Genomic DNA, 53,128 nt, shown 5'->3' with positions numbered 1-53,128 from the left:
GACGGTGCGGACCTTGCGCCCGCGCTCGACCAAGGAGATTCCGGCGTACTCGGCGCCACCGACATGGTCGACGGCGCCTTTCACGATCGCCGCGAGGGTGGACTCGACATCGGGCTCCGACTGCAGCGTGCGAGCGATCCCGCCAAGCACGGCGCCCACGGTTCTCCCGACTGCCTGCTCCTGCTCGTTCACCGGCTGCCTCCTCCATCCACCGCGATCGGATCACCGTAGCGAGCCTGGACGTCGCCTCTGGCCCGCGGTCCCACTCGCCCCGAGGTCACGGCCGCACCATGAAAGTGCCCACGTTGATCCGCCCGAAAACACGGATAGCTCCCAGGACCAGGCGATCGTGCGCCGTAACCGCCGCAGTGAGCGCGCTGTCAAACGGGCACGACGCTCGCTCACCGAATGCCCGAGTGTCTCCGTTCGGTGACCAGCCCTCTTCGTCGTCGAATGCGGCAACCGCGTGGCAGCCGACCAGCGCGGCCCTGAGCAGAATCGGCACACCGAGTAGCGTCGGCGCTCGCAATCCCCACACGGTCCCCACGAGTCCGTCGGCAAGGCCCAACCACAGAGTCATCGACAGGAAAGAGCAGGGCCATGTAGCCGGCGAATCCGGCGCCCCGAGCATTCCTGCCCTATGGCCGCCTTGCCCGCCTCACGTTCCGCGCGATCGCGAGCAGCGATCTCCTACCGCAGAAGGCAGCCCACCAGTTCCTGCTCACTGGCAGTGAACACCGAGACAGGAACAACTGGCAAGTTGTGCTGAACCACGTCTGACCAGGCCGAAGCCTCCACCACCGCATGAAACGCGGCGAGGGGTGCCTTCAGATCACCTCCGGCGCGCCTACGAACATTAACTCTGACTTCCTCTTCAACAAGCCGCGGACGGTGGCTTGTTCGCCTCGGGCTACGCCAACCGTGTAGAGCCCATTTTCGCAAGTTTGCCCTCTTTTGCCCCGGGTAGCCCGCACTACACGACAAAATCGGGGGACGCAGAATGTGGATCGACAAAAGGATTCCGAATGACCGGCAATGTGGATCTACGACAACTGAAACTGTTGCGTGGAACGGCAAGGTCGGGATCCACTCAGAAGTGGGACAATTACGACGAGTGGTTCTGCATCGCCCAGGGAGAGAGCTCGATCGGATAGTTCCCGAAAATCGTGATTCCCAGCTGTTCGACGATGTACCGTGGCTGACGGCAGCACAGGCGGAGCATGACCATTTTCGCTCGATTATCGAAGCCGGAGGTGTCGAGATTGTCGAGCTCCGCGATCTCTTGGAGAACAGCCTGACCTATGATGACACGATCCAGGCGTGGACTGATCTCTGTATCAGCAGCGAAACCCACGGGACACGGGTCGTCGGCCAGGTCCGCGAGTACTTGACACAGCTTTCGCCCTTCGACATGTGCGAGATTCTGTTGTCAGGCCTCACTCAGGAGGAGTTCGACAACGCCAGAGGTGCGGTGCCCGGACCAGCCGACCTCGCCCAGCACTACGTCGTGGACCCGTTGCCGAACGCGGTGTTCGTACGCGACAGTGGCACGTGGGTAGGCACCACGTTGGTCGGCACTCGTTTCGCGACTGGCGTCCGGCGACGTGAAGCACAGTATGTCGCCCATGCATGGCAGCGAGCCGGTGCCCGAACGCTGAGATCCGGGCCGGAGCCAGGCCCGGCAGTCGAAGGCGGGGATGTACTGGTCGCCGGGAACGGCTGCGTTCTGATCGGTGTGAGCTGCCGCACGTCGGCCGCCGGTGCCACCGAACTCGCCCGGGAACTCCTGACTCAAGGCCAAGCCGAATCCGCGCTGCTCGTCAGGCTGCCGGAGGCCCGCAGCACCATGCATCTCGACACCGTAATGACGATGGTGGACTGGGACACGTTCCTGGTCAGCGGTGAGCACATCGCGTCTTTGGCGGTCTTTCGTGTCCGGCTGGACCGGGACGGTGACGTGGCGCTTACCGCCGTGGACGACTTGTTCGCCGAATTGGCGGGCCTGCTCGGTGTGCCGGCTGTGCGGCAGGTCTCGGCCGCGGGCGACCTGTTCACGCGACGCCGGGAACAGTGGGCCGACGGCGCCAACGTCCTGGCGATCCGCCCGGGCGTCGTCGTGGCCTACGACCGTAACCGCTACTCCAACGACGCGCTCGAGAAGGCCGGCTTCGAGGTGTTGACCCTGCCCAGTGGCGAACTGGCTCGCGGCCGTGGCGGGCCGCACTGCATGTCGTGCCCGGTTCTCCGGGACTGAAACCAACCGTAGGCGGCGGCATCTGGCCGTCGCCGATGTAACACAGAGGAGATCGATGATGACCACTTTGTACGAACGCAGCGATGCCGCCGATGCCGCCATCGGCAAGCAGACCGTGCAGGACGTATACGAGCAGCTCGCGGCGGAATACGACGAGCGCATCCCGGGCGTGGGGCACGCCGACGACATGTTCACCGATTCGGAGATGCGTTTCCTCATGGCGAAGGTTCATTCCGGCACAAAAGTGCTGGACATGGGCTGTGGCACCGGTAGGTTCACCATTCCGCTCGCCCTGGCGGGGGCGCGTATGACCGGGCTCGATCTCACCGCGGCGATGCTCGACCAAGCACGCACCAAGGCCAAAGCCGCAGGAGTCGACATCGACTTCCGCCAGGGCGATATGGCCTCGTTGCCGTTCCCTGACAATTCGTTCGACGTCGTCACCAGCATGCTTGCGCTGATGCATATCCCGTTGTCCGATCGGCAGAGTGTCTTCAGTGAGATCGCTCGTGTCCTCAAGCCGGGGGGCCGAATGCTGCTGTGCGTGAAAAACGGCGTCTTCGAGCGAATGTTCAGCGGTGACCGGTTCGCCGAAGTCGACGTCACCGACGTCGAGAACAAGGAACTGATCTTCACGCAGACCCAGGCGGGCGAAGAGCTGCGCGCCCCGTGGTTCAGCTTCACGCCGGACGAGCTCTCCCTGCTGTTCGCCCGCGCGGGCATGAGTGTGACGCATCTGAAGGGGAACTCCCCGATCAGCGTGTGGCTCGCCGAGCAGGTGCTCGCGGACAAGGGCATTCGTTCGGTCGTGCAGACACTGGAAGCCACGCTGTCCGACGTCCCGCCGTTCAACCATCTCGGCTACCACCTGCTCGTCGAAGCCGCGAAGCCGCTGTGAGCAGATGACATGCTGTTGACCGGTGAAGACATCGCGCACCACGATGCCCCGCGCTGGGTCGAGGACGCACACGCCGAGTTCGTGGGCGTGCTGCTCGATCCCGAATATCCGTGCTACTTCGCCGGGCAGGCCGAGCGCCAGGGGCATCTGCGGTACAGCTTCGTCGTCGGAGACGATCTGACATCCCTGCCGTCGACGCTGGCTCGCTTCGCCGAGGTGTCCCGGACAGCACCGCGTAACCGGCACGTCCTGACCGTCTTCTTCGACGAGACGACGGACCTGGACACCGACGAGCAGCGGTTCTGGAACACGCTGCAGTGGCTGCACGAGCACGATCCGGCACCCTGGCCCGCGGACGTCCCGCGCGATCCCGACGACGCGGCGTGGGAGTTCTGTTTCGCCGGGGAACCGATGTTCGTCTTTCCCAGCATCCCCGGCTATCGGCACCGACGCAGCCGCGGGGTGGGCAGCCACTTCGCACTGTGCTTCCAGCCACGGCGCATCTTCGCCGGGGTCGAACGGCAGGACCCCGGCGGTGAAGCCATCCGCACGCGGATCTACGACCGCGTGCGCCGCTGGGACGACATACCGCCCCACCCGGATCTGGAGTTCCTCGCCTATGGCGATCCCCAGATGCGGGAATGGAAGCAGTACGCCCTGCCTGACGGCAACGATCCCCTTCCCCGCACATGCCCCCTGCACACCGCCTGATCAGAACAGAAAGGGCACGTCGATGACGAAGACCGCTCCGCAGCCCGAAGCCGCCACCACCCGGTCCTGCGGAGCGGTCTTCGCCGATCCGTCTTGGCACGACGCGTGGCAGAACGCGACGGTCGAGCCCGCTCTCGCGGACCGCGTCCTGACGGGACTGGACGACCACGACGAGGTGACCGGCGTCCCGCTGTACCGGCTCGGCGGGTCCGCGCTGTGGCGAGGCTACGAAGACGACGCCGGCATGGCGGACGTGCTGCCCGGGAACGTCGCGTTCCTTTCCAGCGTGTACGCGATTTCCAGTCCCCTCAACCGCCTCACCGAACCGGACGCGGTCAAAGTGGTGGACGAGGCATTCGACCAGGCGACGGAGTGGGGATGCCCCCTCCTGCTGGTCACCAACCTCGAACCCGGTCCGGTCCTCGACCACCTGCGGTCGGCGCGCCGGTCACCGGCGGAAATACGGCTCGACGCCACTTGCCGCGCGGTACTGCCCGATTCGGAGGACGAGTTCATGGCCACGCTGGGCCGCTCCGCGCGGTCCGACATCCGCCGCCGTCACCGGCGCGCCATCGAACAGAAAGTCACGTTCCACCGGCGGTGGGGCCGTGACGCTCGCGGCAAGCTCGCGGAATTCCTGGCGCTGAGCGAACAGTCGGCGACGGAGCACGGGAACCCGCCGCTCTACGACCTCGAAACCCTCCTGGCGATCGTTGAGGTGCCCGGCGCCGTCCTCCTCACCGCCGAGCACGACGACAGGATCCTCGCCGGCTCGATCGCCTTCCTCCACGACGACTGCCTGCTGGTCTGGGCCGCGGGTGTCGACTACTCGGCGCTGCGGGTGTACCACCCCTATGTCTTCCTGCTCCGCGAGACGATCGCCCTGGCCATGCACCTCGGCTGCCGCGAACTCGACCTCGGCAGGGGCACCTTCGAGTTCAAAACACGCCACGGCTTCACCCCGACGGTCCTGACGACACTGGCCTACCCACTCGGAGACACCGCGGACGACATCCTGACTCCGCTGCGCGAGATGGACCGGCGTATCACCGCGTTCCTGGCCCAGTGATGCGGCGGTTCCCGAGTGCGGCGATGACCGCGCTGCTAGCCACCGCCTCGCTGCAGAACGTCGCCTACACCATCCTGATCCCTTTCGTCCCCACGCTGCGCGACGACTACGGGATGAGTGCCTTGATGATCGGGCTGGCCTTCAGCGGCTTCACCGCGGTCAAAGCCCTGGTCCAGCCCCTCGGCGGCTGGGCCGCCGACCGGTACTCACCGCGGGCGGTGGCCATCATGGGCCTGCTGACCGCGGCGGTGGCGACCGGGGCCCTGGCCGCGACGACGTCCGCGACCGGCGTGGTCGTCTGCCGGCTGGTGTGGGGCCTCGGCGAAGGGTTCAGCATGCCTGCGCTGTACCGGCTGGTGACCGACCTGGCCCGCACCACCGGCACCAGTCCGGGCCAGGCGATGGGGTGGTTCGGATCAGCGGCCGTCATCGGCATGACCGCGGGACCGGGCCTGGTCGCGCTGCTGTCCCCGGCCTTGACCTTCTCCGGGGCCTTCATCCTCGGCACCGTCCTGACCGTGGCCAGCGCCGGACTGCTGCTCTGCGTCCGGCACAAATCTCCAGCGCACAGCGGGGACACCGCGGCGCCCGTCTCAGGTGGCAGCCTCCGGCTACCCCGCCGGACACTGTGGATCATGGTCGCGGGCCTGGGGCTGATCGACCTGCTCAACAACTTCCTCTACTCCGCGCTCGAGCCGGTCCTGCCCCTGTTCGTCCACGACGAACTGGGCATCGGCGACCGTTCGATCTCGCTCCTGTTCTTCTGCGGCCTCGGCGTGTTCGCCGTGGTCTCCCCACTGGCCGGGCACCTGACAGGGAAACGGACCCCGGTGCTGCTCGCCGCCACGGCGCTCGGCCTGCAAGCCCTCGCACTCGGCCTTCCACCACTGTTCGGCACCTTCCCCGCCTACGTCACGGGTTTCCTGATTCTGATGAGCCTGCAACCCATCGTTTTCGTTGGCGTGCGCACCGGCCTCGCGATGGTCAACGAAGGCGCCCAAGGCAAAGCCTTCGGCTGGTTCGGCCTGATCTCGGACCTCGGCTGGGTCGCGGGACCGCTTGTCGCAACCGGACTTCTGGCAGCCTGGCAGTCGACCGTCTTCTTCGGCTTCGCCGGGATCGCCGTCATGGGAGCGGCAGCCGCCTTGCTCACCCACGGCGCCGGCAAGCGCGGACTGCCCGTTTTATCGAGCCACCAACCGTTCCCCGCCGAGGGCAAGCGTCACGTCAACAGGTAGCGGACGGCTTCTTGTCTCAAGACCGGCAACAACGGAAGAAGTCTGGCGGGAGCCGAAGCCGACTACCGATGTTCGCGACCCGGCGCCTGTGATCGCGTCGAAGCCATCCCGCCTCGCACGCGAATCCGGTCGGCGTTGAATCAGTAGTCAATCCCATATGGGGGTCAACCTCATCGTGTTGTAGCTGTGTCCGCACGAGCGCGACGATGTGCCGGGCCATGGCGCGCTTCGAGTGGGCGGAGTGGTCCTCGGCGGTCTCGGGTTCGAGGACTGGGCCGTAGCCGGGGAGCTCGCCGGCGTCCCGCTGGCGTTGGCATGCTCTAAGAGAGCACCGTTCGGGTCTCGTCAAGTTCGGCGAGCAGGTCGCAGCCCGGAGTGAGGGCGGGGACGCCGGGCGCCAGATCGGCGGCTGAGGGCAGGTCTACCGGCAGGCGGCGGTCGAAGGCGTGCCGGGTCAGGTCGAACAGGCCGGTGTGCAGGTGCCGTTCGGCGTAGCCTTCACGGCGGCCGGGACCAGCGGCTTTTCGGTCGTGAGTGGCGTTGCGGGTTAGAACCCGAATTGGCACTCACGACCCCTCGTCACAATAGTGCTTCGCGAAAAGGGGATGCGCCGGTCTGCGCCGCGTCGATGCGTACCGAAGTGGTCGTCCTCGGAGCGGTGTGCGGGGGCCGGCCCAGCCCCGTCCAGCTGAAGCCCGCCTGGATGAGGGAATCGGCGTCGAGCAAATTGCGGGTGTCGACAACGGTGGGGATGCGGACCGCCGCCGCCAGGCGTGGCCAATCCAGTTCCCGGAACTCGGGCCACTCCGTGAGGACGACGATCGCGTCGACTCCGCGTGCGGCCTGATAGGCGTTGTCCGTCAAGGCAAACGGGAGACCGGCTGCCTGGCCGTCGCCCGGGTGCACGGCAGGATCGAAAGCCACCAGCTCGGCACCGGCCTCGCGCAACAGTGCGGCCACGGCCAGCGCGGGCGAATCCCGCAGGTCGTTGGTTCCAGCTTTGAAGGTCAACCCCAGCAACGCCAACCGCACCTGACTCAACGAACCGAGACGGGTTCCCGTCACGACGTCGCGGATCTTGTCCACCACCCGCTTGTGCTGGCGGATGTTGGTGTCGATGGCGGCCCGGACCAGACGGAACTCGAAATCCAAGGAGTCCGCGAGCTGCAGCAGGGCCGAGGTGTCTTTCGGTAGGCAAGAGCCTCCCCAGCCCGGGCCCGGCGCCAGGAACTCCTGACCGATCCGGCGGTCGTATCCCATGCCTTCGGCGACGTCGACGACATCGGCGCCGGCTCGGTCGCAGAGCTCGGCGATGGCATTGGCGTAGGACAGCTTCACGGCCAGGAAACAGTTGGCGGCGTACTTGATCAGCTCGGCGGAAGCGGCGTCGGTCAGCACGGTCGGAGCGCTCAGCGACGCGTAGAGTGCCGCGACCCGTCCGGCCGCTTCCCGGCACGCCGAACCGACCACGATCCGATCCGGATGGAGGAAGTCCCGCACGGCGGTGCCCTCACGGAGGAATTCCGGATTGGACACCACGGCCACGTCGTCGCGGCGCAGGATCCACGTCAGCCGTGTCGCGGTGCCGACCGGCACGGTGGACTTGGTCACCAAGGTGCAGCCGGGCGGAAGCACGTCGCTGATCTGTTTCACGACCGACTCGAGGATGCTGAGATCGGCGAGGCCTCCGGCGCCCATGGGCGTCGGTACACAAAGAAACACCATCTCCGCCTGCCCCAGGAACTGCGCGAACCAGGGCTCGGTGGTGCTCACGCAGCTCAACCGGCCGTTCGCGATACCCGCGGTGACCAGATCGGCCAACCCTGGTTCGAGGATGTCGACCGTGCCGCCGGTCAGCCGGTCGACCTTGCCCTGGTCGGTGTCGGCGCACACCACGGTGTGTCCCAGTGAGGCCAGGCAGGCGCCCGTGGTGAGCCCGACGTATCCGGTTCCGATGACGACGACGCGCGGTGAGGACATTGTTATCCTTATTTCGGATTGTGGTTTCGGAACCCGGGAAGCAACCGGAGGGTGCCGCTTTCGGGGTCGAAGTGGACGGCCCCGGCCAGGTCCAGGTCGGTCAACCAGTCGGTCATCGGCCAGAATCCGTGGCGCCGATGGAACAAAAGGGCGTTAGCCACCAGTTCGCGGATATGACGCGGCTCGTGCCTGCTGGGCGGGTGGTACTGGTGGAAGGCCGTGGCCCCACCGACCCACGCCAGCAGCGCGCCGCGATCGGCGGCGCGCAGGGCGAAATCGGTGTCTTCGGCGCCGTATCCGGCGAACTCCTCGCAGAAGCCACCGAAGCGAAGCCAATCTTCCCGGGACGTCGCGAAGGACAACGACCAGAAGAGCTCGAACCGCTCGCGCTCTAGCATGATCTCGCCTGGACGAGGTGCGGGTCTGCCCGGATGCGGCTCGGCCAGCCGGGCGAGTTCTCCTGCCGCGGGATACCCCCGCGGCGGCGGAGGCGGCAGATAAGCCACCGGACCGCAGAGCACCGTGGCGGGGGGTACCCGCCGGGCCGCGGCTTGGTAGCGGGCCAGTGCCCCAGGGCCCGGAATGCAGTCGACGTCGAGGAACACCAGCAGTTCGATGCCGTGTTCGAGGGCCACGCGTGCCCCGGCGTTGCGGGCTGCGGCCAGCGGAAGACCTGCGTCTCCCGCTGTCACGAGGGTCGACACGACCGGTGGCGAGCCAGGGACGTCACCCAGGTCCGGAGGTCCCGCCATGCCGACCACGACCTGCAGGTCGGCCGCTTCCCCGGCCAGCGCTTCCCGTTGCCGTGACAAGTGGGCTTCGCGACCGGCCGCGATGGTGACGACGGCGGTACTCGGGCGGGCGGTCATCTCCCGCCCGCCAATTCCCGCAGCACGGCCGCTGCCCGCGTCGCGCCATCCCCGCTCGACCAGGTCTTCCAGTCGCCACCTCGGGCCCGCGCGCGAGCGAAAAGCGCGGGCCAGCGGCGCGGTTCGGGCCAGGACGGCACGACCACACCCAGCCTGGCGCGGATGAGCGCGGCAGCCGTGGCGTGCTGTTCACTGAAAGGACGACGTTGCGGAATGACGACCGCGGCACGCCTGGCCGCCGCCACCTCGGCCAGCGCGTTCTGCCCGGCGTGGGTGATCACGACGCCGGCGTCACCCAGCAGCGGCCACGGGTCGGCCACCCAGCCGTGGTGCCGCAGATTCGGCGTCCGGCACCCTGTGTCGTCGCCGAGACCGGCGACGTCCCAGCTCCAGTCCGGAGTGGCCGCCGCGGCCGCCCGCAACTGGGCCGAGGACACCGTGAGCCCGCCCGTGCCCCACAGCAGCAGGACTTTCCGTACCGCGGATTCCGGTGCCACGGGGCGCCGGTCGAACCGCGACAGCGCACCGACGTGAACGGTCTTGTCGAGCCATGACGGGGGCCAGTCCGGGGCGGGTCGCCGCGGCCACGGCACGATGATCACTTCGGCGAGGTCGTAGGCAGTGCGATGGGCCCGGTCGACGCGGTGGCCCGGCTGCGCCACGATCGCCACCGGCACGCCGTGCAGGCGGGCCAGCAGCGCCACTTCCACCGACACGTCGCAGACCAGGAGCCGGACGTCTTCGTCACGCAACAGCGAACTGATCCGCGCCATACGATCGCGCAGGCCCCGATGGTTCCGCGGTACCCAGTGCAAAGTGGACCCCGCGGTCACGTCGTCGTGCAGCTCGTCGGCTCCGTCGGCGTCACCGGGCAGCACGGTCCATCGACCGGGCCACTCGGCAGGCGCGGGAAGACTGGACAACCCGATGGCCTTCGCGCCCAGGGCCCGAGCGATGGTGACGGACCGATGAAGATGTCCGGAACCGTGGTGATGGACGTAGAAGGCGATCATGACAGCAGTTCCCGGTACAAGCACACGTACTCGTCCACCATCCGGTCCACCGAGCACACCGATTCGGCGCGGCCGCGCGCCGCTGCCCGGTCCAGGGTGGCCGCTCGTGCGATGGCGGCGGCCAGTCCGGGAACGTCGTCGGGAGCGGCCAGGACGCCGCTGGAGTCGTCGAGGATTTCAGGGAGGGCTCCCCGCGCGAATCCGGCCACCGGGGTACCGCAAGCCAGGGCTTCGGCGACCACCAACCCGTACGGTTCCTCCCACCGTGGTGACACGACAGCGACACTGGCGGAACCGACGAGGTGAACGAGGTCGTGGTGGGCCAGGTGCCCCAGGTACTCGATGTCCGTCCCCAGCAGCGGTTCGATCTGGTCGTGGAAGTAGTCCGCGTCCGGCAGCGGTCCCGCCAGCCGGAGCCCGGTACCGGCCTCCATCGCGGCCTGGATGGCCAGTTCCGGGCCCTTCTCCGGCACGAACCGGCCGAACCACACGGGTACGCCCGATCCGGCACCGGGCGTCCATTGATCGAGGTCTACTCCGTTACGCACCACGGTGATCCCGGGAACGAGCGAAGACCACTGCCGGGCGGTGTGGGCGCTGACCGCGGCGAAACTGGTGTGGCGCGGCGAACGTAACCGGACCGCGGATTCCAGCCACGGCGTCGGCGGGGTGTGCAAGGTGGTGAGCGTCGGTGTCCGCAGCGTCGAGGCCATGGCGATGGGCAGGTAGTGCAACGAGTTGTTGTGCACGAGGTCGCATCGTCCGGCGGCGCCGAGGTCGAGCATCAAACCGAGATAGGCGTGGTGCTCTGCGATGAAATAGTCGGCGGGCATGCTGACGTCCAGCCGGGCTTGCGCGGACAACGCCGGCAGGACGGGCATCGCCTGCACTCGCAAAGACGGGTCGGAATCGGTTCCACCGAAGACGGTCACCTCGTGCCCACGCGCACGCAGGCCTGTCGCCAACTGCCACGTATGGGCTTCCAGGCCACCGGCGAAAGGCTCGCGAATGGGATAGCGGGCCGACGCCACCAGACCAAGGGACAGTTTCGCGCCATCGCGGCCCGCCGTCTGCCCTCGTCGCGCACTAAAGCGGCTTTCGACGGTCACAGGCCGAGCAAGGCCATCTGGTCGCGGTGTCGTGAAATGCCCGCTTCTACCCACTGTGGGTGTCGCTCGTACCACCGCGTGTGCTCCTTCCACAGGAAATGCTCCTCGACCGGTTCTCCCGCCATCGACCAGGTCGAGCGAATCGCGGCTTTCAAGCCCAGCGCTGTGATCACTCGTTCGCTGAGCGGAGCGTGAATGTCGTTCAGTAGCGGACGTCCCGGATCGGTGGCGTCGCCGGGCAGGTCCAGGGCCCTTTGCAATCGGCGCGCCAAACCGAGCAGGACGCTGTTCCCGGGATGGTTCGGTGTGCGCATCGCGTCGGCCCCCGCGCGCACGAGCAGGTCCGAAACGGCCACATCGGCCGTGGCACGCTCCCGGCGACACATCTCGGCCTTCGACATCTCGGCCACGGCGACCACCTTGTCGGCGGACGGTCCGGTGTGGACATCCGACGGACGGCCCGCGAGCCGGGAGATCAGCCGCAGATCGTGGTACGGCACGACAGGAGGTACCACCGACCGATTGTCGGGATGCCGAACGATCGCCGTGAAGGGATGCAGCCCTCCATAACGGACGACCGGCCATCGCACCGTCCTCGCCGACGACGGAAGCCGTTCCGCCAGCTGGGCCGTGCCCACCGGAAGACCGCGATAGTCCGACCGTACCGACTGAGTAAGCAAGATTTCCGTTCTTTTCAGCATCGCGTCTAGATGGTCCATGTCGTTCGAAACGAGTTCGTGTACCGGTGGTACCCGCACCAAGGTGCACGGAAACGATTTCGACGTCGCCAACATGACGCGTACCGACTCGGCTTGGCAGTTCCCCATCACGAGAGCGATCGGCGCCTTCGACGCGGGGCCGTCGTAGAAGGCCCGATAGTGCGCGAACCGGCCGTGATCCATGACCTCATCATCGCCGAAGGGCCTATCTCCGCCTAGCGAAACACTCTGCCACGGAAATCACCGGTCCCTGATGTTTGAAAAGGCCCGGAGTGGCTACCGGAGAACATTCCCGCCTCGATGTTTGAGCACGATGAATCCGGCTATCTTCCGCAGGTGCGAACTCCCCTCGCCGTGGCCTCTGTCCCGGCCGGGCATTCTTATGTCCGGCACACCTCCGACAGGACCACGGCGCAAGACTTCCGTGTCCTGCCCGATCCGCCCGTGCCCGGCGCACCGTCCGGTCAATGGTGGCCACATCGGATGCTGGAGCCGTCTTGGTTGCGAGCACGGCATCGGCGATTCGACCTGCTTCATCTGCATTTCGGTTACGAGCACCGCACTCCGGACGAGTTGCGAGAACTGGTGGGCACCCTGCGTGCTCGAGGGAAACCCCTCGTCCTGACCGTGCACGACCTGCGCAATCCCCATCAGGCCGATCCCGCACCGCATCGTGCGGCTCTGGACGTCCTGGTTCCGTCGGCGGACGCCGTGATCACCTTGTCCCGGGGCGCGGCCGACCGGATCACCGCGATATGGGGACGCCCTGTCGAAGTCATCCCGCATCCGCACGTCGTCGATCCGGAACGGATGCGTCGCGTGGCCGGGCGCGGCGGCGAAAACCCCTTCGTCATCGGTGTACACGCGAAAAGCATGCGGGCCAACTGCGACGCGATCGCCATCGCCGAGCAACTCGCCGAGACCGTCTCGTCGTTACCCGGTGCCGAACTGTCCGTGCTCGCTCACGACGACGCCCACGGTTTGCGAGCCGCCGACGAGCTTCGACGGCGCGGTGTGGCGGTCCAGGTACGGCCGCCGTTCTCCGACGCCGAACTGTTCGACTATCTCGAGAGCCTCGACGTCTCAGTGCTGCCTCATCGCTTCGGCACGCACTCGGGGTGGCTCGAGGCCTGTTACGACTTGGGGACCACCGTGCTGGCTCCGGATTTCGGTTTCTACCGGGAACAGGCTCCCTGTCTGCTTTACTCGCGCACCGAGACCTCTCTGGACCCGCTCAGCCTCGACGCCGCGGTCCGGCAGGCTTACACCGAGCGGCCGCGGTGGCGTGCCGACCCGGGACTGCGCGAGACCGGCCGAATCGCCATCGCCCGCGCGCATTTCGACGTCTACCGCGCGGTGGTGAACGGAAGATGAGGTTCCAGACCTACGCGCCGGGTCCACCGGGACACGGTGTGGTCCGCCACGCGCGGTCGGTCGCCGGGCTTTGCACGATCCACGGAGCGGTCAGCACGGAGGACGAGCCGGATCTGACGCACGCCCACTTCACCGACGCGCTCTTCGGAGACACGATCGAGAAGGCCGCGGTCAATTTCCGAAAGTGGATGGCAGGCGTACACCGCCCGTTGGTGGTCACCGTGCACGACGTACCGGACCCGTTCGGCCGGAGCCGTCGCGACCAGGCCCGCTGCCGGGGTTACGCGGACGTGCTGGAGGCGTGTGACGCGGTGGTCGTCTCCGCCTCGCACGAGGCCCGCAAGGCCGCCGCGTTGACCGGGAAACCCATCTACCGGATCGACCTTCCCCTGCCTCCTGAACCGTTCTCCGTCCACGATCACCCGCTCATCGAGCCGGTACCGTCGCTCGTACTGCTTGGCTACCTTTACCCGGGCAAGGGGCACCTCGAGGCCATCGATCTCGCCGCCGCCGTAGGCCGTAACCGGGCGAGCGGGCCGCCTCTCGTCGTGGCCGCAGGATCCGTGAGCGCCGGTCACGCCGACTTGCTCGACCGGGTTCGACGGCACGCCGCTCGGCGCCGCGTCCCGTTCCTGCTCACCGGCCACCTGAGCGACGCGGAATTCACCGATCTGGCCTGTTCGGCACGGGTACCGGTGGTGCTCAACCGCACTGTCAGCGCTAGCGGATCCCTGCTTTCCTGGTTGTCGTGCCGTCGACGACCGGTGACCTGGTCAGGCCACTACACCAGGGAAATAGCTCGACGGCACCCAGGGACCGTGCTCTTGGGCGGATCGAAACGCGAGCTGGCCGAGCATGTCGTCCGAGCGCTGGACGAGCCCGAGACGACGCGGTCGAGTTCCCGTCCGCAGTGGACCGATACCGGTGCTGAGCATGTGTCGCTGTATCGAAAAGTGCTCGCCGAGGCCGGTCGTCACTCGGCGGTGGCGCCATGCTGACCGACATCCTGGTCCCCCGCAATCGCTGGGACTTGCTGGCGCCCTATCCACGCTCCACGCCGACCGTCACCGTCATCGTGACGCACTTCGAGCAGCACCATCTCCTTCCTAGAATGGCTTTGGCGCTTCGGCGCCAGACACTGCGCCCCACCCAGGTGATCCTTGCCGACGACGGCTCAGCGACCGAACCGGACTTCAAGGTCCAAGACGTCGAAACCCTCGTGGTGAGTCAACCCGACGAAGGTTTCCGCGCCGCGGCGATCCGGAATCTCGCCGCGCGGAACAGCACCGGTGAGGTGCTGGTCTTCCTGGACGCCGACACCGTCCCCGAACACGGCTACCTCGAAAAGATGGTCCGCCACATTTCCCGCTGTCCCGACGTGCTCGCCACAGGACACCGACGGCACACCTCGTTCGCGGGACTTCGAGACGACGAACAACCCGGGGCCGCGGACGCACTCGATGAACCCCGCTGGCTGAAGGACGCTTATGCCGACACCGCGAATCTTCTACACTCTGACGGCCGTAGCTTCCGGTTCATGATCGGAGCGGTTCTGGCCTGCCGCCGGGAACTGTTCCTCGATATCGGCGGCTTCGACGAGCGGTTCGTGGGTTACGGCGGCGAAGACTGGGATCTCGCGTACCGCGCTTGGAACGCGGGCGCGGTCTTCGTGCACGAACACGAGGCCGTCGCGTGGCACGACGGGCCGGATTGGGCAGGCCGGGACGAGGACAGCGAAATCCTCGACCGCCAAAGCGCACGGCTGGCCAGTGTGATCCCTGAGCCTTCCACTCGCGGAGCCCCGCTGAACGGACTCATCTCCGATGCCCTGATCACGGTGCGCTCCGCGGGGAAATTCAGTGACGTGGTGCGCACCGTGCACTCACTGCTGCGACAGACCCATCGCGACCTGCGAGTTCGGCTGTGGCCGCAGGACGACCGCCTGACGGAGATCTACGAAGGCGTCGTCCAATCCGCGCCGTGGACGGAAGATCAGCTCAGACGGGCACGGGTGCTCGTGGACGTCTACGAACCACTGCCCCGATCTGCCGTCCGGCGGGTGGTCGAAGCGCTGACCGTGTCCGACAACGGACAGGTCGAACTGATCCGGGAAGAACAACTCGCCGGTGTCGCATGGTCCACTCGAGCCATCGGACGCGCGCGGCGGTGGTCGCCCCGATTCACCCGGGGCGAGATACTGGAGCGCGCGTTCGGAACCGATCGCCTTCTCGTCGAGGCGGAAAACGACCGGACACGCACTTTGGACGGGTTCTTCAGTCGTTGGCACTGAACCGAAGCGCTCTCGGCGTCGGGGTTGTTCGCCTGCAGATTCCCAGCGTCGTGAACTCGGTGCCGTCCAGGATCTTGGCGAGATCCTGGAACCGCTGTCTGTCTCCTTTGAGCCGGCGGTCGAGAATTCCGGGCTCGTCGCCGGCATTCTCCGAAAGCTCTTCCTGGTCTATGCGCATCCGAACCGTCACTCACTTGGCATACCCCGGCCGTTCGGGTCGAAACGAGGACCTCGATTTCCGCCTTCCCGGACGCTCCACGTGGGGCGCGGCGAACCTCGGCTCAAGTCGTTGTCGTGATCAGCAGCACGACGTCGAGGATCGCGATCACGATCGTCAGCCGGAACGCCACGGGACTTCGTGGTGCGCGGACGGCCGACAGCGCGGTCGCGGCGGCCAGCGCGATCCCGGCGGCCGACACGGTCAGCGCGAACGTCGATGACGTGGTCGCCGGGGCGACGCCCAGGATGACCGACGCGGCGGCCAACGCGGCGGCCATCACGATGACCCCGGCGGTGGCCCCGAGCCGGTGCGGAAGTCCACGAACTCCGGTTTCCGCGTCCGTTCGCAGGTCGGGAAGTACATTCGCGAAATGCGCGCCGAGCCCGAGCAGTGCTCCGGCGACCGGTATCCACCACGGAGGCCACGGTTGTCCGGGTAGCGCGGCGTACGGTGCGATGGGCAGGGCTCCGAAGGCGAGCAGATACGTCGCGCCGGACCAGATCGTGGATTTGAGGCCGAGGTTGTACGCCCATCCGGCCGCGACACCGATCAGCAGGGCCGCCGCCGCGAACAATCCGAGCAGCGCGGACAAGACGATCGTCGCCGCCAGGGCGGTCGACGCGGCGACCGCGATCACCACCACCGGGACCGTCCCCGCGGCGACCGGTTTGTCGGTGCGGCCGACGGCGCGATCGCGGGCCGCGTCGATCCAGTCGTTGGACCAGCCGATCGACAACTGCCCGGTCAGCACCGCGGCACCGAGCAGGACCACCTCGCCCACGCCGAGTCCGGTTCCGGCGGCCAGCAGGACGGCCACCGCTGTCACCGCCAGTCCCGGAACGGGGTGGCACGCACCGGCGAGACCCAGCAGCATTCCTCGCCGTCGCGGCGATGTCGCCGTCCGGCCGGGCGCGCCATCGGGTGTGGTCGGGAAGCCGGTCATCTGCCAAGTGTAGGCGGAGGTCGTACCGTGAAAGAGGTGACGACAATTTCAGCGGTCCACGGTGTACTTCCGCGACACCGTTATCCGCAGGCACAACTGACCGAATTGTTCGGGCGGCTGTGCCTGCCGGACAAGGCCGCGCGAGCGGTGGCGAACCGGTTCCACGCCAGTGCGCGGGTCGCCACCCGTCACCTGGCGTTACCCATCGAACGCTACGAAGCGATCGACGATTTCACGGCGGCGAACGACGCGTTCCTGTCGGCCGCGGTCGATCTCGGCTGTGAAGCCGCGCTCGCCGCCCTCGCCGACGCGGGACTCACACCGTCCGATGTGGACCTTGTGATGTCCACGACGGTGACCGGATTCGCGGTCCCTTCCTTGGAGGCGCGTATCGCCTCACGGATCGGGATGCGCCCGGACGTCAAACGTCTGCCTCTCGTCGGTCTCGGCTGCCTCGCCGGCGCCGCGGGCATCGCGCGGCTGCACGACTTTCTGCATGGCTGGCCGAATTCGGTGGCGATGCTGGTGTCGATCGAGCTGTGCTCACTCACCGTCCAGCGCAAGGACGCCAGCGCCGCCAACATGATCGCGTCCGGACTTTTCGGTGACGGAGCCGCCGCGGTGATCGCGGTGGGCGAGGGTCACTCGACCGCCGCGGCGGGGCCCCGGGTAGTGGATTCGGTCAGTCACCTGTACCAGGACACCGAACGCGCGATGGGCTGGGACATCGGCAGCACGGGTTTGAAGATCGTGCTGGGCGCGGAGGTCCCGGATCTGGTGCACGAGTACCTGGCGGGTGATGTCGAGCGGTTGCTGGCCCCGCACGGACTCAAGACCGGTGACATCGCCCGCTGGATCTGTCACCCCGGCGGCCCGAAGGTGATCGAAGCGATCCAGACCGAACTGGGGCTGGACGAGGACGACCTGGCGATGACCTGGCGCTCCCTGGACCGGATCGGGAACCTGTCGTCGGCCTCGGTGCTGCACGTGTTCGCCGACACGCTCGCCGACCGGCCCGCATCCGAAGGCGACTGGGGTGTGGTGATGGCGATGGGCCCGGGTTTCTGCGCGGAGTTGGTGTTGCTGCGATGGTGAGTCAGATCTGGTACACGGTCCTGGTCGGCTTGGTCTCGGCGGAACGGCTGGCCGAACTGGTGGTCGCGAAACGCAATCTGGCGTGGAGCCTGGCCCGAGGCGGCCGCGAAACCGGGTTCGGGCACTACCCCTTCATGGTGGTGCTGCACACCGGGCTCCTGGCCGGTTGCCTGCTCGAAGTGTGGCTCGCCGACCGTCCGTTCACCGCCGTGGTGGGCTGGCCGATGCTGGCCCTGGTGATCGCGTCGCAAGCGCTGCGATGGTGGTGCATCCGTGTCCTCGGCCGTCAATGGAACACCCGCATCGTGGTGGTCCCCGGCCTTTCCCGCGTCACCGGTGGTCCGTACCGCCTGTTCCCGCATCCCAACTACGTCGCCGTCGTCGTGGAGGGCTTCGCCCTGCCGCTCGTGCACGACGCGTGGATCACGGCCGCGGTGTTCACCGTGCTCAACGCCGGACTGCTGACGGTCCGGATCCGCGCCGAGAACCAAGCGCTGAAGTCAGCACATGCCTGAGCGTCTGCACGACGTGGTCATCGCCGGCGGCGGTCCCGCCGGACTGGCTGTCGCACTCGGGTGCGCGCGGGTCGGCCTGGACGTGGTGGTGTGCGAGAAACGCGCCGGGGTGATCGACAAGGCGTGCGGGGAAGGACTGATGCCGGGCGCCGTGCGAGCTTTGACCGCGCTCGGAATAGATCCGCCGGGGCACCCGATCGACGGCATCACCTACCGCCAGGGCCCGGGCACTTTCGTGCACGCCTCGTTCCGTGCGGGGCCCGGAAGAGGCGTGCGGCGCACCGCGCTGCACCAAGCCTTGCGCACCGCAGTGGACCGGCACGGCGTACCGATCCTGCCGACGGCGGTCACCGACGTGACGCAGTACGACGACCACGTGCGGGCGGGCGGACTGCGGTCGCGCTATCTGGTCGCGGCCGACGGTCTGCACTCCCCGCTCCGGGCTCTCGCCGGTCTCGGCACCACGAATTCGGTGGACACCCCTCGCTGGGGGCTGCGCCGCCACTACGCCCTCGCCCCCTACACCGACGCGGTCGAGGTGACCTGGGCGGCGCGGTCCGAGGCCTACGTGACACCGGTCGGAACGGACACCATCGGCGTCGCGATCCTGTCCTCGGTCCGCGGCGGGTTCACCGACCACCTCACCGCGTTCCCCCACCTCGCGGCACGACTGGCCGGGGCGGAACCGGTGTCGTCGGTCCGGGGCGCGGGTCCGCTCCGGCAACGGGCGTCGGGCCGGGTCGCGGGGCGCGTCCTGCTCGTCGGGGACGCGGCCGGGTACGTCGACGCCCTCACCGGCGAAGGTCTCGCGGTGGCACTGGCCACCGCGGCCGAACTCGTCCGCTGCCTGCGCGCGGATCGTCCCGCCGACTACGACCGTGCCTGGAAACGGACCTCGCGGCGGTCACGGTGGTTGACCGAAACCCTGCTCTGGGCACGCGGACGACCGGCGCTCTCGCCGCGGATCGTTCCGATCGCCGCCCGGGCACCGCGGCTGTTCGCCGCCGCCGTCGACCAGCTCGCGCACTGATGAACGCCGCGGAGGACTGGGACCTCGTGATCGTCGGCGCCGGTCCGGCAGGGTCGTCGGCGGCGATCGCGGCCTTGCGGGCCGCCCCCGCCGCACGCGTACTGATGCTGGACACCGCCGGCTTCCCCCGCGACAAGGTCTGCGGCGACGGTGTCGCACCACACGCGATGGACGTTCTCGCCGGACTCGGTATCGCCGTCGCCGGGCTTTCGGCGGACACCGAACCGGTCACCGCGCTACACCTCACGTCACCGGAAGGTGTCCAGGCGAAACGGGACTTCCGGCGACCGGCGGCTGTCATTCCCCGCGCGCTCTTCGACGCGAGGCTCGTGCACGCCGCCCTGGACGCGGGCGTGGTCCTGCGGCGCCACCGTGTCCGCGCACTCGTCCAGAACGACGACCAGGTCCTCATCGACGGCACGATCCGCGCCCGGACGGTCATCGGCGCGGACGGCGCGGAATCCGTCGTGCGACGCCAGTGCGGTGCCGGCCACGCACAGGCAGGCACCGTCGCGATCGCTTTGCGCGGTTACACCGGTTCGGAGCCGTGGCCCGCCGGCGAGCAGCGACTCGTCATGGCCGCCGCGCACTGGCCCGCCTATGCCTGGGTGTTCCCGATCGGTGACGGCACCGCGAATGTCGGCTACGGGGAACTCATCCGTGCCACACCACCGTCCCGGGCCGAGCTGACCGCGCGGCTGCACACGCTGCTGCCGGACCTCCCTCCACTGGCGTTGCGCGGGCACCGCCTTCCCCTGTCCCCCGGCCGGCCCCGCGTCGCGCACGGCCGGGTTCTGCTGGCGGGTGATGCCGCGTCACTGATCAACCCGCTGACCGGGGAGGGCATCTACTACGCGGTCCTCTCAGGCGCTTTGGCAGGCACCGCCGCCACGAGACCCGAGCCTGCGCACGCGTATCGCCGAGCCTTGCGACACCGCCTCGGCAGGCACTTCCGGCACACCGATCTGCTCGCCCGGTGCACCCGCCGGTCATGGCTGGTCGACATTGCCACCGCGGCAGCTCGCGACAACCGGCACGCCTTCGACAGCCTCGTCGAAATCGGCCTCGGAGCGGGCACACTCGACAGCCCCTTGGCCAAAGCGATGATCACCGCGGCAGCGCTCCGACGGCAAAAAATGCGCTGACAGGCGTCAAGATGTGTTTACCGGCCGACCGCCGGGGTAACTCCTGATCACAAGGACTGCCCCAGTCCCGGCGGTGTGAGTCTGTCCCTCCACTTGGGAGCCGTCATGGTGACCGACACCGGCAATCCGGCACTCGTGCAGCGAGCGGGGCAAGGTGACACCGCCACGTTCGCCGAACTGTACGACCGCACCTCGCAGGACGTGTTCAGGCTGGTCCACAGCATCCTGGGCGACGCGGGATCGGCCGAAGACGTCGCCCGCGAGGTGTATCCAGAGCTGTGGCGCACAGCGCCCGGCTACGACCCCGGCGACCCGATCACGTTGATGATGACCATGGCCTGCCGATACGCGCTCGAGCAGGTCCGAAATCGTCGACCTCGTGACAATGCACCAACACCAACATCGCGAGCCGAGTCTCGACCGCGGGAGGACGTACGATGACCGACTTAGCGCCGGTAACGCCGGAGACCTGTTCCTTCCGCTCGACCGACGCGGTGCTGCTGTTCAGCCGTCGTGCGCTGACCGCCATCCACCATGCCACCAGCCACGGACTGTTCACCCAGAGCGAAGCCTCCGCAATGGCGAACCGCGTACGCACTCTCACCGCCGAGGTACTGCTCTCGCTGACGACGGAATCCACTTCGGGCATCCATGCTCGTCTCACGCGGGAAGCCTCATGAGCTGGCAGATCCACGTCGCTCCCGGGCAGCGGTCCCCGCTGACGCCACTCACCCTGGTCTCCAACGAAGCGGGGAAGGTCCTGGACTTGTACTCGGACAGGGGTTACGACGTCGAAAGTGCCGCCGACGGCCGGGTACTGTTGCGCGGCCCTCGCGGCCGTCTCACGCTCACGGTGCCGCCGCGGTAGCGATGATCAGAGCAGATCGAGTGCACGCACGAGGAAGAAGCCGGCCACGCCCAGAACGACGACTCCGATGACGACGATCGTGATGATCGCGGGGATCCGCGACGGAATCGGTTGCGAATGCTACAAGCCGGACGTCTGCCCGGCATCCGGCGGAGTTTCCCCGGGTTGGACGGAGCCGCCCGGCTCCAGGTCGGGAACGTCTTGTGGTTCTGGTCCGGGAGTTGTCATGAGTCTCCTTCGATGGCGGTTTCGTCGCTACCAAGTGACGTTCTGAACGGATTCGTCGACACAGAGCCAGTCAAGGATTGTTTCGTATACGAGGTCGTGGTGGAGCAGGGCGAAGTGATTGAGCCCGCCGAGCCAGACGATCTCGGCTTCCTCGGTCAGTTCCCCGGCCACGACGGGCCTGACGAGCAGATCGCCGAGCAAACGACCCCAGGTACTTCCTTCCTGGCGTGACAGCGTCGCGGATACATACAATCGGCGGATTCCGGTGACAGGAAGGGGTTCAGCCTCCACCGAAGGCTGGGTGGAGGTGGCCCATTGCCGGTGATGCAGATAGCCGTGCGCGAGGTCTTGAATACCGTCGCTGCGCAGAGCGAACAGTTTGGTCAGCGGGGACGTCATCGAAGTCTTGCCAGACAGTGCCGCGAGCTGAGCGACGCGCCGTTCCAACGGCGCGCCGCTGTGCGGTGTGCCCAGACAAACCAGCCGCGTCACGGTGGAAAGCCACGAGACGTTCTTCTCTTGCGCCTGATACAGGGCACTCCGTGCCACGAGACCGCCCATCGAGTGTCCGACCAGAGCGATGTCGGTGACGGGTACCGGCCATGCGGCAATCAGCCCAGAGAGCAGTGCCACGAGGTCGTCGCCGTTCTCCGAGACGTGACGCCCGGAGTTGTACCGCACATACACCGGAGTGCTACCGAGATCACCTGACAGCCTGGCCCCGAAATCACCCTGCGGCGGAGATCCGCGGAACCAGCACAGTTCGGTCTCCACCAATCCGTGCAGGAGCACCACCATGCGACCGCTTGCCTCCGGGAAGGCCGCTCTGACAGAACGCCGGTCGAGGCCGATCGGTCGCCGCTCGACGCGGACGGTCATCCCGCGGCGACCCGCCGGCACCCGCGTGCCGAACATGCCGTCGGCGACGCCGGCAAGGTGGTGCCCGGTGGCCGATTCCAGAATCGAACCGGTCCAGTAATCCCGCGTGAACACGATGGGCAACCGGGAGGTATCCGGCGCCAGCGTGGCAACGACGTTCACGATCTCTCTCGCTATCGAGAGCACCTTCTTCATCACCGTGCTTCTTCCTCGGCCGCTGTCAGATGCCGGGCTCCGCGCCGGAGTTCGTCTTCGTAGAGCGAAGCGGCGCGCTGACGTCGCGCAGATGCCGCAGGACATGGCGATAGGTACCGAACAGTCCACATTGGGCGTAGTCGATCCCGTGCCTAGCGCAGAAATCGCGGACCAAGGGCTGCGCGCGACGCAGGTTGCCGCGCGGCATGCTCGGGAACAGGTGGTGCTCGATCTGGTAGTTCAGGCCGCCGAGGGCGAAATCGACCCACGGTCCGCCGCGGACGTTGCGGCTGGTGAGGACTTGCTTGCGGAGGAAGTCGAGTTTGGTCTTATCAGTGTAGGTGGGCATGCCCTTGTGCCCCGGAGCGAACGAACATCCCATGTAGACACCCCAGAGACCCTGGTGCACGGCGATGAACGCGAGTGCCACAGGCGGCGACATCACCAGGAAGACCGCACCCAGATAAACGGTGACGTGCGCGGCCATGAGCGCCGCCTCCACCCTGCGGTGTTTGACCTCGCCACGCCACACCGCTTGGATTCCCGCCCAATGCAGGCTGATTCCCTCCAGCGTCAGGAGCGGAAAGAACAGCCCCGCCTGATGCCGGGTGGTCCAGCGGACGAAACCGCTTTTGTCGCCCAGTTGCGCACGGGTGAAGGCGAGCAGCGGGATGTCGAGGTCAGGATCGTCGTCTTCGTGGTTGGGGTTCGCGTGATGCCGGGTGTGCTTGCCCATCCACCAGCCGTAACTCATGCCGACGATCGCGCCGAAGGCAGTGCCGATCCGGTCGTTGGCCCGTCCGGTGCGGAAGATTTGATTGTGTCCCGCGTCGTGGCCGAGGAACGCGATCTGAGCGAACAGCGCCGCGAAGAACACCGCGGTGGCGAGCTGCCACCACGAATCTCCCAGCGCTACGAACGTGACACACCCGCCGGCCAGAGTGAGCAGGGTGAGACTGATCTTGGCCGCGTAGTAGCCATATCTGCGGTCCAATAAGCCTTCGTGCCGGATCAGGCCGGCGAGATCGCGGAAAGTATCGCGTGCGTGGCTGTCGCGAATCGACGGTATCGCTGATGAGGTGACCATGGGCGCCCTTCCCGGACTTTGCGGTGCCGGGGCTGGGGCGACCGTGCAGATGAACGGTGGCGGCCGGCTGGTTGCTCAACCGACCACCACCGTGTTCGTTTACCCCCTCGAATACTCTTTCAACCGGCATCGACCTCGGAAAAGTCGTGATCGGAGACGGACTTCCCCGACGCCGGGCTCAGAGTTCGCTGTGATGCTCGATGAGCCAGGAGGCGACCCGGTGAAGTTTCACGTTGCTGGCCTGCGAGGACTCGACGAGCATGCGGAAAGCGTGAATCGCGTCGACACCGTGGCGCTGCATGAGGATGCCTTTCGCCATGCCGATGACGTCCCGGTGTTCCAGTGCGGCGTGCAGCCGCGCTTCGGTCTGCGCTCCGGCGAGCGCGATCGCCGCGTGCGTGGCGAACAGCTGACCGTCACGTTCGGTCTGGTCGCTGAACGCGTCGAGATCGTGGGAATAGAGGTTCAGCGAGCCCAGCGTCGTGCTGGTGTCGAACAGCCGGTAAGCCAGCATCGAACGCATACCGGTGGCCGCCGCGGCAGGCGCGAACTCGGGCCAGCGGCGCTCGACGGCAAGATCACCTGTGCGGTAGATCCGGTGCTCGCTGATGGCATCGACGCAGGGGCCCTGACCAGTGCGGTACTGCATGTGGTCGATCGTGACGACCACCTCCGCAGTGGGTGCCACCGTGCGGATCCGCTGACGCGGTTCGACCAGTGAGATCCCTGCGTGTTCGGCACCATCGACATGCTCCACAGCCGACTTGACGATCGCCTCCAGAGTCGAGTCGACATCCGGTGCGGCCTGCAACGCTCGCGCGATCACCATGAGGATCCGCCCCAGGTCATCATCGGCCCGGTGCTCGGATTCGGCCATGGTCAGCTCCCTGTGCGATGTGCCCGTTCCCGGCTCATCGGATAATTTCTCCGGGCGGACATCTCGAAACTAGAGTGCCCGCATCGTTTTGTCATCGTTTGACCTCGGTACCACGGATGGGACAAGGGACACTGATGTGATGGACGGCCTTGGCGCGACTCGGGACACCACCACCGCACACGACGCGGTATGGACGCCGGGAGCGGTGGCCAGACAACTCGGTATCGCACCCTCGACCCTCCGCAGCTGGCATCGCCGCTATGGCGTCCCCGCCGCCACCGGCGGCTCCGGGCCGCACCGCCGTTACAGCGAGCACGACCTCGCCGCGCTGACGCACATGCAGGAGTTGATCGCCGACGGTGTCGGCGTCCCCGCCGCGGCCCGCCTGGCCTTCCCCATGACGGGCACCTCCCCCGCGGTCGACGCTTTGGTCACCGCGGCACTGGACCTGGACGCCGACCTCCTGCTGACCATTCTCGACGCCCGGATAGCCAAGGATGGCGTGAGCGGCACATGGGAGCGCTGGTGCCGTCCCGCGCTGGCCGTGTTCGGCGGTCGCTTGGACAGTGGCAGAGAGCACGTCGGCGAGTGCATCGATGTGCTTCACCTTCTGGCGTGGGCGATCTCTGCCGCGTTGCAGAGCGTGCGTGGTTCCGCCTCCGAACTCGGGAACCCCACCGTGTTGTTGGCCTGCGTGCCCGGGGAGCATCACACCTTGCCGCTCGAGGCGCTGCGCGCCGTCCTCGCCGAGAACGCGATCCCGGCCCGCCTGCTCGGCACCGGTCTTCCCGCCACCGCAATCTCGCGGGCCCTCAAACGCACCGCCGAGCCCGCTGACGCACTGGTGCTGTGGTCCCAGCGTCCCGGCGCGACGCCCTTCTCGATCGCGCGGGCCTGCCAGGCACGCGGAACAAGCCTGTTCCTCGCCGGACCCGGCTGGACCTCGCCCGCCCCGAGCGGCCTTCCCCTGGTGAACAGCCTCGACGAAGCCGCCTCGGCCTTGAGGGCCTGCGCCTTGAGGCACGGAACAGATCAGCTGGAAACGACGCACAACCGATGCGGGGGCATCGGACGAAGGGCGATTTCCCTATCGCTCGCCACCGATCCGGCGTAGCCTGAAGTTTGCGTGAGATTGAGACCGCCAGCTCGCGTGAACGACGCGAAACCCGCAGCCCACTACTTTTTGGGCGATGCGGCGGCGAGTTCACCAGTGCGCGAACCGTGCGGTTCACCCGTTGCCCGTTTCGTCCCCCGCCCCCGGGAGACATAGCCATGCACGACCTGTCCGCGGCCGCATGCCGCCCCCAAGACACCTCCAGCGTCGCGAACTCTTCCGCGATCACACCGCCGAGCGGGCAACAGCTCCAAGTGTCGAGAACCCACCGAAATCCAGGCGTCGTGATCGTCACCGCGGCGGGGGAAATCGATCTCGCCACCGCAGGGCAGCTCGGAAAAGAGCTGTGGCAGGACCTTCCGGCGACCACGGTGCTCGACCTCACCGGCGTGAATTTCCTCGGCGCCGCCGGCCTGTGGGTGATCGAGTCGACCGCCGGTCGGGCGCGTGCCGAGCGCCGCCGGTTCGGCGTCGTCGCCGGCACGCACGTGGTCCAGCGCGTCCTGCACCTCTTCTCCGTGGAAACACGCGTCCCGCTCTACCTCCGCCTGGCGAACGCGATCAGGGAGCTGCCGGGCACACCGCTCCCGCCAGCCCATGGTGGACACTCCTAAACGTCACCGGCCAGCGTCAGTACTGCCCCGAACTACGTCTACCTGTACCAAACCGACCACCTTCGCGATGGCAAGTGGCGCTCGCTGGCCAACGCCAGGAACACTTGCGGCTACACCATCCGCACCCGCATGATCTGGGCCAGCTCCGCGATTTCGTCGAGGGCGTCGACGACCGTGACGTCAGCCTGTCCTCCGGCTGCTCGGATCTCTTCGGCGAGCTTCGACAGCGCAGGCTCGTGGCGTCCGGTGAGGAAGACGCGGGCGCCGCGCGCGGCGAACTCCGTGGCGACACCGCCGCCGATCGATCCACCGGCGCCGTAGATGAGCGCGTTCTTGTTCTCGAGGCTCATGGGGCGCCCCATCCGCGTAGGTCGTTCGTGGTGCTCGACCGTTGAGACGCAGAAGGTGACCGAAACCTATCGGGCCTCAGGAGATCATCAGCGGCAGACCGAATGCGGTGAACAGATGCGGTTCGAGAGTGATGATCTCGGCGACCTTCATCCTCGACCCGCAGCACGTCGAGAGCCTGTGGCGGGTAGATCCGGGTGCCGGGCCGACGAACGTACCCTACCGCCGCGGGGTCCCCGTTGACGCTGGTCGGGAAGTATTTCCACGCACCGAGGTAAGTTAATGAGGCAGGCCAGTACGGCTCCTTGAGCAGCTCGTCCATGACTCGGATGTCGCCGCTGCCGGTGGCCGCGGCCATGTAGTTCGGAGGCAATTTGCAACACCGTGGTCGGGTCGAGCGACACTGATGTTCATGACCGACGACACCACACCGCCCTCGTCTTCCCTCGGGGTTCCTGCCCCTCCGCCCGGCGTGTCAGTGCGGGTGGTGCCGTTGCGGAAATTGTCGCCGAAGACGATGTGATGGACCGCGGTCGTGATCGTGGTGCTGACCGCGGGCGCGGTGGTGGTGTTGTGGTGGCCGGCGACCACCGGGCTGAACGGGGCCGACCTCGTAAAAGCGCGACAGGAGGCGTTGAAGATCGGGCTGAGCATCGGAGTGGGCAGTGGCGGCGTGGTCGCGCTATATCTGGCGTGACGGGGGGCGGGCGGGGCCTAGGCTTGCGTCTGTGAGTTCCTCGCACACCAGCCAGTTGCATGTGGTCCGGCTACCCGGCCAGAGAGGACTGCGGGTGATCGGAGAGGTGGCCCCGTACACTTGGGACATTTGGCGCACCGCGCTGAAGCCGGTGGCCGTCGACGCCGTACCCGGCAAGCTGGACCTGGCCCGCCTGGCGTTCATCGACACCCACGGCACGACCCTCTTGCTCGACACGGCCCGACGCCGTTCCCACCCGGCATCTCTCACTCTCACCCGGCTACCGAAAATCCTGGTCAGGATGCTGCCCCTGCTGTGCACGCCCGAGACGGCGAAGATCCTCATCGACGAGCAGGCAACGTCATGAGCGTCCTCGCCGAGGCACCTGGTGCCGAACCGTTCGTGCATCCCGCCCTGTTCTATCGGGGATCCGGGGAATACCTGGCGGGCACGGTCCCCTTCGTCATGTCCGGGCTCGCCGCAGACGAACCCGTCGCCGTGGCCGTACCCGGGGAGAACCTCGCCCTGCTGAGTGCCGAACTGGGCCCCCATGCCGAACGAGTGCACCTGCTGGACATGGGCGTCGCCGGGCGGAACCCCGGCCGGATCATCCCTGGTGTGCTGCGCGCGTTCGCCGACGCCCATACCGGGCGGCGCGTCCGCATCATCGGCGAGCCCATCTGGCCGGGACGCACCGATCAGGAGTACCCCGCCTGCGTCCAGCACGAAGCGCTGATCAACCTCGCCTTCGCCGGATGCGATGTCACGATCCTCTGCCCCTACGACACGCAGAACCTCCCGGCGGCGGCGCTGGCCGACGCCGAAGCGACCCATCCGCTCCTCATCGACGACACCGGCCAGCGAGCAAGCACGGCCTACGACCCCGAGCGTGTCATCGCCGACTACAACCGGCGACTGACCGAACCCGCGGACGCCACCGCACTCTCCGTCGACGCCACCAACCTCGCCCAGGCCCGCGCACTCGCGCGTGCCCAGGCCGACCGGGCGGAGCTCTCGGACGGCCAGACGGACGACCTAGAACTTGTCGTCACCGAACTGATCACCAACAGCGTCGACCACGGCGGCGGGTCGGGCACGCTACGGATCTGGACGACCGACCAGCATCTCGTCTGCGAAGTCCACGACCGCGGCACCCTGACCGACCCCCTGGCCGGCCGGCGCCCCGCCACACCCGGCCAACTGCGCAACCGAGGCCTGCTGCTGGTCAATCACATGGCCGACCTCGTCCTCGTCCATACCGGTGTCCACGGCACAACCATGCGCGTTCATTTCCAGCTGTGAGCGGAGCGGTTTCGACTACAGAGCGTGTCATAAAACACGCTCTCAGTCTGACGGCGAGGGCGGTGGTTGCAGGTCGTGGCGATGCTCGACGAGCCACGTGGCGACCTGGTGCAGCTTCAGCCGGGTGACTTGAGTGGCCTCGACGAGCAGCCGGAACGCTTGCACGGGGTCGAGGTCATGCCGGGTCATCAAAATACCTTTGGCCATTCCGATGACGTCGTGCCGTTCGAGCGCCAAGTGCAGCCGGGCTTCGGTTTGGGCTCCGGCCAGCGCGACAGCGGCGTGGGAGGCGAACACCCTGCCATCCTGCTCGGTCTGATCGCTGAACGCGTCCACCCGGGTCGCGTAGAGATTGAGCGCACCAAGGGTCGTCTCACTGATGAACAACCGGTACGACAGCATCGACCGTATCCCGGTCTCGACGGCCGCAGGAGTGAAAGCGGGCCACCGGCCCTCATTGGTGAGGTCGCCGGTGCGGTAGACCTGGTGTTCGGCGATCGCGTCCAGGCACGGGCCCTGCCCGGCCCGATACTGCACCTCGTCGATGGTGACCACCACCGGATCCGTGGGCGCCACCGTCCGGATTCGGCGACGCCGCTCGACCAGGGAGATACCGGCGTGCTCGGCACCGGTGACATGGTCGACGGCGGTCTTGACGATCGCCGCGAGAGTCGTGTCGACGTCGGGTTCGGCCTGCAGCGTGCGCGCGATGTCGCCGAGCACCGCACCCAGCCCCTCACCCGCGAGGTTGTCAAGGTGTGACACAGCCACCTCACTCTGGTCGCTTGAGACCAGCGTAGCCACCGCGGAGAAGAACAAGCACCTCAAAGTCGACTTGTTACTCGGGCCCAGGGTTGTCACAGGACACCGTCAGGCCGGTTCGAGCGGGGGACGCCTCCTCTCGTCCGCCGATCACGGATATTCGCGCACTTCACCTGAATTCGGACCGAGTCCGAAATTGGTAAAGATGGAGAGCGCGTGAGTGATGCTGGTCAGACTGATCACACCCGGATAGGGCGTGATCCAGCCGGGTCCCGGCACGAAGAGTTCGATCCCGCGGACTGCGCAGGCTTTGCGGATGGCCGCGGGAAGGGCGATCGGCCGGTGGCTCCACAAAATGAGCGCGGCGGCGGGCTGGATGGTCCGGTGCAGCGCGTGGAGCAATGCGCTGATCGGCAGGTTGGCGCCAAAGCAGTGAACGGGTATGTGCCGATCACCCAGCGCCGCGCGCAGGGCTTCCAGGGGAAGGGTGTGGCGTTCGCCGGGCATGCAGGCCAACAGAACCGGTGGTCTACAGGGTGTTGCGGGACTGGGCGAACGAATCCGGTGCAGTGCGATGGTGATCGCCGAGGACAGCAGATGAACCACATCGACGCAGCGTTTGACGTGCTCGCTCGCGGAGTTCGCCGGGCGCGACCAGGGGCGGCCGGCACCACTGGTCCAGGTGGCGGCGACCCCAACGCGGGCGATATACGCCTCGAGGACGGCGACGAGGGTGTCGGCGTCCAGGCGTAACGCGGCGGCCACCAGTTCTGCCGAGTCGGCGTCGGGCGTGCCGGAGGTGCCTACCTGCTGGGCGGCGGAGGCGACGCTCATGCCTCTTTGGTGACGAGTTGCCGCATCCGCGCGAGGACGGTGAGTTCGGCCTTGCTGTAACGGCGATGCCGGCCGTGACCTCCCCCGGTGACCGGGAGCCGTAGCGGCGATGCCAGCTGCGCAGGGTCGAGGGCGGCATCCCGAGTAGCCGCGCGGCCGCGCCAGGTGTCCATGTCGTCTCGGCTGAAGGTGGGGAGCCGTTCGGGCTGGTGCCGACCCTCGGAGTCGTTGTCTCCGGCTTCCTGTGCGTGGTGATTGAGGTCTATGTCTTCGTGGTCCCCGGTGAAGCGATGACAAACGACGCAGAGGTTGCCAGCCTCGACTACGAGAAAGAGCGGGCGCTACCCTCCGTTAACGGCAGGCGGCTGCGATGTCGAACACGACAGCCGAGCATGCGAATGCCGGGCCTCTCGTCGTCAACAGGAAGGAATCGCTGGTGAGCGATGATGTCAGAGTTCCCGAGGACAGCCTGAGTGCTGTCCTCGGCGCGATCGCCCGAACACTGCAGGCCGAAACCGACGTCGAGGCGACACTCGCCGAGCCAGACGTCGCCGGTGCCGGTCGCGACCGTGGCCGAACCGCTCACCGACGACGCTTCGACGGAGCCGCTGCCGGTGCGCAGTTGCAGACCGGACAGGGTCGGCCCGAGCTTGATGGCGCCGGTGCCGGTGCGGACGATCGCCGAACATCGGGTGTTCCGCACCGGTGACCTCACCGCCGAAAACCGCTGGCCCGCGTTCACTCTCGACGCCGCGGCCACCGGGATCCGGTCGATGCTGGCCTACCGGCTGTTCATCATCAACACCACACTCGGGTCGCTGAACCTCTACTCCCCCAAGGTCGACGCCTTCAGCGACCAGACCGTCGAGGACGGCAGCGTGTTCGCCGCTCACGCCGCCATCGCCCTGATCGGCGCCCAGAACGAAGCCCGCCTCCACGCCGCCATGGAGAGCCGCGACATCATCGGCATGGCCAAAGGCATCCTCATGCTCCGTCACGGTCTCAACCCCCTCCAAGCCTTCCAGCTCCTGGTCGAAACCTCTCAGACCACCAACATGAAATTGCACCAGGTCGCCTTCTGGCTCGTCGAGCACTATCAGGAGCTGTAGAACTCGTTGCGGCGGCGGCCACCGCGGACGTGACGCGTAGCCACCACCACAGCTGGGTATGAGCACAACAGGTGACCGGCCGGTTAAGCAGCAGCCGGCTGGTTGCCGCCGCCGGAGATCAGGCACGTCCGCGTGCTCGCCAGTGACACGCGAAATCGAGGCTCGCGACATTCGCCGCGACCGAACAACGGCCCTGAACGGCAGGGGTTATTGTCTGCTCGCAGAGCTGGTGCCTCGCTCCCGATCCGGCGTTGACACTAGCGAGGACAAAATCATCGCTTGACACGCCCGTAGTCGACGGAAAGCGTGGAAAAGTAGCCTTTCTGCGCGGAACTTCTCACTATGCCGGAAAGTGGGGTGACAAGGTTGAAAATACCGTCTCTGTCGACTATTTCACGCCCATCCTTCTGTGCCTATTCTGTGTGAGGCTGAACGGATTGCCGTTGCCGACGGAAGGGACTGGCTGTGTCTCACCCTGAACATGGAGGCTGGGATGAGGCTGACCGATGATCACATCGCGCTGCTGGGCGTGGACGGGATGACGGTATCGGCGACGGCGAACAGGACAGCGGAGCTGGCATGGTCGTCCGACGAGGCCAGTGCCCGGCTCGACGACGAGCAGTTCACCTTCGGCGAAGGCCCCGTGATCGACGCCATCGACACCGGCGCACCGGTACTGTGCTCTTCCTTGGACGTGACCGGGCGCTGGCCCGGTTTCACCGCCGCCGCCCTGAAAAGGGACGTGCACGCTGTCTTCGCGTTCCCGGTGATGCTCGGCGCGATCAGCATCGGCGCACTGATGTGTCATCGGCGTGCGGCCGGGTCGATGGACAAAGCCGCGGTGACCACGGCACTGGCGCTGGCCGATTCCCTCACTCCGGCGTTGTTGACCAATCCGGACGACTCGGAGGCGGAAGTGTGGTCGCAGCAGCTCCATCGTGCCGAGATCCACCAGGCCGCCGGGTTCATCAGCGTGTACTTGGACGTTTCGCTGGTCGAGGCACTGTCCAGGCTGCGGGCCCACGCGCTCAGTCAGGAACGACCGATCGTCGAAGTGGCACGAGACGTTGTCGCCAGGCGCCTCAAGCTGCCACGGGACCTCCACCATTCTTGACCGGCACGAAGCCAGGACAAAGAAACGGCCACGGGCCGAGCGAGGATCTTGAGATGGTGAACCGGGAAGAACGTTTGGCCGCCACGTTCGTCGAACTCGCCGACACCCTGGTGAGCGACTTCGATCTCGTCGAACTGCTCGACCTTCTCGCGATCCGGTGCACGGAACTGCTGAGTGTTTCGGCCGCGGCGTTACTGCTCGCGCCCCCCGGGACCGAGCTCCGTCCGATAGCCTCGTCGGATTCGGGCCACCCGCTGTCCGATCTGCTGGCCGTAGCCCAGCACGACGGCCCGGCCTGGCAAAGCCATCGCGACGTGATCAGCGTCGGCCCGATCGACCTGGACAGGGCGCGCTCGCGGTGGTCCGATTTCGCCGAGGCCGCCGAGCGGGCAGGCTACCGGGAGATGTGCGCCGTCCCGCTGCGTCTGCGTGACGAGGTCCTGGGTGCACTGCTCCTGCTGAACGTCGAGTCCGGGACGGTGTCGGCGAGCGACGTCCGGCTGGCGCAGGCGCTCGCCGACGCCGCGACGATCGGGATCCTGCACGAACGAGTCATGCGGCAGCAAGTCGATCTCGTCACTCAACTGCACACCGCCCTGCAAAGCCGGATCCTGATCGAACAGGCAAAGGGGATCCTCGCCGCCCGAAGCGACACGAGTGTGGACCAGGCTTTCGAGACGATGCGCGGTCACGCCCGGCGCCACCGCCGCCGCATCAGCGAAGTCGCCCGCCACGTCGTCGACACCAGCGGCGCACTGCCGGCTCCTGCGAATTTCCCGGTCTCAACTTCGTCCAAGCCGATCACCGGGAAACCGCTTCGTCGCAAGAGGCCGTGACAGGGTTTTGTGAGTGCCGCTGCTCGATGCGCCGACGGGGTTTGTGCACTTGCCGAGGTACACTCTTGTCCGGAACACGATTAAGCTGATTGTGCTTCCGGACCCTGCCGGTTCAAGCAGCGTGCTGGCAGGGCCCTCCAGAGTCACCTTGCGAGACCCGATCAGGCGTCGTCGAACGACGCGAAGCTGATGCAGCGGCCCGACACTTACTACGCCTGCCCGGGCGCCGAGTATCCGGCCCCAATACCTCTCGAAGGGCTCCTCCCCGCGTTTCCGCGAGAAAGAGCCCTTCGTTCCGGTTTCTAGCTCTTGGGACTTTTCGTCTTCGCCGCGGCTTTGTTCTTGACCGATTTGGCCTTGCCCTTGACCGTCCCGACAGCGTCCTGGACAGGCGAGTACGTCCCGTACAGCGCGGGATCGGGCTTGGGAGCGGTGCCCGGGCCACCGAGCGGCGCGGGGTCGGTCAAGTACTCGATCTCCTCGCCGCGGAAGCTCCAATCACCGTTGGCACCGTCCATACCGTCAGAAAGACGCCAGACGGTGTTGTTGTGCTCTTGGTTCTCTTCGTCGAACAACGCGTCCGGGACGATCGCACCCTCGAGGCCGTCGGCTTCGAGTTCTTCGATGGCGGCGAGCCATTGCTTCTGGTGGACGGTGTCGCGGGCGAGGTTGAACTGCAGCATCGCCTTCACACCGGGATCGTCGGTCATGTTGTACAACCGCGCCGTCTGCAACCTGCCCTGCGCCTCGGCCGCGGCGTTCGCCCGGAAGTCGGCGAGCAGGTTCCCGCTCGCCACGATGTAAGCACCGTTCCACGGCACACCCTGGCTGTTGCCCAGCATCGCGCCGCCACCGGCGACGATCGCCTGTTGCGGGTCCATTCCGCCGAGGATCGCCGCCGTCACCGGGTCCTTGGCCGCTTCGGCGGTCGCGGTGGCGGGGGCGCCTTCCAGCAGTCGGGCGACCATGGTGGCGAGCATTTCGACGTGCCCGATCTCCTCGGTCGCGGTGTCCATGATCAGGTCCTTGTACTTACCCTCGATCCGGCAGTTCCAGCCCTGGAACAGATACTGCATGGTCACGGTCATCTCACCGTAGGCGCCACCGATGAGTTCCTGCAGCTTCCGGGCGTACACCGCGTCCGGTTTCTCGGGTTTGGCTTCGAACTGAAGTAATTTGTTATGGCGAAACACGTGCATCCTCCAAAAGGGATAGTCAGCGGGAATCCGCGATGGGAGCCTTGCCGCCGGACACCGGTATGAGACCCAAGGCGATCATCCCGAGACCGAGGCCGAGGTGCAGCCAGTTGTCGGCACTGTTGACCGGGACGAAATTCGCCGTTGACCCATGGTCGATGAGCAGGCCGTACACCCACAGCACGAGATAGATCACTCCCCCGGCGACGAGGAACGTCTTCGCTCCACCCGGCTTGCGCGCCATGAGCAGGCCGGCCACGCCGAACGCCAGGTGGACGATGTTGTGCAGGATCGACACCTGGAAGACGCCGAGAAGCAAAGCGCCGGACTCGTGCCCGGCACCCATGATCTGGTCGTAGTTCGAGGTGATTCCAGGAATGAAGCCGAGTACGCCGACAAGCAGGAAGACCGCACCTACGGTCAACGCAAAGAGCTGACGAGGACTCCGCCGGACCGCAGTCGGTGTCGCTGTCATGGTGTTTCCTCCGGTATTCGTGGAAACGGACGGAATGCGCACCCGTCAGAGGTTCCGGGACGGTGTTCTCCAGCCTGGAACCGGGCGCACGTGACGTCGAGTACCCCCACTTCGACCGCTTACACCGGGCTATCAAAAGAAGTGTGAATAGCTAAAGCCGACAGCCCATCGGACCTGCAGATCACGGCGACGTCGCGGCATCAGGTCGTCCGGCGGTGGCTGACGCGCTCGGCTGTTCAAGACCTGAAGAGTCAGCGATGAGCTGTCGCTCCACGGTTGCACAAGCCAGTAGCGGGAACCTGGGAGACAGTGCGAACCATTGGTGTTTCGAGGAGGCGTGGAGATGGTGAAAACCTGGGAAATCGACCAGCGTTGCACAAAACTAACGGTCGCTCCGTCCGCGTGCGCATGGGCATTGCGCGGTCACCGATGACCACGACCACTGCTCAGCAGTCGCTCTGGCTGCACACCGTTCCCACCGCACCCGAACACCCGGTGCTCGCTAACAGGCTTCAAGCTGACGTGGCCGTGATCGAGGCCGGTATCGCCAGGCTGACCACCGCTTTACTGCTCGCGCGCCGAGGTGTGGACGTGGTCGTCATCGAAGCCGAACAAGTAGGGGCGGGAGCCAGCGGCAACAACACCGCGAAAGTCACCGCGCTGCAGTCCACCATGTACTCCACTCTTGAACGACGTCACAGTTCGGCCGTGGCAGCGGACTACGCCACTGCGGCTACCGCCGGTGTCGATGGATGACACGTCGCGCTCATCACCAGGAACAAGTCGCACCGGGGTGACTGTGGGGCGCTGTTCGGTGCCAGCCTTTTATGCTGAGGGATAGTCACGGAGGACGGGTGCGGGGAGGTTGGATGGTGGAGAGTCGACGTCAGCGGATGAACGCCTTGCTTGCCGACGACCGCACCGCCCGTTCGGGTTCGGTGGTCAGCCTGGTCTGTGGCCGCTGCGTGCTGGAGTTGTCGGTGTCCGGGGCAGGTGCCACCGTGCTGAGCGTTCTGTCCGGGCGCGAGGCCAACGGAAACGGGGACGGCGCGCCGAGTCGTGGACTAGTGCACGCGACGAATCGCGTGAGCGCCGGCCTGGAAGACCTGCAACTCACCGTCGGGGAAGGCCCTTGCCTGGACGCTTTCGCGTCCGGGGGGCCAGTGCTGGTTCCCAATTTGGCGACCGCGATCGCCCGATGGCCGGCGTTCACCCCCGCGGCATGCGAACTGGGCGCAGCGGCTGTGTTCTCCTTCCCGCTGCAGGTCGGAGCGGCCCGGCTGGGTTCGCTGGATCTCTATCGCGACACGGTCGGTCCGCTCAGCAAGGAAGAGCTGACCGATGCACTGATCTTGAGCGACCTGGCGACTCAAGGGGTGATCGCCGACCTGGCGGGTCACAGCGCCGAGGACGTGAGCTGGCTTGCGGACCCGTATACAGAGGTGTATCAGGCGGCGGGCATGGTTCAGGTGCAGCTGGGGTCGACCACTGAGGTAGCGCTTATGCGGCTGCGAAGTTACGCGTTCGCCCACGATGTCCCCCTGGCAGAGGTCGCGCTGCAGGTCGTGAAGCGTTCGCTGCTCTTCACCGAGACCGACGACGGCAATGACACGAGTAACGAAAGGGCGACGTGATGAGCACGAGACGAGACGAGCGGCTCGCGAGCACGTTCGTATCGCTGGCCGACACGCTGGTCGCCGACTTCGACGTGCTTGACTTCCTCATCATGCTCACCGAACGGGCCGTCGAATTGCTTGATGTCGACGCCGCGGGGGTGATCCTGTCGGATCAGCGCGGAGGCTGGCGGCCGACAGCGGGGTCCTCCGAACGCGCCGAGCTGGTCGAAGTGTTCGCTGCGCAGACCCTGGAAGGACCTTGTCTGGACTGCGTCCGGACCGGTATGCCGGTGGCCAGCGCGAACCTGGCGGCCGAATCCGGCCGGTGGGCGCGATTCGCCCCGGTGGCGTTGAGTGCCGGTTTCCGCGCGGCGTGCGCGGTCCCGATGCGGCTGCGCGACGATGTCATCGGAGCTCTGACACTACTGAGCATCAACCCGGTGGCTATCGATGACGCCAGCATCGTCCTGGGCCGGGCATTGGCCGACGTGGCGACCATCGGGATCCTGCAACAACGCGCTATCCGCCACGACGAAGTCGTCTTCGAGCAACTCCAAGCCGCTCTGCACCATCGCACCGTCGTAGAGCAGGCCAAAGGTGTCCTTGCACAATCCGGAGGTGTGGACATGCACCAAGCCTTCCTGGCACTACGGGGCTATGCCCATGCCCACCATCGGCGCCTCTCCGACGTCGCCGGCGACGTGGCCAAGAACATCCTCGACCCCCATGCCCTTCTGACCGGATCAGCAGATTCGCGTCCGTCCTGAGGCGAGTGCGGGTCAAACCCTTCCGATTCGAAGAGGCGCTGTCCTACCCCCGCGGGCCGCAGGCCCTGTTCCGAGGTCGCGGTCTTGTTGGCGTTGCTGACGACCCAGCCGGCCACGTCATGCAGTTTCATGTTGGTGCTGGGAGGTCTCGACCAGCAGCGCGAACGCAACCTCATCGGTGCAGCGGTGACGCTGCATGACAAGGCCCTTGGCGGTACCGATCACGTCGCGAGACCCCAGAGCAGTCCGCAGCTGGGCTTGTTCCTGGGAGGCAATCAGCGCGATCGCGGTGTGCGCGGCGAACAGTTCGCCGATCTCCACGGCGGCCGCGTCGAACGCGTCCTTCTCAGCGTGGTAACGGTTCAACGCGCCCGCCGTACGGCCGCTGGTAAACAGCCTGTACCCGAGAACTGAACGCACGCCCAGGTCGCTGGCCGCCGCGCCGAAGACCGGCCAGCGGCGATCATCGCCCAAGTCGTTCGTGCGGTAGGTGTGGCCGTCGAGAATCGCATCAAGACACGGTCCCTCACCGGACTCCTTCTGCAGCTCGTCGAGCCGGGTCACCGCCGGGCCGGTCTGGGCAACCGTTCGCAATCGGCCATCCTCGATCAACGACACCCCCGCTTGCTCGACTCCCGGCACCGAGGCAGCGGCCACGGTGACGATGAACTCGACAGTGCGCTGCAGGTCTGGCTCGACCGCGAGTTCCCAGGCGACTTCGTTGAGAGTCTGCGTGATAACCGCGCTGCTCGAACAACATCAGAGCTTCTTCGAGCACCCGCAACCGGGTGCCCTCAAGGACGATGGGCGGCTACAGACCCCGGGAATGGCTCACGCCCCACGCTACCAACCAGCAACTCCCGGTCCCACACACTCCGCGTGCTAACGAACCGCCGCCGTCTACGCCACCTGTCACCGCCCGAACCAGCCATGGACAGGTACTCGAGGTAACGGTGCAGAGCACTTCGATCACTGCAATCGACGGCCGAGCAAATGGAACGGTTGATCTACATCGTCACCGCCGCCCTGAGGCGGGTAGCAGGCGCCGAGCACGCCGGGATCTCATTGCTCGACGAGCACGGGCCCGGATCGTCACCCAAGCGGGGAGGTAGAGAGCAGAATCGATGAGGTGCGGTACCGCACCGGGCAGGGCCCGTGCATGGACGCGATCTCCGAACACGAGATCTTCCGCACTGGCGACGGTTACCGCCGAATCTCGCTGGCCTGTGTTCACCTCGGAGACCGCGAAGTGGGCTGCACCCACCTGCTCTTCTGAGGAGCCGACAGCCGCTCAGGGCACGGTGGCCGGGTCGAGAGGGACGACGGCGGCCAGGCCGAGCAGGGTGAGCTTGCGCCGAACCGGATCGGAGCCTAGGACTCGCAGGGGCCGGTGTTCAGCCGCGCAACGGCCGGCCAGCGCCAGGAGCGGCACCACGGCCTCCATCGACAGGTACGTCACTTTCGACAGATCCACCGTCACACCGCCGGGCGCACGCAGGACCGGGGCGAGCAGGTCTCGCGCCGCCGGGCCATTGATGAGGTCACCGGCGGCTGAGACGATCAAGGGCGCCGGTGACGCGGTGGGGATGTTCCGCAGATCCGAGTCGGTACTCATCTGCCTGTTTACGTCGTTTCCCTGCTGGCCGTCGTTACCGCAAATACACCGATGTCACCTGTTTGTGCCGTCCACCGGCCGACGTGGCGGGGCCAGGTGGGCGAGTTTAAGGGTGACATGCCGTGAGGTATTCAGATGGAGTGCTGCAACGACCCGTATCGACTCGATGTCCTGGTGAGACGTCTGGACCTCCTCATGGAGGAGGTAAGGAGGTGGTGGTGATGTCCAGTCCCGGCAAACTTGCCGGTGACGGTCTCGGCGCCGTGCTGGGCGCGATCGCGCGGACGCTGCAGGCCGAACCCGACGTCGCCACAACCCTGACCGCGATTGTCGCCGCCGCCTTGAAGCAGGTGACCGGCGCAGACTACGCCGGAATTTCCCTGATCGAACACGGTAAGATCCGGACCGTCGCCCCCACCGACGCGGTGGTCACCCGCATCGACGAGATGCAATACCGGACCGGCCAGGGCCCGTGCGTGAACGCGATCGCCGAGCACGAGATCTTCCGCACCGGCGACCTCACCGCCGAAACCCGCTGGCCGAAGTTCACGCCCGCGGCTGCCGACACCGGGATGCGGTCGATGTTGGCCTACCGGCTGTTCGTCAGCGACACCACCCTCGGCTCACTCAACCTCTACTCCCGCACCGTCCACGCCTTCAGCGACCAAACCGAACGCGACGGCAGCGTGTTCGCCTCCCACGCCGCGATCGCCCTGACCGGCGCCCAGACCGAAGCCGGACTGCACATCGCACTCGAGCACCGCGACACCATCGGCATGGCCAAAGGAATCCTGATGCAATGTCACGGCATCGACTCGCTACGGGCCTTCCAGATGCTCGTCGAGACCTCCCAGGCCAGCAACATGAAACTCCACCAGGTCGCCGCCTGGCTCGTCGAACACCATCAGGAACTATGGCTGCGCGGTGATACCTGATCACACCGGTCGGCGATCTCCCGGGAGCATGTCACTCACCGAACACGTCCTGTTACAGAAACGGCCGCTGGAACGACATAGCGAGGCAGAACAGAAAAGGGGGCGGAGCCGGATGAGTGTTGATCGGGATGTTCAGCTGAGCTGGGAGCCCCGGACGGTGGCGATCGACGACAGCCGCGGCGCCCCTCTGGGGACGATGGCCTACCCCGGCATTACGTTCACCCGCCTCCATCGCGAGTACCTCGTCCACAAGACCTGGCTGCCGGTCGGTGACGACGAGCCCACCTTCTCTGACGACGAGGCACTGATCACCGCACTGCGCAACGCCTGGCGCTGGACCACCTCCGCCGCCCGAAACCTCTGACCATGCAGCGGCCAGAGCGAGATTTCCGATAATCGCGATCATCCATCGCGGTAGTCAGGCTGTCGACCAGATGCGGCCGCCGGACGGGCGAGAAACCGATCCCAGCCGATTGTCAGACGTTCGTCGCCTCGAGCACGATCTCGTTCCGAGGTGTGACTTCGACTTGCGGAGGACGGAACGCAGATCCCCCCGCGACACGTCGTTCTCGGCGCCCTTGTCCCGCCACGGGCGCAATACGCAGTGAACGCCACCACTCCGGCACCTCCGATCGCGGCCGTGGCGGCTGTTCGTGTTGTCGTCATTCCTCTGTCTTTACTCGGGTTCACTCGAGGGCCTCGATCAGCCGGGCGGTGGTGGGGTACGGATCTCGTCGGGCATGGAACCGCCGGGGAAATCGGCCGCGATGCCCAGGTCTTCCGCGTAGTCGAGGCTGTCCGGGCGTGTCTCGTCCGCACTCTCCTCCCGGTCACGGTCCGTGGCCTCAGCCACCTCGTCGACGTCCGGGCGTTCCTCGGCCAGCCGCTCGCCGAGTGGAGCGGGGTGCGCTTGTTCCCACGGGGTCATGCCATGTTTCGTCACACCGTTCCAGTGCTCCGGCGGATCCATTCCCTCTTCGAGCGGGTCGACGTGCAGGCGGTCTTCGTCGAGATCCTCGGCACTGCTCAAGGCCGCTGGATCGGTCTCGACCTGATCGGGAGCGCCCGTGTCCTGAGGGGCGGCGTAGGCCTGGTCATGCTCGGACATGGTTCACCTTTCTTGGTGCGCGGATCATCGGCCGAGGGCGTCACGAATGGCGTCGCGGGCCCGATCCATGATCGCGATAGGCGGGCCGAGCAGGAGGTTCGCCGTCGCGCTCTCCACCCCGGGATGGGGGCGGGTCGGCGCGATCGCCTCTGCCACTCGGACGGTCGCGGCCATGGCACGCAGACGATCCGACCCGTGCGCCGCCCGCAGTAGCGGGAACTCTTCCTTCTCTTCGTGTTCGGCGTGAGCGAGAACGTCCTCCCGCAGTTGGACCAGCAGGGTGTCGAAGCCCTCAGCTTCCGGACCCATCTCGGTCAGGGTGACCAGCAACCGCTTGGCACGGTGTTCCTCGCCGATACGGGCTTCCACGACGTGCTCCCCACCTTGGAGATCACGCACCTCGGGGTGGACCACTTCCTCTTCGGCGGTCTCGTGCACCGCGAGCAGCCGGACCAGGTCTTGGAACAGATCCCGGCGCCGGCCCCCCTCGGCGGTCTCCAGTTCAGCGAACAAGGTCCGGATTTCGTCGTGCTGGCGGTGAAGCAGCGCGATCACATCTTCGTTTTCGTTGTAGGCCATGGTTTTTGCCTCTTCTCCGGTGTGCGGTGTTCGGTGGCCGATGGGTTCCCGTTTCTCCCTGCTTCACACCTCACCGCGGAACGTGTGAGAACCAAGAAGCCGGGTACACGTCTGCGACGTCCCCGGAAGAACAGGTAGCGCGATGACCCAGACGCCGGCACGTGGTGTGAAGCCGGGAGTCTCGGCTATCCACTCGTAGAAGCGCCCGAGCACGAGCGGGCCTCTGCGGAGCACCACGCTTTCGGCAACGTCGCGAGTGTCCACTCTGGACTCGACGGCGCCCTGCAGAGTGCCACGACCACCTCGCGCACTGATGCGCGCCGCAGAACGAGTGGGACCTCGTGATCGTCGGCGCCGATCCGGCGGGTCATCGGCGGCGATCACAGCCTTGCAGGCCACCCCCTCCGCATCTCCGATCGTCAACCACACCAGCCAACGTTCCATCGATCGATCTGCCACGAAATGCTACCGCCTCCCCAAAGCCTTGCATGGACACGCTGACCACCGAAGTCCATCACGTCATACAACCCCTGCCCCTTATTCGACAGCCTGAGAGCCACGCCGTTGTACCACAATGGCGTGTTGTCCTGCGTGATGCACTGATAGATCTCTTGTTTCGCAGCAACCTCTCGTGTCGCAATCGAAGCCGGCCCCCGCAGAGTTGACTCGCTGGAGTCCTTGAGATCGGCACCATTGATGATGACTGGCGTATCCACAATTTCGACCGCCGATGCTTCAATTCCACTGAGGCATAGGGCAACGGTGATGCCGCACACGATCCCAACAACCTTGGCGTTTATCGAAAATGACATGTCGTTCTCCTTCACGTTCCACTGCCTCCAAATGAAGACGAACCATGTCTAGCGCGACGTATCCCAGTGAGGACAAGGTAAATCTTCGGTGAGTCTCTCCTCACCAGGCTCAGTTCCTGCACTTCGCAGGGGATCATTCACGAGAGTCGGAGAGTTCGAACCCACTTCCGCAGGCCGGTCGCGCCAGGCTCGGTTCGAGGAAGCACTAACCACTCCAGCCGGGCGCACGAATAGCAGCCCAGATGCATCACGTTTCGCGAAAATCAGCCTGCCGGACCGGGGACTCAGTCAGAGGGACGGTCCACTGGGACGAGTACTCTTTCCAGGAGTGCGGCGGTTTCGTCGTCTAGCTCGACGTCGAGCGCAGCAGCGAGACCGTTCAGCTTGTCCGCAGCATCCTTCACCGCAGCGAGGTTTCCTGCCCGATACTCCACACGCAAGAGATCCCGATAAAGGAGTTCGCTGACCGGTTCGACAGCAAGGCCTCGCAGGATCGCACGGCGACACGCGGTCAGGTTGCCGTCTTCCTGGTAGACAACGAACAGCGTGTGGGCGACGTCGACGATGGTGTCGATCATCTCGCGCTGAAACCATGAACTCCAGGCATACCGGCCCTGAGCGACGTTGCCGAAGGGCATACCTGTGACCAGGTCCAGGGCAACTTGTAAATGACGTCGACGGTTTGCAGGATCCTGATCGAAGCCCAAGTGAACGAGCTGCCGGAAACTTCGCCAGTCGTTGGCCATCGTGTCCGAGAGCCGATATCCGCCACCGTTGGCCTCGACGTTCGGTAGGTAGAGGTCGCCGTCGTGATCGCGGCCGAGCCAAGTTCGCAGGCGCGAGATATAGCCCTGCCGAGTCGAGGCGGACCAAGGCTGAGTGTCTGTCCCTAGTTGACGGGAGATCTCGTCCGCTGTAGCTCCGGGGTGAAGCAAGAGGAAGGCTGCGAGTTCGGTCAACCGGTTGACTTTCTTGCCTTCGACCTTCGTAAGGTCCACTCCGTGTAGGCAGACGGGGCCGAGGAGTCGGAGTTCGGGGCCAGCGAACTGCTCGTGTTCAGAGGCCTCCCAGGCACCTACGACAAGCTCAACAGGTTCCGGTAGCTCGTCAGATTCGGGTGGAACGTTTCGATAGTCATCAGCGGGTGCCTGCTCGAAGGTGTCTGCGGCCGTGAGCGCGGCGACGAGTTCTTCAGCCTGTTCGGAGGTGAGGCGCTGGAGGTCGACATCGAGGTCCAACACGTCGACAGGTGTCGGGCGCCTGGAGACGTCGAGTTGCCAGGCGCCAGGAAGCGGGGCCGACGAGACGACGGCGGTCCGGCCGGTCCCTCGTCCGCCGATAAGCTCCAGCTTTGCAAGCCGTTCTTGCTGCTCGGTGTTTAATGAAGCAGCTGACAAGACGATCTCGGACGCCGAGCTGGTGCGGTGCTCAAGGCCGTCAATTGCTTCGTCAAGGGTTTCGACGAACTGCAGACGGCCTGAGTTGTATGCAGCGGTGGATTCGCCGAAGCCGACAAGCATGACGGTGAGGCCCTCTGCCCAGGTCGACGCTGACAACTCCCAGGCCATCGCCAGGAGAACCGCTTCGACCTCGTCGACCGGACCCGTGAGCGCCAGGGCGCGGATCTCCAGGAGGTTCACCAGCACCAGGTCCCGACGAAGATCGTGGCCCAGTGAAACCAGAGCTGGATAGGGCGCGAGCCCATCGTTGTTCACCAGTTCGGTCGAGGTATCCAACTGCCAGACGTTCTCAGACACCGTCGCGAAAGGTTTAAGCGCTTCTCCCGGCTGCTGTGGATGCAGTACAACTCCCCGCGAGCCGACGATTGCGGAACGGATCGCTGGCTGGCCTCGCCCGACCTGGCTGGCATGTTGTGCCAGAGCGCGTAAGGAGCTATCGAGCATCTCGGCAGTTGCCGGTTCTTCGACTTTCCGAAGTGAGGTTTCCAGATCGCTGGAAGTGGCTGGTCGCCGGATTCGGTGTCCTGGTCGCCGACGTCGTTGAGCGATCATTCTGCGCCGGGCGAGTGTAGTGAGGATGCCAGCGGCGAGAAGCCCGCCAAGCCCGGCAGCGACAAGGGGCACGATGCTGTCTTCGCTATCGAGAGCAACCTCGACGGGCGCTGGAGCTGGGGCCGGAACTCGCTGGGGCGGGGACGAGTTCGGCTCCGGTGTCCGGGAGACAGGGGGCGCCGTGGCAGGACCTGTTCCGGGCCTGCAGTCCTGTGTGGAAACCCGAGCGGAGACCGCGCCTGCAGGCGCGGCTCCCCCACCGTTGGCAGGCTTGCCCGGCCTCGGCAGTTGGAGGACATCTCCAGGATGGATGAGATTCGGATCCTCCAAGGTCCGTCCTCCAGGTTGTTGCCGCCCCTGGTTGAGGTGATAGATGTCGATGTACCGAGCTGCTGAGTTGAGGTACTTCTGAGCGATCTTTGTGAGCGTGTCGCCTTCGCCAATGACGACTTCGACACACTGCGGTCCCGGTGGCAACACGAGATGCCAGCCCGGCTTGATCAAATCCACGCTCCGGAGAGCCTCCCCGTCAGCCTGGCGCCGACCGTGGTTCAGGTCGAAGATCTCCTGGTAGCGGTTCTCGTCGCCGAGCTGCCCGGCAGCGATGCTCATCAGCGAGTCGCCGGGAACGACCGTGTATCCGCCTGCGGCCGGAGTCTCGCCGCTCTCGCCGCTGGAAGCGGGCCGGTGAACTCGCTGATCAGAGACCTGCGGAGCAGCGATGGAAGCCGAGCCTACGACCACAGGCTGCAACGCTTCCGCAGCAGTCGTGCCGACCACCAATCCGAAGAGAATCCCAGCCACGAGTCGTTGAGCCCAGCGGAATCCAGGCAGCCGCGGCGCGGCCACGCCACGCACGAAGGCGATGCATTCGAGCACGACGGCGACAACGAGTTGAAACCACGCGACTACCCCTGCAACCGTCATCACGAGAAGGAACACACCGCCGGTGTCCCGCTCGGTGAACCAGCCGACGACTTCTTGGAGAGCTGAAACGTGGTCGGGCAGGAATACCGTCCTGAACGTCCACAGGAGAAGCGGCGGCCCGACAAGTATCAACGCCAGGCCAAGGATGCCGAGGAGGATTCGCACCCGCCTTCTCATCACGGCGCTCCTATCCGTCGGAAAGCAGATCGGCGGTGCCATGGCCGCGCACAGAGAACTCCGAGATCCCCACGATGCCGAGGAAGATCGTGGTCCTGATGACGACGGTATCGACGATGATCCGATTTCCTTGCACGGCAACGGTTCCGGTGGTACCCGCTGCCGCGATGTAGCTCTCGGCCTGGACGATGGCTTGCTGCGGGTCGACGTCAGCGGGTTCGCCTGTGGCGAGAGCCTGCACGCGGAGTGCCTGCCCGGCGGCCCGCGCAGCCTCTTCGGCGATCGCTGTCGCATCCGAATGCGCTTGGGCTTTGCGGCTGCCGTCGACCGCCCATCCGATCGCGATGATCACGGCGATGCTCACCCCCACCAGCCACACGGAGACGGATCCGCCTTCCCCGCGCAGAAGTCTCCGGCAGTTCATCGGCGGGCTCCGTAGCGATCGATCGGTGACCGGAACTCGGAAACAGCGAGTCTCGAGCCCGGGATCATGAGGTCGCGGAATGTGACCTCGCAGGTCACGGTGGCGATCACGTAGCCGGTCTCGCCCAGCGGCTTCGCGAAGTCTCGAGCGTCGACAGCGATGTGGAGGTTGTCGCAGTTCAAGCCCTGCTGGGCGATGACGGCTTGCGCGCGAGTCTCGGCTGCCGCCGCCGCGGCCTCCCCGTCACGGGCTATGGAAGCTGATCGCGCGGCAGAGCGGGCTGCCTCGTCGACCGCGGATTCCGCAGTAATGACCCGCATCCCGATCAGCGCGAGTCCGAAGAGGATGATCAACGCCGATACGCCGATGGCAACTTCGACGTTCACATCGCCGCTGTCTCCGCGAAACGCGCGCTTCACGGCGCCAACTGTTCGATTGGCGCAGAAGCACGCTGGCTCACCGAGAATCGAGCGAACGGCAAGAGTGAAGCGGCATCGGCTGTGACGACGACCGTGACGTTCCGTCCATCGATCGAGGCTTCGGCATTCACATTGGACAGCCAACTGCCAGTCACACGGCCGACGTAATCCTGTGCGCGCTGCTCGGCGGCCGCGACGTCGACCGGCGGCAGACGCGCGACGTTGACGCCGTCCCGCGCTGCCTCCAAAGCCACATTACGGCCCAAGAAGAGCACGACGAGCTGCAAGACGACCCAGGTGACCAGGAGCAGCGCTCCAAGACCGAGAACCGCCGACACGTTCTCGTCGCCACGATCGCCGCTTACCTCTGTAACACGGCGTCGGAGGTTCATTGCCCGCCGATCAGTGGAAGCTTGCCGTCCACGAATGCTGTGACCGCACCGGCGATCGCCGTGGCGAGCACGAGTCCGAGCACGGCGTAGAAGGCTTTGGTGATGTTCTCGTCTCCGCGTTCGCCCTCGTGCACGAACTGTGCTCCGCGTTCACGGAGCACACCGCCGACCGTGAGGACGGCGAGCTGAAGACGGGCGACCACTGTCTTGACCATGGATCTCTCCTCTGTTTCAGGTGCCGAGCATCGTGTAGATGCCGGGGAACGCGAGAAAGGCGACGAAGGCCAGGCCCATCACGGCGATCGGCATGTCCATCCGGTCGGAGCGAATCGATGAACCGGTCTTCTGGTCGGCGAGGCTTTGCTGGGCGATCGATGCCGCCTTCGAGCGCAGGGTGTCCGCGATGCTCGCCCCGTCCTCACCGGCGCTGGTGATGATGTGGCCGAGATCCCTGAGCTCCCGGACGCCCAACTCGTCGGCCAGGCGTTCGAGGCCTTCCCACGGCATCCGGCCACGCAGGGACGCCTCGTTCATCGCCATCCGGATCCGCTGAAACGACCAGCCTTCGCCCAGAGAGGCTGGGTAGCGCATCGCCTCGACAGGGCCGCGGTCGCCGAGCCTCCCGAGAGCGACAAGGTGCGCGTACGCGACGAGAGCACCTCGGAACGCAGCTCGCGCCTTTTGCGCCTTGGCATGCAGCAGGAGCCGGGGAAGCGCCCAGCCGAAAACCACAGCGCTCAACGACATAGCCGCGGTCAGAAAGACCGGCGGCCCGGCGCCGAGGACGACGAACACCACGCTCACCAACGGAACCGCCATAGCACCAGCGGACGCAAAGACAAAGCGCTTCAGCACGAAGGACTCACGCGTCTGGGCGGCGAGAGCAAGATCGTTGGTCGGTGTCCTCGCTCCGCACCGGTCGACGAAGTGGAGAACCGCTCGCAAAGCCGGGTTGGCGGACGAGGTGTCCGTGATGACCGGACGCTCGTTCAGGACGTCGCTGAGCCGGAGGCGCCCCGGAACGCAGGCCGCGGCGACCAGTGTCGAACCGCTCGCAGTTCCCAGCGCCAGCAAGACGAGAAGGCTCAGCGTGTTCATGACCGCCGCCGATCCTGCGTGGAGAGAAATCGTGAAGCAGGCGGCTCGAGACCCAAGCGGCGTAGCCATACAGCGGACGCACCGACAGAACCGAGGAGCACGGCCAGGACAGCCTGCCCCACCGGGGTGGCGTAAGCCGACGTGTACATCGAACTGCCGAAGAGGGCGACGCCCAGGAACATCGCGGCCCAGATGCCGAGCAGCAACCGCGCGGTGGACCGTCGTCGGGCTCGTTCGGATTCCGCGGTCCGGCGCGCGACGATGTCATCGGCGACCTGGTGTGCAAGAGCGCGCAGCAGCCCCGCGACCCCCGAGCCTTGGCGGTAAGCGACGCATAGGCCGGCCACGGCCGCGTCCCCGATCTGGTCGTCGATGTCATCGGCGAACTTGAGCAGAGCGTCCTGCACGTCCCAAGTCCGCAGGCGGTGAGCCAACGTCGTCAGCTCGCGGGCGAGGACCGAAGGTGTGTCGCGGGTGGAGTTTTGAATGGCACCGACGAGCCCCGTGCTTCCCGCGGCGACGACGTCACCGAGACGCCGCAGCCAGGTTTCAAGGCCTTCCAGTCGCTCGATGCGCTGCTTGGCGATCGTTCCCGCCGAAAAGAGCCACGGGAGGAAACTGATGACGACTGTGGCGGCCACGCCCGCGATCGGCCAGCCGGAGACTAGCCAGATGAACGCGCCCACGGAAAAGGCGAGCGGCCCACGCCAGTGCACGCCGGAGACATGCCCCCGCCGACGCGTTTTCGACCGGAAAGCAACCCTTTGCCGCTGGTCGACGCCGTACACCCCGCCGACGACGAGGGCCAAGCCTGCGACGAGACCGACGCAGAGCAAGACAAGGACGAGTTCAGGCATCGCGAACACCTGCTCTCGATGGCTGGGGAAGGAACACCCAGTCCCCATCGCTCCCGCAGGTCAGCCAGTTCCGGTCGAATCCGGCACGCTCGTAGTCCTCGATGTCGGTCGGGAGATTCCCGGTCGGCACGGAACGGCGGCCTGCAAATCCCGCAGGTTCCGTGGCCCGCTGGAAAAGGTAAGTTCGCGCGGGCCGCCCGTACTCACCAGTCTCCACCGAGGCGATCTCCGCGATATAGCGATCAAGGCCGCTTCCGTCGGCGACGAGGTCGATGTGCACGATCAGGTCGATGGCGTGCGCCACGGTTTCGTGGGCCAGCTCCGGGGTCCACGCCGAGTTCCCCTCGAGGCACAGGCGTGCCATCCGGTTGATGGCATCTCCCGCGTTTCGGGCGTGCAGCGTGGAGAGCGAGCCCGAGCCGCCTGTCGAAAGCGCGTCGAGCATGGGGATGATCTCCGGGCCGCGGACCTCGCCGACGATCGTGCGGGTGGTGTGCATGCGAAGCGATTGCCACACCAGGTGTGAGAGATCGGCGACGCTGCCACCTGTCCCCTCCGAATTGCCGACACGCTCCTCGAAGGCGACAACCGCGGGAAACCGGTCTCGATGCCGGTGCAGGCCGAGCTCGAACTCGGTTTCCAGAGTCGCGAACCGTTCGTCTGGAGGGATCTCCCAGCAGAGTGCCCGCAAGAGCGTCGTCTTCCCGGCCCTCTGCCTTCCGCAAACAACGATGTTCTTCTCCGCGCGCACCGCCGCGCGCAGCAGAGCAAGCTGGGCCGTCGAGATCATCCCCCGCTTGCGGAGGTCTGCCAGGCCGGTCTTGGACAGCCGGTGCCGTCGAATGGAGACGTGCGGGCGATCGGTGACTTCGATCGCCGCGGCGAGGCGCTCTCCACCGGGAAGTTCCATGTTCAGCAGCGGTGACGTGCTGTTGATGGAGCGCTCGGTCCGGCCGTGGCGGGCGGCGAGACGCTGCAGCCAGCGCAACAGCGCTTCGTCGGACGGTGCGATCCGAGGGGCACGCATCACCGTGCCGTCCGAATAGGACAGCCAGACGGGGTCGTTGCCGATGATGTCGATGTTCTCGACGCCATCGTCCGCGAGCAACGGCTCCAGCCGGCCCAGCCCGAACATCTCGGCCATCACGGCCTGCTTGACGAACCACTCCTTGCCAGGGTCCAGGAACGGCTTTCCTCGGCCCGCCCACTCCTTGATCGCGGTGGAGAGAACCTCGTCGATCAGCTTTCCCGCCAACGCGCGCTCGAAGCCCTCGGATCGCGGCCCCTCACGATGAGGCGCCATCTCTTCTTCAACCCGCTGCGCAAGCGTTTGCTGGACACGGTCGACGAGTTCGTCCGCCCCCTCGAAGTCCGCGTCCGAAAGGTGCCGCTCCTTAATCACCATGACGATCCCTCTCCCCGGAAGGCGCCACTGGCCGCGGGATCGGTGGCAGTTGCTGTCGCCTCACGAGCTGGCGCCGCGGCCTCACGCTCCTGGCAGGGTGGTGCTCGGTGAGCTCAGGTCCCCGGAGCCTTCGCGACCGGGCGAACGCTCGTTTACCGATCTCGAGCCCGAGCTGCCGCGCGCGATCGAGCAGGGCCGAACCCTCGAAGCGCTTGCCCGGATTGAACGTGTCCGTGAGCTGCGTGGCTGCCTGCGGATCCCACGGCAGTTCGCCGACGACCGGCAGACCGAGCTTCGCGAACTGCCTCTCGATCTCTTTGACCGGAAAGCGTTGCGTGCCAGAGGAAGTCGTTGAGACGACCATGACCACCAGCCCGTCGTCCGCAGAGCCGAGCAAGCGGATCTCTTCGCGGACCACATCCGCTGCGGAAGACAGCGATCGAAGCGAATGCCGGTCGTTGCGGACGACGAGGACGGTCAGGTCCGCGTTTCCCAGGACGGCATGCGGCGTCCCGCGGGCACGGAGCCGACCGCAGTCAGCCAACACGTCGAGCGAGCCCCAGCTTCGGAAGACACCCGCCAGCCGTTGCCACTGCAGGCTCTCCGACGCCCGGGGCGTCTGTGACCCAGGCAGGAGGAAATGGCGGCCGGTGCCGTCGGGCAGAGTGATCACCTGCTGCCACAGCGCTTGCGGTAACGGCATCGTCCGTGCGGAGAGCATCGCCTCGAACACTCCTCGGTGACCGAGCGAGCCACCGGGATCGAACACCGCCAGAGCCTGGCTGCCGGACGGATCACATTCCGCGGCGATCGCGTGCCGCGGCCAGGTCCACGTCAACGCCAACGTCGCGGCTGACGTTCCGGGGCTTCCGCGCAAGGAGGCGAACGTAATCAGCATGGCGCTCAACTCCCCGGAAGCAGAACGATCGCGACCGTGCCCACGGACCCTTTGGTCGCGAGCTTCGGTCCTAGCTCCTCGGCCACAACGACGTCGACGACGCGGAGGCCGGTCTGATCCCGCTCCCCTACACGGGCAACCGTCCCCCGCACTGGCTCCCAGGTGTCGACCGCCGTACCGCCCTGACCCGATGGCACGAGCAGGACAGGCTTCAACGGCTCCAGCGGGGTCGCTGGGAGCTGAGCCGGTTTGACGGCGATACCCAGCAGTTGCTCGCCCTGCCGAGGCGGAAGTTCTCCTTCGACCGCTTGCGCTGTCAGCACAGTGCCCGGCCAGAGATTCGTGGTGGCTTTCCGTCCGACGAACTGTGCCCTGTCCCTCCACAACACCGGCCTGAGGCCGGGGTCGGGACGGACCTGTACCTCAAGCATGGAGCTGTCGAGCAGAATCTGTCCATATCGGACAGGCGCGGTGACACCGACCGCGGCGACTGTCGTGTCGACGTTCCGGTAGATGAACACGGTCCCGGTGGCGCACAGCGCCGCCAGCACGAGGCCCGCGAGGATCAGCAGCTTCGAAGGTCGCCGCCGAAACGGCCGGACCTCCGGCGCGAGCGGCGGCTTCTTGAGGTGTACCGGATCCCCTTGTACGGTGCTCACGGCTGCCCACCCCGGGAGTTCAGCGTGCGGATCTCGCGAACAGGCAGCAGCGCGTTCGAGGTCAGATCCATCGCCTCGGAAGCGGACATCCCGCCGCCGGACCAGGTAATTTCCCAATGGCCGGTCGCGGCGATGGAAAAGGCGCCGGACGAGGCCTTCGACAGGTAGACGTGCCCGCAATCAGGTGACGCTGAGCCTGCCCGGTCTTCGGTGAACGGCGTGCCGGGTCCAGCGCAAGCCTTCGTTGCGCCGTCGCCCATCGACCAGGTGATGCGGGCGAGCCTGGCGGTCGCCGTCACGCTGATAACGCCGGCGCTGGCTGTCCGTGTCACGGGTCCTGTCGTGGCCTCGCTCCGCGTGCTCCACATCCACACCGGGAATCCGATCGTGGCACCGTGCGGCGAGTCCGCAGATGGCGCGAGCCTGATGTCGGGCGCGGACAGCCCCATCTGGTCGATCGCCTGCCGGGCGAGCTCGGCAGGCGAAACCTGCGGCACGGCGGGGGCGGCTGCTCCGTTGGGCACGTAGACCACGCGGGCCTCGCCGGGGTATCCGCCGCCAGGGCCGCCAACACCGCAGATCATCACGACCAAGCGGCCCTTGGAGGCGTCCTTGCCGGCCCACATCGGGTCACCGCTCGCCGGTTGCGGGACCTCCATTGGAACGCACTGCGGAGCAGGTCCGGCACGCTTTCCGGCGTTGTCCGGCCCTGGCCTCGGCGAGGTGGCGTCTCGGCCCGGCCTACCAGGATCCGTCGCACCGACCCAGCAGGTCCCACGTACCCCCGAGGACTGACAGCCACCTGGACCGGGCTCAGGCAAAGCCATCGGCGGGTTGGCCATCGCGACCACCAGCAAAGCCGAGCCGACCGTCTTCGTCAGCATGGCTTGTCCAAAGCCACTTCGACGACCTGGACCAGCCACCGGTCGCTCAGGCTCGCGTACCGAACGACCTCGGCGCGGAACTCGTACCGCCGTGGCTGGTCCGGATTGTCAAGAACTTGCCCTTGATCCCCCGGCTTGTCGCTGACCAGGTGAAGATGGGTTCGGTCCAGGCAGTCGGTGATCTTGATCCGAGGGTCCTGCTCGTGCAACGACACCGCGGTCACAGCCGGGGCACGCCGGTACTCGCCTTCCATATGCGATGGCACCGAGGCGAGGTTCTGAATCTCCGCGAGGTGGCGCGTCAGCTCCGGGTCGACGAGGTATTCGCCCAAGTCCGAGCGCCAGTCCTTGGAGCGTGGCGCCTTCTCAGCAGCGGTGCTGACTCGCCAGTAGCCCTCGTAGGCTTCGAGCGCTTTCTGCTTCGCCAGGTCTTCCGCTGTCGGAACTCGGCTTACTGATGAGGGCGTCGACGGTGCAGCAGACGAGGGTGGCGGCGCTACCCTTTCCCCGCTGCACGCGGCCACGGTGCCCACAGCG

At 66.3% G+C, this 53,128-nt stretch carries 66 protein-coding genes (2 of these 66 cut by a window edge); 29 read left to right on the top strand and 37 right to left on the bottom strand.

The window, feature by feature from the left end; genetic code table 11:
• Together ACLJRM_RS33525 and ACLJRM_RS33520 are read right to left on the bottom strand one after the other, a co-directional pair.
• On the bottom strand, nt 1-192 hold the 5' portion of the coding sequence (locus ACLJRM_RS33525) for a GAF and ANTAR domain-containing protein (RefSeq protein ID WP_410665360.1). 507 nt of this gene lie to the left of the window's left edge; 192 of the gene's 699 nt are visible here — the first part of the coding sequence; the start codon lies at nt 190-192; its stop codon lies beyond the left edge, outside the window.
• An 85-nt stretch (nt 193-277) separates the two neighbouring features.
• Entirely contained in the window at nt 278-505 is a 228-nt protein-coding gene (locus ACLJRM_RS33520) for a hypothetical protein (protein ID WP_410665359.1), read from the bottom strand.
• Between the two features lie 495 nt (nt 506-1,000).
• Here ACLJRM_RS33520 and ACLJRM_RS33515 point away from each other — a divergent pair, with 495 nt between their 5' ends.
• The 5 genes from ACLJRM_RS33515 to ACLJRM_RS33495 are packed head-to-tail and all read left to right on the top strand — an operon-like array spanning nt 1,001 to nt 6,170.
• Complete coding sequence (locus tag ACLJRM_RS33515; protein ID WP_410599745.1) at nt 1,001-2,254, top strand: arginine deiminase family protein; 1,254 nt, start codon at nt 1,001-1,003, stop codon at nt 2,252-2,254.
• Between the two features lie 58 nt (nt 2,255-2,312).
• Nucleotides 2,313-3,152, top strand: coding sequence for a class I SAM-dependent methyltransferase (locus ACLJRM_RS33510; RefSeq protein WP_410665358.1), 840 nt, complete (start codon nt 2,313-2,315; stop codon nt 3,150-3,152).
• 9 nt (nt 3,153-3,161) lie between these two features.
• Nucleotides 3,162-3,863, top strand: a complete 702-nt coding sequence (locus ACLJRM_RS33505; RefSeq protein ID WP_410665357.1) for a YqcI/YcgG family protein — start codon at nt 3,162-3,164, stop codon at nt 3,861-3,863.
• Nucleotides 3,864-3,885: 22 nt separating this feature from the next.
• A complete protein-coding gene (locus tag ACLJRM_RS33500; RefSeq protein ID WP_410665356.1) occupies nt 3,886-4,932 on the top strand; it encodes a GNAT family N-acetyltransferase in 1,047 nt (348 codons plus the stop codon).
• A 23-nt stretch (nt 4,933-4,955) separates the two neighbouring features.
• Entirely contained in the window at nt 4,956-6,170 is a 1,215-nt protein-coding gene (locus ACLJRM_RS33495) for an MFS transporter (RefSeq protein WP_410665355.1), read from the top strand.
• A 320-nt stretch (nt 6,171-6,490) separates the two neighbouring features.
• Here ACLJRM_RS33495 and ACLJRM_RS33490 read toward each other — a convergent pair whose 3' ends face one another.
• From ACLJRM_RS33490 to ACLJRM_RS33465, 6 genes are all read right to left on the bottom strand, one after another.
• Entirely contained in the window at nt 6,491-6,736 is a 246-nt protein-coding gene (locus ACLJRM_RS33490) for a hypothetical protein (protein ID WP_410665354.1), read from the bottom strand.
• A 13-nt stretch (nt 6,737-6,749) separates the two neighbouring features.
• A complete protein-coding gene (locus ACLJRM_RS33485; RefSeq protein ID WP_410665353.1) occupies nt 6,750-8,150 on the bottom strand; it encodes a UDP-glucose dehydrogenase family protein in 1,401 nt (466 codons plus the stop codon).
• A gap of 8 nt (nt 8,151-8,158) precedes the next feature.
• On the bottom strand, nt 8,159-9,019 hold the full coding sequence (locus ACLJRM_RS33480; protein ID WP_410665352.1) for a glycosyltransferase family 2 protein: 861 nt from the start codon (nt 9,017-9,019) through the stop codon (nt 8,159-8,161).
• The gene (locus ACLJRM_RS33475; protein WP_410665351.1) at nt 9,016-10,032 is read right to left on the bottom strand and encodes a glycosyl transferase; all 1,017 of its coding nucleotides are present in this window, start codon (nt 10,030-10,032) and stop codon (nt 9,016-9,018) included. The genes ACLJRM_RS33480 and ACLJRM_RS33475 overlap by 4 nt, the downstream gene beginning before the upstream one ends.
• Nucleotides 10,029-11,063, bottom strand: a complete 1,035-nt coding sequence (locus ACLJRM_RS33470) for a glycosyltransferase (protein WP_410665405.1) — start codon at nt 11,061-11,063, stop codon at nt 10,029-10,031. The genes ACLJRM_RS33475 and ACLJRM_RS33470 overlap by 4 nt, the downstream gene beginning before the upstream one ends.
• A 74-nt stretch (nt 11,064-11,137) precedes the next feature.
• The gene (locus ACLJRM_RS33465; RefSeq protein WP_410665404.1) at nt 11,138-11,968 is read right to left on the bottom strand and encodes a WcbI family polysaccharide biosynthesis putative acetyltransferase; all 831 of its coding nucleotides are present in this window, start codon (nt 11,966-11,968) and stop codon (nt 11,138-11,140) included.
• A 228-nt stretch (nt 11,969-12,196) separates the two neighbouring features.
• Here ACLJRM_RS33465 and ACLJRM_RS33460 point away from each other — a divergent pair, with 228 nt between their 5' ends.
• Genes ACLJRM_RS33460 through ACLJRM_RS33450 form a run of 3 tightly spaced genes read left to right on the top strand, consistent with a single transcriptional unit; the run spans nt 12,197 to nt 15,524 of the window.
• Complete coding sequence (locus ACLJRM_RS33460) at nt 12,197-13,234, top strand: glycosyltransferase (protein WP_410599755.1); 1,038 nt, start codon at nt 12,197-12,199, stop codon at nt 13,232-13,234.
• A complete protein-coding gene (locus ACLJRM_RS33455; protein WP_410665350.1) occupies nt 13,231-14,232 on the top strand; it encodes a hypothetical protein in 1,002 nt (333 codons plus the stop codon). Before ACLJRM_RS33460 ends, ACLJRM_RS33455 begins: the two co-directional genes overlap by 4 nt.
• Complete coding sequence (locus ACLJRM_RS33450) at nt 14,226-15,524, top strand: glycosyltransferase family 2 protein (protein WP_410665349.1); 1,299 nt, start codon at nt 14,226-14,228, stop codon at nt 15,522-15,524. Before ACLJRM_RS33455 ends, ACLJRM_RS33450 begins: the two co-directional genes overlap by 7 nt.
• Here the strand turns inward: ACLJRM_RS33450 and ACLJRM_RS33445 are convergent.
• Both ACLJRM_RS33445 and ACLJRM_RS33440 read right to left on the bottom strand, forming a co-directional pair.
• Nucleotides 15,508-15,714 (bottom strand): hypothetical protein, encoded by a 207-nt coding sequence (locus tag ACLJRM_RS33445; RefSeq protein WP_410665348.1) that lies wholly within the window; start codon nt 15,712-15,714, stop codon nt 15,508-15,510. The genes ACLJRM_RS33450 and ACLJRM_RS33445 overlap by 17 nt on opposite strands.
• A 91-nt stretch (nt 15,715-15,805) precedes the next feature.
• A complete protein-coding gene (locus ACLJRM_RS33440) occupies nt 15,806-16,687 on the bottom strand; it encodes a UbiA family prenyltransferase (RefSeq protein WP_410665347.1) in 882 nt (293 codons plus the stop codon).
• A 36-nt stretch (nt 16,688-16,723) separates the two neighbouring features.
• Here ACLJRM_RS33440 and ACLJRM_RS33435 point away from each other — a divergent pair, with 36 nt between their 5' ends.
• From ACLJRM_RS33435 to ACLJRM_RS33405, 7 genes are all read left to right on the top strand, one after another.
• Nucleotides 16,724-17,782 carry a type III polyketide synthase gene (locus ACLJRM_RS33435; protein ID WP_410665346.1) on the top strand — a complete coding sequence of 353 codons (1,059 nt, stop codon included), beginning with the start codon at nt 16,724-16,726 and terminating at the stop codon, nt 17,780-17,782.
• A complete protein-coding gene (locus tag ACLJRM_RS33430) occupies nt 17,776-18,297 on the top strand; it encodes an isoprenylcysteine carboxyl methyltransferase family protein (protein ID WP_410665345.1) in 522 nt (173 codons plus the stop codon). Before ACLJRM_RS33435 ends, ACLJRM_RS33430 begins: the two co-directional genes overlap by 7 nt.
• Entirely contained in the window at nt 18,290-19,327 is a 1,038-nt protein-coding gene (locus tag ACLJRM_RS33425; RefSeq protein ID WP_410665344.1) for an NAD(P)/FAD-dependent oxidoreductase, read from the top strand. Before ACLJRM_RS33430 ends, ACLJRM_RS33425 begins: the two co-directional genes overlap by 8 nt.
• Entirely contained in the window at nt 19,327-20,472 is a 1,146-nt protein-coding gene (locus tag ACLJRM_RS33420; protein ID WP_410665343.1) for a geranylgeranyl reductase family protein, read from the top strand. The genes ACLJRM_RS33425 and ACLJRM_RS33420 overlap by 1 nt, the downstream gene beginning before the upstream one ends.
• Before the next feature lie 105 nt (nt 20,473-20,577).
• Entirely contained in the window at nt 20,578-20,913 is a 336-nt protein-coding gene (locus tag ACLJRM_RS33415) for a sigma factor (protein WP_410665342.1), read from the top strand.
• The gene (locus tag ACLJRM_RS33410; protein WP_410665341.1) at nt 20,910-21,152 is read left to right on the top strand and encodes a hypothetical protein; all 243 of its coding nucleotides are present in this window, start codon (nt 20,910-20,912) and stop codon (nt 21,150-21,152) included. Before ACLJRM_RS33415 ends, ACLJRM_RS33410 begins: the two co-directional genes overlap by 4 nt.
• The gene (locus ACLJRM_RS33405) at nt 21,149-21,340 is read left to right on the top strand and encodes a hypothetical protein (protein ID WP_410665340.1); all 192 of its coding nucleotides are present in this window, start codon (nt 21,149-21,151) and stop codon (nt 21,338-21,340) included. Before ACLJRM_RS33410 ends, ACLJRM_RS33405 begins: the two co-directional genes overlap by 4 nt.
• Nucleotides 21,341-21,460: 120 nt before the next feature.
• Here the strand turns inward: ACLJRM_RS33405 and ACLJRM_RS33400 are convergent, their stop codons facing one another.
• From ACLJRM_RS33400 to ACLJRM_RS33385, 4 genes are all read right to left on the bottom strand, one after another.
• Entirely contained in the window at nt 21,461-21,568 is a 108-nt protein-coding gene (locus tag ACLJRM_RS33400; RefSeq protein ID WP_410665339.1) for a DUF6480 family protein, read from the bottom strand.
• 27 nt (nt 21,569-21,595) lie between these two features.
• Nucleotides 21,596-22,642: an esterase/lipase family protein gene (locus ACLJRM_RS33395; protein ID WP_410665338.1), complete on the bottom strand. Its 1,047-nt coding sequence runs from the start codon at nt 22,640-22,642 to the stop codon at nt 21,596-21,598.
• Nucleotides 22,643-22,667: 25 nt separating this feature from the next.
• Entirely contained in the window at nt 22,668-23,729 is a 1,062-nt protein-coding gene (locus tag ACLJRM_RS33390) for a fatty acid desaturase family protein (RefSeq protein ID WP_410665337.1), read from the bottom strand.
• A gap of 178 nt (nt 23,730-23,907) precedes the next feature.
• On the bottom strand, nt 23,908-24,606 hold the full coding sequence (locus ACLJRM_RS33385) for a GAF and ANTAR domain-containing protein (protein ID WP_410665336.1): 699 nt from the start codon (nt 24,604-24,606) through the stop codon (nt 23,908-23,910).
• A gap of 139 nt (nt 24,607-24,745) precedes the next feature.
• On the opposite strand from ACLJRM_RS33385, the gene ACLJRM_RS33380 reads away from it, so the two are divergent.
• Together ACLJRM_RS33380 and ACLJRM_RS33375 are read left to right on the top strand one after the other, a co-directional pair.
• The gene (locus tag ACLJRM_RS33380; protein WP_410665335.1) at nt 24,746-25,720 is read left to right on the top strand and encodes a MerR family transcriptional regulator; all 975 of its coding nucleotides are present in this window, start codon (nt 24,746-24,748) and stop codon (nt 25,718-25,720) included.
• A 158-nt stretch (nt 25,721-25,878) separates the two neighbouring features.
• A complete protein-coding gene (locus tag ACLJRM_RS33375) occupies nt 25,879-26,334 on the top strand; it encodes an STAS domain-containing protein (RefSeq protein WP_410665334.1) in 456 nt (151 codons plus the stop codon).
• A gap of 110 nt (nt 26,335-26,444) precedes the next feature.
• Here ACLJRM_RS33375 and ACLJRM_RS33370 read toward each other — a convergent pair whose 3' ends face one another.
• Nucleotides 26,445-26,684, bottom strand: coding sequence for an SDR family NAD(P)-dependent oxidoreductase (locus ACLJRM_RS33370; protein WP_410665333.1), 240 nt, complete (start codon nt 26,682-26,684; stop codon nt 26,445-26,447).
• Between the two features lie 533 nt (nt 26,685-27,217).
• Here ACLJRM_RS33370 and ACLJRM_RS33365 point away from each other — a divergent pair.
• The 3 genes from ACLJRM_RS33365 to ACLJRM_RS33355 are packed head-to-tail and all read left to right on the top strand — an operon-like array spanning nt 27,218 to nt 28,681.
• On the top strand, nt 27,218-27,379 hold the full coding sequence (locus ACLJRM_RS33365; protein WP_410665332.1) for a hypothetical protein: 162 nt from the start codon (nt 27,218-27,220) through the stop codon (nt 27,377-27,379).
• A gap of 31 nt (nt 27,380-27,410) precedes the next feature.
• A complete protein-coding gene (locus ACLJRM_RS33360; RefSeq protein WP_410665331.1) occupies nt 27,411-27,746 on the top strand; it encodes a hypothetical protein in 336 nt (111 codons plus the stop codon).
• Nucleotides 27,743-28,681, top strand: coding sequence for an anti-sigma factor RsbA family regulatory protein (locus tag ACLJRM_RS33355; RefSeq protein WP_410665330.1), 939 nt, complete (start codon nt 27,743-27,745; stop codon nt 28,679-28,681). Before ACLJRM_RS33360 ends, ACLJRM_RS33355 begins: the two co-directional genes overlap by 4 nt.
• A gap of 42 nt (nt 28,682-28,723) precedes the next feature.
• Here the strand turns inward: ACLJRM_RS33355 and ACLJRM_RS33350 are convergent, their stop codons facing one another.
• The 3 genes from ACLJRM_RS33350 to ACLJRM_RS33340 form a co-directional block, all read right to left on the bottom strand.
• Entirely contained in the window at nt 28,724-29,446 is a 723-nt protein-coding gene (locus ACLJRM_RS33350) for a GAF and ANTAR domain-containing protein (protein WP_410665329.1), read from the bottom strand.
• A gap of 147 nt (nt 29,447-29,593) precedes the next feature.
• Entirely contained in the window at nt 29,594-30,277 is a 684-nt protein-coding gene (locus tag ACLJRM_RS33345; protein ID WP_410665328.1) for a MerR family transcriptional regulator, read from the bottom strand.
• Nucleotides 30,274-30,450 (bottom strand): hypothetical protein, encoded by a 177-nt coding sequence (locus tag ACLJRM_RS33340; RefSeq protein ID WP_410665327.1) that lies wholly within the window; start codon nt 30,448-30,450, stop codon nt 30,274-30,276. Before ACLJRM_RS33340 ends, ACLJRM_RS33345 begins: the two co-directional genes overlap by 4 nt.
• A gap of 381 nt (nt 30,451-30,831) precedes the next feature.
• Between ACLJRM_RS33340 and ACLJRM_RS33335 the strand changes: the two genes are divergently transcribed.
• The 3 genes from ACLJRM_RS33335 (at nt 30,832) to ACLJRM_RS33325 (ending at nt 33,336) form a co-directional block, all read left to right on the top strand.
• A complete protein-coding gene (locus ACLJRM_RS33335; protein ID WP_410665326.1) occupies nt 30,832-31,386 on the top strand; it encodes a GAF and ANTAR domain-containing protein in 555 nt (184 codons plus the stop codon).
• Nucleotides 31,387-31,879: 493 nt separating this feature from the next.
• Nucleotides 31,880-32,500 carry an ANTAR domain-containing protein gene (locus ACLJRM_RS33330; RefSeq protein WP_410665325.1) on the top strand — a complete coding sequence of 207 codons (621 nt, stop codon included), beginning with the start codon at nt 31,880-31,882 and terminating at the stop codon, nt 32,498-32,500.
• 53 nt (nt 32,501-32,553) lie between these two features.
• Nucleotides 32,554-33,336 (top strand): GAF and ANTAR domain-containing protein, encoded by a 783-nt coding sequence (locus tag ACLJRM_RS33325; protein ID WP_410665324.1) that lies wholly within the window; start codon nt 32,554-32,556, stop codon nt 33,334-33,336.
• Nucleotides 33,337-33,638: 302 nt separating this feature from the next.
• Here the strand turns inward: ACLJRM_RS33325 and ACLJRM_RS33320 are convergent, their stop codons facing one another.
• Together ACLJRM_RS33320 and ACLJRM_RS33315 are read right to left on the bottom strand one after the other, a co-directional pair.
• Nucleotides 33,639-34,529 (bottom strand): manganese catalase family protein, encoded by an 891-nt coding sequence (locus ACLJRM_RS33320; RefSeq protein ID WP_410665323.1) that lies wholly within the window; start codon nt 34,527-34,529, stop codon nt 33,639-33,641.
• Nucleotides 34,530-34,551: 22 nt separating this feature from the next.
• Nucleotides 34,552-35,007: a DUF4383 domain-containing protein gene (locus ACLJRM_RS33315; RefSeq protein ID WP_410665403.1), complete on the bottom strand. Its 456-nt coding sequence runs from the start codon at nt 35,005-35,007 to the stop codon at nt 34,552-34,554.
• Nucleotides 35,008-35,436: 429 nt separating this feature from the next.
• Here ACLJRM_RS33315 and ACLJRM_RS33310 point away from each other — a divergent pair, with 429 nt between their 5' ends.
• The 3 genes from ACLJRM_RS33310 (at nt 35,437) to ACLJRM_RS33300 (ending at nt 37,390) form a co-directional block, all read left to right on the top strand.
• Entirely contained in the window at nt 35,437-35,763 is a 327-nt protein-coding gene (locus ACLJRM_RS33310) for an FAD-dependent oxidoreductase (RefSeq protein WP_410665322.1), read from the top strand.
• A gap of 113 nt (nt 35,764-35,876) precedes the next feature.
• Entirely contained in the window at nt 35,877-36,641 is a 765-nt protein-coding gene (locus tag ACLJRM_RS33305) for a GAF and ANTAR domain-containing protein (RefSeq protein ID WP_410665321.1), read from the top strand.
• Nucleotides 36,641-37,390: a GAF and ANTAR domain-containing protein gene (locus ACLJRM_RS33300; RefSeq protein ID WP_410665320.1), complete on the top strand. Its 750-nt coding sequence runs from the start codon at nt 36,641-36,643 to the stop codon at nt 37,388-37,390. Before ACLJRM_RS33305 ends, ACLJRM_RS33300 begins: the two co-directional genes overlap by 1 nt.
• Before the next feature lie 117 nt (nt 37,391-37,507).
• Here the strand turns inward: ACLJRM_RS33300 and ACLJRM_RS33295 are convergent, their stop codons facing one another.
• Nucleotides 37,508-38,032, bottom strand: coding sequence for a GAF and ANTAR domain-containing protein (locus ACLJRM_RS33295; protein WP_410665402.1), 525 nt, complete (start codon nt 38,030-38,032; stop codon nt 37,508-37,510).
• A 487-nt stretch (nt 38,033-38,519) separates the two neighbouring features.
• On the opposite strand from ACLJRM_RS33295, the gene ACLJRM_RS33290 reads away from it, so the two are divergent.
• On the top strand, nt 38,520-38,666 hold the full coding sequence (locus ACLJRM_RS33290; protein WP_410665319.1) for a hypothetical protein: 147 nt from the start codon (nt 38,520-38,522) through the stop codon (nt 38,664-38,666).
• Between the two features lie 15 nt (nt 38,667-38,681).
• Here ACLJRM_RS33290 and ACLJRM_RS33285 read toward each other — a convergent pair whose 3' ends face one another.
• Nucleotides 38,682-39,005 carry an STAS domain-containing protein gene (locus tag ACLJRM_RS33285; protein WP_410665318.1) on the bottom strand — a complete coding sequence of 108 codons (324 nt, stop codon included), beginning with the start codon at nt 39,003-39,005 and terminating at the stop codon, nt 38,682-38,684.
• Between the two features lie 221 nt (nt 39,006-39,226).
• On the opposite strand from ACLJRM_RS33285, the gene ACLJRM_RS33280 reads away from it, so the two are divergent.
• Together ACLJRM_RS33280 and ACLJRM_RS33275 are read left to right on the top strand one after the other, a co-directional pair.
• Nucleotides 39,227-39,940: a GAF and ANTAR domain-containing protein gene (locus ACLJRM_RS33280; protein WP_410665317.1), complete on the top strand. Its 714-nt coding sequence runs from the start codon at nt 39,227-39,229 to the stop codon at nt 39,938-39,940.
• A 112-nt stretch (nt 39,941-40,052) separates the two neighbouring features.
• The gene (locus ACLJRM_RS33275) at nt 40,053-40,304 is read left to right on the top strand and encodes a hypothetical protein (protein ID WP_410665316.1); all 252 of its coding nucleotides are present in this window, start codon (nt 40,053-40,055) and stop codon (nt 40,302-40,304) included.
• 339 nt (nt 40,305-40,643) lie between these two features.
• Here the strand turns inward: ACLJRM_RS33275 and ACLJRM_RS33270 are convergent, their stop codons facing one another.
• From ACLJRM_RS33270 to ACLJRM_RS33200, 15 genes are all read right to left on the bottom strand, one after another.
• Nucleotides 40,644-41,048 carry a hypothetical protein gene (locus tag ACLJRM_RS33270; RefSeq protein ID WP_410665315.1) on the bottom strand — a complete coding sequence of 135 codons (405 nt, stop codon included), beginning with the start codon at nt 41,046-41,048 and terminating at the stop codon, nt 40,644-40,646.
• A gap of 24 nt (nt 41,049-41,072) precedes the next feature.
• Nucleotides 41,073-41,627, bottom strand: coding sequence for a hemerythrin domain-containing protein (locus tag ACLJRM_RS33265; protein WP_410665314.1), 555 nt, complete (start codon nt 41,625-41,627; stop codon nt 41,073-41,075).
• A 419-nt stretch (nt 41,628-42,046) separates the two neighbouring features.
• Entirely contained in the window at nt 42,047-42,454 is a 408-nt protein-coding gene (locus ACLJRM_RS33260) for a hypothetical protein (protein WP_410665313.1), read from the bottom strand.
• A gap of 269 nt (nt 42,455-42,723) precedes the next feature.
• Entirely contained in the window at nt 42,724-45,543 is a 2,820-nt protein-coding gene (locus ACLJRM_RS33255) for a LysM peptidoglycan-binding domain-containing protein (protein WP_410665312.1), read from the bottom strand.
• A 22-nt stretch (nt 45,544-45,565) separates the two neighbouring features.
• On the bottom strand, nt 45,566-45,979 hold the full coding sequence (locus ACLJRM_RS33250; protein WP_410665311.1) for a pilus assembly protein TadG-related protein: 414 nt from the start codon (nt 45,977-45,979) through the stop codon (nt 45,566-45,568).
• Nucleotides 45,976-46,398 (bottom strand): hypothetical protein, encoded by a 423-nt coding sequence (locus tag ACLJRM_RS33245; protein ID WP_410665310.1) that lies wholly within the window; start codon nt 46,396-46,398, stop codon nt 45,976-45,978. The genes ACLJRM_RS33250 and ACLJRM_RS33245 overlap by 4 nt, the downstream gene beginning before the upstream one ends.
• On the bottom strand, nt 46,395-46,790 hold the full coding sequence (locus ACLJRM_RS33240; RefSeq protein ID WP_410665309.1) for a hypothetical protein: 396 nt from the start codon (nt 46,788-46,790) through the stop codon (nt 46,395-46,397). Before ACLJRM_RS33240 ends, ACLJRM_RS33245 begins: the two co-directional genes overlap by 4 nt.
• Complete coding sequence (locus ACLJRM_RS33235) at nt 46,787-47,005, bottom strand: hypothetical protein (protein WP_410665308.1); 219 nt, start codon at nt 47,003-47,005, stop codon at nt 46,787-46,789. Before ACLJRM_RS33235 ends, ACLJRM_RS33240 begins: the two co-directional genes overlap by 4 nt.
• A 16-nt stretch (nt 47,006-47,021) precedes the next feature.
• Nucleotides 47,022-47,888 (bottom strand): type II secretion system protein, encoded by an 867-nt coding sequence (locus ACLJRM_RS33230; RefSeq protein WP_410665307.1) that lies wholly within the window; start codon nt 47,886-47,888, stop codon nt 47,022-47,024.
• Nucleotides 47,885-48,745: a type II secretion system F family protein gene (locus ACLJRM_RS33225; protein WP_410665306.1), complete on the bottom strand. Its 861-nt coding sequence runs from the start codon at nt 48,743-48,745 to the stop codon at nt 47,885-47,887. The genes ACLJRM_RS33230 and ACLJRM_RS33225 overlap by 4 nt, the downstream gene beginning before the upstream one ends.
• Complete coding sequence (locus tag ACLJRM_RS33220) at nt 48,738-50,150, bottom strand: CpaF family protein (RefSeq protein ID WP_410665305.1); 1,413 nt, start codon at nt 50,148-50,150, stop codon at nt 48,738-48,740. Before ACLJRM_RS33220 ends, ACLJRM_RS33225 begins: the two co-directional genes overlap by 8 nt.
• Nucleotides 50,140-51,048: a hypothetical protein gene (locus tag ACLJRM_RS33215; protein ID WP_410665304.1), complete on the bottom strand. Its 909-nt coding sequence runs from the start codon at nt 51,046-51,048 to the stop codon at nt 50,140-50,142. Before ACLJRM_RS33215 ends, ACLJRM_RS33220 begins: the two co-directional genes overlap by 11 nt.
• 5 nt (nt 51,049-51,053) lie before the next feature.
• Entirely contained in the window at nt 51,054-51,707 is a 654-nt protein-coding gene (locus tag ACLJRM_RS33210) for a flagellar biosynthesis protein FlgA (RefSeq protein WP_410665303.1), read from the bottom strand.
• Nucleotides 51,704-52,333 (bottom strand): hypothetical protein, encoded by a 630-nt coding sequence (locus ACLJRM_RS33205; RefSeq protein ID WP_410665302.1) that lies wholly within the window; start codon nt 52,331-52,333, stop codon nt 51,704-51,706. Before ACLJRM_RS33205 ends, ACLJRM_RS33210 begins: the two co-directional genes overlap by 4 nt.
• A gap of 251 nt (nt 52,334-52,584) precedes the next feature.
• Nucleotides 52,585-53,128, bottom strand: the 3' portion of a protein-coding gene (locus tag ACLJRM_RS33200) for a hypothetical protein (RefSeq protein WP_410665301.1). The gene runs 29 nt beyond the window's last position; the window shows 544 of its 573 coding nt (coding positions 30-573); its start codon lies off the right edge, out of view — the gene reads right to left on this strand; it ends in the stop codon at nt 52,585-52,587.

The sequence above is a fragment of the Amycolatopsis sp. lyj-84 genome (assembly GCF_046549075.1).
In the GTDB taxonomy this organism is placed as follows: Bacteria; Actinomycetota; Actinomycetes; order Mycobacteriales; family Pseudonocardiaceae; genus Amycolatopsis.
This window is presented reverse-complemented; position numbering and strand designations above follow the sequence as displayed.

What these genes read in the sequence shown, in the direction of transcription:
- ACLJRM_RS33235 (WP_410665308.1), bottom strand. Translation starts at nt 47,005, where the DNA reads ATGGTCAAGACAGTGGTCGCCCGTCTTCAGCTCGCCGTCCTCACGGTC.
- ACLJRM_RS33230 (WP_410665307.1), bottom strand. Translation starts at nt 47,888, where the DNA reads ATGAACACGCTGAGCCTTCTCGTCTTGCTGGCGCTGGGAACTGCGAGC.
- ACLJRM_RS33510 (WP_410665358.1), top strand. Translation starts at nt 2,313, where the DNA reads ATGACCACTTTGTACGAACGCAGCGATGCCGCCGATGCCGCCATCGGC.
- ACLJRM_RS33380 (WP_410665335.1), top strand. Translation starts at nt 24,746, where the DNA reads ATGGACGGCCTTGGCGCGACTCGGGACACCACCACCGCACACGACGCG.
- ACLJRM_RS33275 (WP_410665316.1), top strand. Translation starts at nt 40,053, where the DNA reads ATGAGTGTTGATCGGGATGTTCAGCTGAGCTGGGAGCCCCGGACGGTG.
- ACLJRM_RS33345 (WP_410665328.1), bottom strand. Translation starts at nt 30,277, where the DNA reads ATGAGCGTCGCCTCCGCCGCCCAGCAGGTAGGCACCTCCGGCACGCCC.
- ACLJRM_RS33265 (WP_410665314.1), bottom strand. Translation starts at nt 41,627, where the DNA reads ATGGCCTACAACGAAAACGAAGATGTGATCGCGCTGCTTCACCGCCAG.
- ACLJRM_RS33475 (WP_410665351.1), bottom strand. Translation starts at nt 10,032, where the DNA reads ATGATCGCCTTCTACGTCCATCACCACGGTTCCGGACATCTTCATCGG.
- ACLJRM_RS33215 (WP_410665304.1), bottom strand. Translation starts at nt 51,048, where the DNA reads ATGCTGATTACGTTCGCCTCCTTGCGCGGAAGCCCCGGAACGTCAGCC.
- ACLJRM_RS33415 (WP_410665342.1), top strand. Translation starts at nt 20,578, where the DNA reads ATGGTGACCGACACCGGCAATCCGGCACTCGTGCAGCGAGCGGGGCAA.
- ACLJRM_RS33330 (WP_410665325.1), top strand. Translation starts at nt 31,880, where the DNA reads ATGAGGCTGACCGATGATCACATCGCGCTGCTGGGCGTGGACGGGATG.
- ACLJRM_RS33355 (WP_410665330.1), top strand. Translation starts at nt 27,743, where the DNA reads ATGAGCGTCCTCGCCGAGGCACCTGGTGCCGAACCGTTCGTGCATCCC.
- ACLJRM_RS33495 (WP_410665355.1), top strand. Translation starts at nt 4,956, where the DNA reads ATGACCGCGCTGCTAGCCACCGCCTCGCTGCAGAACGTCGCCTACACC.
- ACLJRM_RS33515 (WP_410599745.1), top strand. Translation starts at nt 1,001, where the DNA reads ATGTGGATCGACAAAAGGATTCCGAATGACCGGCAATGTGGATCTACG.
- ACLJRM_RS33485 (WP_410665353.1), bottom strand. Translation starts at nt 8,150, where the DNA reads ATGTCCTCACCGCGCGTCGTCGTCATCGGAACCGGATACGTCGGGCTC.
- ACLJRM_RS33395 (WP_410665338.1), bottom strand. Translation starts at nt 22,642, where the DNA reads ATGAAGAAGGTGCTCTCGATAGCGAGAGAGATCGTGAACGTCGTTGCC.
- ACLJRM_RS33480 (WP_410665352.1), bottom strand. Translation starts at nt 9,019, where the DNA reads ATGACCGCCCGCCCGAGTACCGCCGTCGTCACCATCGCGGCCGGTCGC.
- ACLJRM_RS33240 (WP_410665309.1), bottom strand. Translation starts at nt 46,790, where the DNA reads ATGAACCTCCGACGCCGTGTTACAGAGGTAAGCGGCGATCGTGGCGAC.
- ACLJRM_RS33310 (WP_410665322.1), top strand. Translation starts at nt 35,437, where the DNA reads ATGACCACGACCACTGCTCAGCAGTCGCTCTGGCTGCACACCGTTCCC.
- ACLJRM_RS33390 (WP_410665337.1), bottom strand. Translation starts at nt 23,729, where the DNA reads ATGGTCACCTCATCAGCGATACCGTCGATTCGCGACAGCCACGCACGC.
- ACLJRM_RS33505 (WP_410665357.1), top strand. Translation starts at nt 3,162, where the DNA reads ATGCTGTTGACCGGTGAAGACATCGCGCACCACGATGCCCCGCGCTGG.
- ACLJRM_RS33425 (WP_410665344.1), top strand. Translation starts at nt 18,290, where the DNA reads ATGCCTGAGCGTCTGCACGACGTGGTCATCGCCGGCGGCGGTCCCGCC.
- ACLJRM_RS33315 (WP_410665403.1), bottom strand. Translation starts at nt 35,007, where the DNA reads ATGACAGCGACACCGACTGCGGTCCGGCGGAGTCCTCGTCAGCTCTTT.
- ACLJRM_RS33270 (WP_410665315.1), bottom strand. Translation starts at nt 41,048, where the DNA reads ATGTCCGAGCATGACCAGGCCTACGCCGCCCCTCAGGACACGGGCGCT.
- ACLJRM_RS33220 (WP_410665305.1), bottom strand. Translation starts at nt 50,150, where the DNA reads ATGGTGATTAAGGAGCGGCACCTTTCGGACGCGGACTTCGAGGGGGCG.
- ACLJRM_RS33205 (WP_410665302.1), bottom strand. Translation starts at nt 52,333, where the DNA reads ATGTGGGCCGGCAAGGACGCCTCCAAGGGCCGCTTGGTCGTGATGATC.
- ACLJRM_RS33450 (WP_410665349.1), top strand. Translation starts at nt 14,226, where the DNA reads ATGCTGACCGACATCCTGGTCCCCCGCAATCGCTGGGACTTGCTGGCG.
- ACLJRM_RS33465 (WP_410665404.1), bottom strand. Translation starts at nt 11,968, where the DNA reads ATGGGGAACTGCCAAGCCGAGTCGGTACGCGTCATGTTGGCGACGTCG.
- ACLJRM_RS33455 (WP_410665350.1), top strand. Translation starts at nt 13,231, where the DNA reads ATGAGGTTCCAGACCTACGCGCCGGGTCCACCGGGACACGGTGTGGTC.
- ACLJRM_RS33400 (WP_410665339.1), bottom strand. Translation starts at nt 21,568, where the DNA reads ATGACAACTCCCGGACCAGAACCACAAGACGTTCCCGACCTGGAGCCG.
- ACLJRM_RS33385 (WP_410665336.1), bottom strand. Translation starts at nt 24,606, where the DNA reads ATGGCCGAATCCGAGCACCGGGCCGATGATGACCTGGGGCGGATCCTC.
- ACLJRM_RS33430 (WP_410665345.1), top strand. Translation starts at nt 17,776, where the DNA reads ATGGTGAGTCAGATCTGGTACACGGTCCTGGTCGGCTTGGTCTCGGCG.
- ACLJRM_RS33225 (WP_410665306.1), bottom strand. Translation starts at nt 48,745, where the DNA reads ATGCCTGAACTCGTCCTTGTCTTGCTCTGCGTCGGTCTCGTCGCAGGC.
- ACLJRM_RS33280 (WP_410665317.1), top strand. Translation starts at nt 39,227, where the DNA reads ATGTCCAGTCCCGGCAAACTTGCCGGTGACGGTCTCGGCGCCGTGCTG.
- ACLJRM_RS33420 (WP_410665343.1), top strand. Translation starts at nt 19,327, where the DNA reads ATGAACGCCGCGGAGGACTGGGACCTCGTGATCGTCGGCGCCGGTCCG.
- ACLJRM_RS33250 (WP_410665311.1), bottom strand. Translation starts at nt 45,979, where the DNA reads ATGAACTGCCGGAGACTTCTGCGCGGGGAAGGCGGATCCGTCTCCGTG.
- ACLJRM_RS33440 (WP_410665347.1), bottom strand. Translation starts at nt 16,687, where the DNA reads ATGACCGGCTTCCCGACCACACCCGATGGCGCGCCCGGCCGGACGGCG.
- ACLJRM_RS33375 (WP_410665334.1), top strand. Translation starts at nt 25,879, where the DNA reads ATGCACGACCTGTCCGCGGCCGCATGCCGCCCCCAAGACACCTCCAGC.
- ACLJRM_RS33405 (WP_410665340.1), top strand. Translation starts at nt 21,149, where the DNA reads ATGAGCTGGCAGATCCACGTCGCTCCCGGGCAGCGGTCCCCGCTGACG.
- ACLJRM_RS33370 (WP_410665333.1), bottom strand. Translation starts at nt 26,684, where the DNA reads ATGAGCCTCGAGAACAAGAACGCGCTCATCTACGGCGCCGGTGGATCG.
- ACLJRM_RS33300 (WP_410665320.1), top strand. Translation starts at nt 36,641, where the DNA reads ATGAGCACGAGACGAGACGAGCGGCTCGCGAGCACGTTCGTATCGCTG.
- ACLJRM_RS33305 (WP_410665321.1), top strand. Translation starts at nt 35,877, where the DNA reads ATGGTGGAGAGTCGACGTCAGCGGATGAACGCCTTGCTTGCCGACGAC.
- ACLJRM_RS33410 (WP_410665341.1), top strand. Translation starts at nt 20,910, where the DNA reads ATGACCGACTTAGCGCCGGTAACGCCGGAGACCTGTTCCTTCCGCTCG.
- ACLJRM_RS33340 (WP_410665327.1), bottom strand. Translation starts at nt 30,450, where the DNA reads ATGGACACCTGGCGCGGCCGCGCGGCTACTCGGGATGCCGCCCTCGAC.
- ACLJRM_RS33500 (WP_410665356.1), top strand. Translation starts at nt 3,886, where the DNA reads ATGACGAAGACCGCTCCGCAGCCCGAAGCCGCCACCACCCGGTCCTGC.
- ACLJRM_RS33325 (WP_410665324.1), top strand. Translation starts at nt 32,554, where the DNA reads ATGGTGAACCGGGAAGAACGTTTGGCCGCCACGTTCGTCGAACTCGCC.
- ACLJRM_RS33285 (WP_410665318.1), bottom strand. Translation starts at nt 39,005, where the DNA reads ATGAGTACCGACTCGGATCTGCGGAACATCCCCACCGCGTCACCGGCG.